Here is a 57,671-nt window from a genome sequence, read left to right as displayed (position 1 = left end):
ACATTTGCCAAAGTAAGCTCGAGCTGCTGCAAAGGAAGCAAAGGTTTTTTTAAGAGTCGCTACGGTCCAGGGCTTGGCATTCAGCCGCAGCCAATTTCGTTGACCTTGCTGCTGTTGCTCGGTGATGAGTTGGTCTGTCAAGCTAACAAGCTCAGCATAGTTGCGCCGCGAGGTCGCGATTGCCGTTTCAAGACTCTCGATGAGACCCATGGTTGTTCTCCTGAGGCAACTTCCCTTGATAAGACTCCTGTTCTTTCTCCTGAAGCAACTTTCTAGAACCGGCAGAGAGCAAGTTGGTTTCAAAAACAGACTTGATGTTGTTCAGGTAACTTTGCAATAAGCTCTTAACCCATAGGATGGGAATTTGGTTTACCGCATTCTGAAGCTGGTCGAAGAGATGCTTGAGCTGCTTCAGAGCTACGATAGCATGACCGAGAACTTCTTGCGCTTGAAGCTGCTCTTCCACAAGCTCTCTCATTCTGTTGGCTAGCCGCTGATTCTCAAGTTCTTTCTCGGTGAGCAAACTAAGAGCTGCTTCCTCAGTCTCGACTATTTTAAATTCAAGTTTTTGGTTCTGCTCTTCCAGAAACTCAATCTGCTTAGTTAGTAAATCCGCCTCAACCCTAAAGCTAATACCTCTATTCGCTGGAAAGCTAATAAGTAGGTCGCTGTACTCTTGCTCTTGAAGCTGCAGCTCTCTGAGTACAGGCTCTGCTAGTTCGGATAAGACTTTGTGAGCTAATCCTACTTTCAAAGTATCTCCGCCGCCGTGTCCGGGAATAGGAATTCTTAAATCACCCCGAACAGCCTGCGTGCTATGTCTGGCACGTCGCTGAACAATTTCCCAGCCCCACTCTTTTGCTTGACGCAAAATATCCCGTTTTCGCCAATTCCTTGGAGCCTGAATAATGGCTTGGATATTTCTCTGCTGCTCTATAATTTCATTTCGCCTCTTGATGAGATACCCTAGCTCTTCTTCGTCGGACATATGATAACATCCTTAGATGAGACTTTCACACTTAGCCTATTCGGTCTTTACGGAGACTAGGGGAAAGTTATGCGGCAAAGCCTTACATCTCAAAAAACATTGATACTAAGAAATATTTTGTAGCTTTGTCCGCGATCTTCCTCAGTAATTCCCAGGACAATCTAGAGGCAGTCAGACTTGGTTCTGCTTGCGAAAAAGGGTGAGTGGCTGGGGTTGGGGAGCTTACAGCCGGCTTGGAAGGGCCAAAAATCACCTGCCGGTGGGCTGTTCCGCGAATACTCAGGCGGCCTGCGCACGGCGCTGCCGATGCTGAAAAGGCTAAAAGCCTGCCTCTAAAAAAACTCCCCTCTCCCAGAGGAGAGGGGTCAGGGGCGAGGGATCCAAGAGCCTTAGTAGCGATGCACCAACTTGTTGATGGGCTTGAAGATGTCTGCCTCAAACTTTTTGCCCTTGAGCATGCGGTTCCAATAGAGCCAGGGTAATAGATGCACCTTGGCTAGGTACATGGAGTAGCGCTCCCGCGTCGGATCCAGCGGGAAGGAGGGAGCCAGTTTCCCCCCGTAGGCAAACTCCGCCATGATTAGGGAGTTATAGCCTGTGATCAGGGGACAACAGGTGTAGCCATCATACTGGGCCACCGGGGGCTTGGACTGCATGGCAGCCAAGAGATTTTCGGCCAGTACCGGCGCTTGCTTGCGGGCGGCAGCCGCCGTTTTGGACGTTGGCAGAGAAGAGGCATCTCCCAAGGAAAACACGTTGGGGTAGCGGGTGTGCTGCAGCGTTGCCTTATCCACATCCACCCATCCTCCCGGCCCGGCCAGGGGGCTGCGCTTGACAAAGTCCGGAGCGCTCATGGGCGGAGCCACGTGGATCATGTCGTAGTGCAGGCTCACCTCTTCTTTGCCATTGTCGGTGGTGACTTCAAAGATGGCTTCCTGAGTCTCAGGCCGGATGGCTTTGAGGTTGTGCTTGAATTTCACCTGGATCCCTCGCCGCTCTACCACCTTCTCCAGGGCAGCACTGTACTCCGGCACGGCAAAGAGAGTGGGAGTGGCTGTGCAAAAGAGAACCTTGGTGTTGACGCCAACCCCACTTTTGCTTTTGAAGACATCGTCGGCCAGGTACATGATTTTTTGGGGGGCGCCACCGCACTTGATTGGGGTAGCCGGGTACGTGAAGATGGCTGTTCCCCCCTTGAAGTTGCGGATGGTCTCCCAAGTGTAGGGGGCGTAGTCCTTGGAGTAGTTGCTGGTTACTCCTCCTTTGCCCAGCGCCTCCGGCAAGCCCTCGATCAAGTGCCAGTCGATTTGGATCCCTGGGGCCATTATGAGGTAGTCGTACTGAATAACCTGGCCGGTCTCGGTGATGACGCGGTTGTGATCTGGATCCAGCTCTGCCACTCGCGCTTGAATCCAGGTGGCTCCCTTGGGGATCACAGTCCTTTCGTCCCGGATAAACTTGGCCAGGGGGGCAATACCTCCCCCTACCAATGTCCAGCCGGGCTGGTAGTAGTGCTTGTCGGAGGGCTCGACAATCGCGATATCAAGATTGCGCTTGCGCTCCAGCAACTGGGCCGCTGCGCTGATGCCGGCAGCCCCTCCTCCCACTACAACAATTTGATGGTGAATGACAGGTTGCGAAGTTCTGGAGGTGGATCCCTCCACGCCAGGGCGCCCGTTCGTTTGGGTGGAGGCGGGTGGGGATTGGGTTTTGAGTTCCATTGGCTTAGTAGTCGTTGACACAGCAGTTTCCTCAAACAGAACTGAACTTGAGCTCAAGAAGCTGTTTAGTTTAATGCGGAAGAACCTGTTAAATGACAGCCAACAACCCCGAACTGGCAATCCGTAGAAGACTCTGCAGATTGCCAGCCTTCAGGAGTTGCAGCTGGGAAACAAGCGTAATCATAACACCCGATAAGAATATAGCCATTTTTTCAAGCTGTCGAGAATTTGAGGCAAATCTTAGCCTGGGACTTAGGCTTTGTTGACGCTGGTGGCAGCAGTGGCATCTCGGAGGATGAGCAGCATCCGCTAGGCTGTGGACTGTACGAAGGATTTGCCGCCGGGTTCACGGCTGGCCTTCAAGTTCTGTTGCGATTCAACTGGAGACCTTCATCACGATGGCAAAATCCATCCCTGCTGGCTCATTGCCGGTTGCTCCCTGGCACGCCCTGCCCGAAGAGGAAGTTGCCCGCCAAATCGTTGCAGTGGATCTGCCTCTGGCGGCGCTTCTGGAACGGGGTCTGTCTCAAGCTGAGGTGATCCAGCGGCAGAAGCAATATGGCCCCAACGAGCTAAAGGCCAAGGCAGCTACCCCGGCCTGGGTGAAGTTTCTGCAGCAGTTCAACCAATCCTTGCTCTACATCTTGATGGTTGCCGGGGCGGTCAAGGCGTTCTTGGGATCCTGGCGCAATGCCATCGTGATCTGGGCGGTGGTGGTAATCAACGCTCTCATCGGCTACATCCAGGAGTCCAAAGCGGAGGAAGCGATTGCCGCTCTGGCCCAGTCGGTGGTGACGGAGGTCACGGTCATCCGGGAGGGGCAAAAACTGCGGGTGCCCTCGCGGGAGCTGGTGCCGGGGGATGTGGTGCTCTTGAGCTCGGGAGATAAGGTACCCGCCGACCTGCGCTTGCTGAGCGTGCGCAACTTGCAGGTGGATGAATCGGCCCTGACCGGAGAGTCGGTGCCGGTGGAAAAACGGCTGGGATCCCTGCCAGAGGAGACTTCTCTTGCGGACCGCCAGAACATGGCCTATGCCGGCAGCTTTGTTACCTTCGGCCAAGGAGCGGGGGTGGTGGTGGCCATTGGCAACCAGACTCAAACAGGCCGTATCTCGGAGTTGGTCGAAAAGGGGGGATCCCTGCAAACCCCCCTGACTCGCAAGTTCGAGGAGTTCAGCCTCATGCTGCTCAGGATCATCCTCAGCTTGGCCGGGCTCACCTTTTTGGTGGGATTGGCTCAGGGACAGGGGGCGGCCAGTGTCTTTGAGGCGGCAGTGGCGCTGGCGGTGAGTGCTATCCCCGAAGGCTTGCCGGCGGTAGTCACTGTAACCTTGGCGATTGGGGTTTCCCGCATGGCAAAACGCCACGCCATTATTCGCAAGCTACCGGCAGTGGAAACCCTGGGCAGTGCCACGGTGATCTGCTCTGACAAAACCGGCACCCTCACGGAAAACCAGATGACGGTGCAGGCCATCTACGCCGGATCCCAGCTCTACCAAGTTACGGGCAGTGGCTACAGTCCTCAGGGACAAATCCTGGCCCAGGAGGGGGGTGATCCAGTGGAAGTGGAGCGGCTGCTGGCGTTACAGGCTTGTCTCTTGGCCGGCTGCCTCTGCAATGACACCCGTCTGCAACCCAAAGACAACGGCCAGTGGGAGGTGGTAGGGGATCCCACCGAAGCTGCCCTCATTGTGGCAGCCCAGAAGGGGGGTCTGGATCTGGAAGAACTGCAGCGCCGCCGCCCTCGCCTGGACAGCATCCCCTTTGAATCCGAGTTTCAGTACATGGCTACCTTACACAGATTGGGGCCGGAGGAGCATTGCATTTACGTCAAGGGATCCGTAGAGGCTCTCTTGTCCCGCTGCCATAGCCAGATGGGATCCCAGGGGGAGATCCAGCCTCTGGAAGAGGAGCGGATTCGCCAGCAGGTGGAGGCCTTGGCACAGCAGGGGCTGCGAGTTCTGGCCTTTGCCCAAAAAACCGTCCCCAGCAGCCAAACTCGGGTGGATCACCCAGATCTGCAGGAGGGTTTAATCTTCCTCGGTTTGCAGGGAATGATTGACCCGCCGCGGCCAGAGGCCATTGCCGCCGTGCGTTCCTGTCAAACAGCTGGGATCCAGGTGAAGATGATTACCGGCGACCACGTGCTCACGGCTCAAGCCATTGCCGAGCAGATGGGCCTGGGGGGTGGCAAACCAGTCAAAGCCTATAGCGGCCAGGATCTGGAGCGGCTCAGCCCCGAGAAGTTTGTTACAGCCGCCAATGAGGGATCCGTCTTCGCACGGGTGGTGCCAGAGCAAAAGCTGCGCCTGGTGGAAGCTCTGCAAGCGCGGGGGCAGATCGTGGCCATGACCGGCGATGGCGTCAACGACGCTCCGGCCCTAAAGCAAGCAGATGTGGGGATTGCCATGGGGCGAGGCGGCACCGAAGTGGCCAAAGCTGCTGCCGACATGATCCTGACCGATGACAACTTCGCCTCCATTGAGGCAGCCGTTGAGGAGGGGCGCACGGTTTACAACAACCTGCTCAAAGCCATTGCCTTCATCCTGCCGGTGAACGGAGGGGAGTCAATGACCCTTCTCCTCAGCGTCCTCCTCAACCGCAAACTGCCCATTTTGGCCATCCAGGTGTTGTGGCTCAACATGATCAACTCCATCACCATGACGGTGCCTCTTGCCTTTGAGCCGAGCACAGGCCGAGAGATGACTCGCCCGCCGCGGGATCCGAACGCCAACTTGCTCTCTCCTAGGCTGCTGCAGCGCATCCTGCTGGTGTCCGTGTTCAACTGGATCTTGATCTTCGGGGTTTTTGAATACATCGAACAAACCACCGGCAACCTTAACCTGGCCCGCACCATGGCCATCCAAGCGTTGGTGATCGGGCGCATCTTCTACTTGCTCAGCCTCAGCCAGGCCATTCCTACCCTGTTGGGCCGTGGACGTGCCAGCCAATTGGAGCACCATGAGCGCCTCATGGATACAGCAGCCATTGCCATCGGCATTGGGGCGGCCATCCTGCTGCAGATCCTCTTCAGCCAGTGGAGCTTGTTCAACATTATCTTCGACACAGCACCCCTGTCTTGGGAGCAATGGGGCTTTTGTTTGCTGGTGAGCTTGCCACTCATCGTTGTCTCAGCGGTAGCCAATCGAGTGGATCCTGAATGAATAACTTGCTTTGGGCAACTCGCGCTCACTGCGCTCCCATCTGAAGAAGTGCCGAAGAGGGGATCCCTCAGCCATTACTCAGATGTAGCCGGCCTCTGCCAAGAGATAAAAATGCCTGCTGGCCTAGGTCTGATGGCATCCAGCTTCACACCGCTCTGGCTGTCTTTTCGACCGATTTGCGCAAGGCAATCACCATCTCAGCGGCGGTTTTTTGGAAAGTCGAGCCTGTTTTCTGGCGGAAGTTGCAGAAGACGTGATCAGAGTTCGGGGCACCTGACGAGTGAGGATGAGGTTGTCTCCAAGCAATGCCTATCCCCTGCGCGCCTTCGGCCATGGGGTGAAGTCTCAATTGCTTTCCCCTCTCAAAGGCGGTCAATTGCATCTGCGCCACGGCACCACCCCTATTCCAACGGCAATCTTTTGTCAGCTCCCTCCACGCAAACCCCAGCAGCCTTCAGCGCTTGAGTTCTTTTTGCCTCCATCACCTTTTGGCAAGAGCGGGAACATCTCTTGAGTGAGAAGAGGCTTTTCCTTCCGAGCTGCCGGCTCAAGGAACAGGAGAAAAACCTGTCTTCAAAAAAGCCTCCGACTTTCGGTTGCAGGGGTACACCATAAGGCTATGATCTTAGGGGAAGGATGTAGGACATTAAAAAATGTCAGATATACCACCACAACCTTTAACCGGGAAGGCTCTGCTCCAGAAGGTCGAAGCGTTGGGGCATCTTCCACGCCGAGAAACGGCAAAGCGATGTGGCTATGTAACCATGACCAAGACCAACAAGCCTCGCGTCAACTTGAATGAGTTCTATGACGCGGTGCTGGCGGCAAAAGGTCTGAGTCTCAGCCCAAGTTCCAGCCGGGACAAGCGCGGTCGTGAGCCAACCTTTCGGGTCAGCGTTCACAAAAATGGGCAGTTGATCATTGGGTCGGCCTACACCGAAAAAATGAATCTCAAACCCGGGGATGAGTTCGAGATTCAGCTAGGTTACAAGCACATTCACCTCAAGCAAGTGCTAAACGGCCAGGTGGTGGAGGAGTCAACCCCAAGTAAAGAAGCTTCCCCCAAAGCGACTCGCGGTCGCCGGAAAAAAACTGCTGGGGCTTGAGCCGCTGCCGGGCCGGGAGTGAGGAGAAGGGATCCAGTTGACGAACTGTCACTGTGTGGCTTTCTTCTTGCCTTGCCCTCTTTAAGATGGGATCCAAAGCCTAGGTTCACCGATCTTGCTGACCCTAGATAAGGATCCCTATGCAACAGAAGGTTCAGCCACCCCTCAAGTTTTTGCCGCCGCGATTGACGCCTTGGGTCGTTCATTTCGCTCAAGCAGGCTTGCCCTTTTGGTTGCGATGGACCAAAGGGATCCCTCGCGTTGAAGTAGAGGGGGGAGAGCGTTTGGCTCAGCTTTATCAGCAGTTTGAGGCGGGCAAGATTCGCCTGCTGGTGGCGTTTCGACACCCGACCCTCGATGATCCCCCCTGCTTGATGTACTTGTTTGCCCATCTCCTGCCGCAGGTGGCCCAACGCCAGGGGATCCGCTTTCGGGGCCGGCCCCACGTTTTGTTTGTCTACGACCGCGGCCTACCTCTGTGGCTGGGATCCGTTGCCCGTTGGGGCTTGCCGCGCTTGGGCGGGATCCCGATTTTGCGGGGCCGTCTGGATCGGGCAGGGCTAAAAAGTTCTCGTGAGCAGTTTGTATCGGGCCGATATCCGCTGGCGGTAGCTCCAGAAGGAACGATCAACGGTATGAGCAGTCTTCTCAACCCGTTGGAGCCGGGGGTAGCCCAGATGAGCTTTTGGGCGGTGGAGGATCTGCACAAGGCGGGACGGCCAGAGCAGGTGCTGATCTTGCCGGTAGGCCTTCGCTATTCCTACCTGCGGGATCCCAGTGCCGCTCTGAATAGATTGCTCAGCCGCATGGAGGCCGATTGCAAGCTGCCGCCCACGCGCTCGGCTCACGCCGGTCAAGCCTTTTTGCTGGCCCGTATCCTTCGCTTGGGAGAACACCTGCTCCAGGTCATGCAGACCTTCTATGAGCGCTTCTATGCCCCTGCTCTTCCTGCTGCAGATAGAGCCCAAGTTAAAGAGGGGGATCTGTTGGCGCGTCTTCAAAGCTTATCGGATCTGGCCCTGCGGGTGGCCGAGCAACATTTCGGCCTAGAGCCTCAAGGAGACTTCATCGAGCGGCGGCACCGCATCGAACAGGCGGGCTGGGCCTGGATCTACCGCGAAGATATTGCCGATATTGCTGCTCTCTCGGCTTTGGAAAGGGGGCTGGCCAATCGAGTGGCTGCTGAGGCCAGTTTTCACCTCTGGCACATGCGCTTGGCGGAAACCTTGATGGTGTTTGCGGTGCGCCCCATGCCCGAGCAGCCCAGTCTGAGTCTGGATGAGTTGGCGGAAACCGCCCTGCGCCTCTGGAGTCTGCTGGCTTGGATCAAAGGAGAAAATCCCGTCGGAACTGCTCCCCCCCGCTTGGGCCCCCGCCTGGCGCGTTTCAGCATTGGGGATCCCCTCTCGGTTTCCGAACGCTGGCCCGCCTACCAGGCCAACCGCCGACAAGCCGTACAAGCCCTCACCCAAGATTTACAAGCAGAAATGGAGCGGCTTATCAAAGGGATCCCGTGCTCCCCTGCGGTCCTCCCTGCTGTCTGACATGCCTAGTCGGCTCAGGGGCAAAAAGTGTAACAATTCCTGAGACATCTTGTGAGATATTTCGTGAAAGTAAAACGAACTTTTGCATTATCTGACAAGCAGGTGAAGGAAAGGGGAAGTTTCTGGCTCTTGGGGTAGAAAGGGGGCAGAAAGGAAGTGAGGCTCGTTGGCTTGGTCTATGTCTGATGAGCTGCTCCGCGCCATCCGCAGACGCGACCTGGAGGCCGCCACTTCAGCCGTGCAGCATTTGCGTTCTCGCCATTTAAGTGAGGCTGTGATCACCTCGATGGTGATGGTGGCCGTGGAGCGGTTGGCATGGGATGAAGGCGACCGGGCCGCCGCCAGTTGGTTACTGCGTCGCTGCTCCAGACGACGGCGCTGAAGGGATCCCCCCTGGCCCAGAGGTCATTGCGATACTTCCCCTTTCCCTGGATCCGAGGGGCTTCCCGTGTCAACCTGCCCACAAAGCCCTATCCGCAGAGGGATTAGCTTTCTTCCTTGCCCTTGTTCGGATCGTCGGGATGCTGTCGGTCTTCATCAAGCAAGGTAAGGGTCTACGGCATTCTCTTTGCCTATGACTCGGATCAGATTGAAGCGGCTGCCGAGCCCACCCTTGCCGAGATCGCCAAGCTGATGCGCGAGCGCACCAACCTCAGCATCCTCGTGGTCGGTCATACCGATGCAACCGGTAGCTTCGACTACAACCTAGGTCTCTCGCGGCGCCGGGCCGAGGCGGTTGTCAACCGGTTGGTTCAGCTGGGTATCGAGCAACGTCGACTCTATCCGGTTGGTGTGGGGTTCTCTGCTCCTGTGGCCAGCAACACCACTGAGGAAGGCCGGGCGAAGAATCGCCGCGTGGAGTTGGTGGATCTGGCGGGTGGCAGAATCCCCTAGGGGAGAGTTTCTGAGTTTTGGCTCAGGGCAAGCATCGCCGAAACTCTGGACACTGCGGCTGCGGCGAACTAGTTTAGAGGCAACTCTTTACTTCTAAGCTATTTCAAGGGGTGGGATCCATGCTTAAGCCCAGTCTTTTGTTCTCCGGCTCGGCGCTGTTGGGTTTGCTGTCTTTGCCGTTTTTGATTGGCGAATGTGGCTGGTTGACCTCATCTCGTAAGAGCCAGAGTCCTGTCACTGAGGTTTCTCTACAAGCTTGGGAGCACTCCCTGCCCTCATCCCAGACCTTGTTTGAAGATGAAGCAGGTTCTGAATCTTGGCTCAGGCGGCAAGCCCAACTGCAAGAACGGGTACAACAGCTTGAGCAGCGCTCTCTCGCTCACCAGCAGCAGGTCTATCAATGGCTTGCGCAACAGGCAGATCCCCAGCCCGCCGGGGTTGTTGGCCGTTCCAACCCAAGCCTTGCCGTGCCGGCACGGCCTCGGCGTCAGAATCCCACTCTCTCTCAATCCTCTGCTCCGGCGGATCTTCCCAATGAGCTGGCGCGGCTAACCCAGTCCATCCAACAGGAGCCGGGAAATGCGCAACTTTATCTGCAACGGGCGCAATACTTCTGGCGTCAGTCTCAAGAAGATCCTGCTGCTTTACCGCAGCCTGAGCATGCTTCTGCCATTGCTCGCTTGATGCGCTCTGCTCTGCGGGATCTGGATATTGCCATTGCTTTGGATCCCTATCTGGCTGAAGCCTATTTGCTCAAGGCCAAAATCCAACACGAGCGTTTGCAAGAACCTGAGCAGGCTCTGGCGAGCTTGTCTCCCCTGGATCGGATTGCCTATCACAACCCGCAACTGCACTTGATCCGCTCTCGCATCTGGGCCGAACAAGGCCATCTGGAATCGGCATTTGATGTGTCGCATCTGGCGATTGAGCTGGCCAAGCAAAATCAAAGTGCTGCCGATCTTTTCGAGGCCTATGTCCATCGCGGCCTGATGTGGGCCAGCATCTGCGACTTCAATTTGGCCGTTCAAGATTTCAGCCGAGCTCTTGAGTTGCAGCCTTACCAAGGTGATGTGTACTACTACCGGGGTATGGCGCGCGCTTACCAGGGAGAGGATAGGGCTGGTGCCGCTTCCGATTTGGGTAGCGCTTTGATGTTGTGGCGGGCTTCCGGCACGGGATCCCCGGAGCTGCTGGAATATGCAGAAGCGGTACGGATGGAACTGCTACGGTAGCTGCAATTCTGGCTGGGTTTTTGCTGCGGATCTTTGGTCTGGCCGACTGGGCAGGGAAGTTCTGGGTCTAGGGTCTTTGCCCAAGAGCGTTTGGCAAGTCCAGCTAGGGCAAGCCAGGATGGTAGAGCCATCTGTTACCTAGCCCCCTGAAGAGAACCCAGCCAGATGATGAGCCGAAGACAATTGACCATCTCCGTATCCTCCGTAGCCCTGGTGGTGGCCACAGGGATGCTGTTGTTGCTGCTGTGGCAACTGCGCAGCTTGGTGCTGACGGTGATGATCGCGGTGGTGGTGGCGGCAGCGCTGGCTCCCCTGGTGGATCTGGCCGAGCGATTACGCATCCCCCGCTGGCTGGGGGTTGTGCTGGTGTATTTGAGCTTAATTGCCGGGATTGCCGGCTTGGCTCTGCTGATTGGCCCAACGGTGGCGACTCAGACCCAGCGGTTGCTAGCGAGGTTGCCTTTCTATCTGGAGCAGTTGCAACTGCTGGTGGACACCTGGATTGCTGATCTGGCGGGGGTGGATCCGGCGGCGCTGGACTACCTAAACCAGTTGCTCGACCCTCAGTCGTTGATGAGCTGGGCGGTTCGCTCGGGACAACGGGTGCTGGTGCAGTCTTTCGACTTCACCCGTGGTTTGCTGGGCGGTCTGCTGACCATGGTGCTGACCCTCTTCATTTCCGGCTACATGCTGGTGAGCGGCTCTGACTTGGTGCGGGGCTTGGTGGAGTTGTTTCCCTATCCCTGGAATGAGCGGCTTGCTGAGCAGGTACACCCGATGGCTCAGCGCATGGGGGGCTACATCCAGGGGCGGGTGCTGGTCTCTGCCATTTTGGGTGTGATGATCACCGTCTCGCTTCGCTTTCTCGGCCTGTCGGAGTTCGCTCTGGCGCTGGGGGTGATCGCCGGGTTTACCAACCTTATCCCCTTCATTGGGCCGGTACTGGGATCCCTGCCCGCCTTGGTGGTGGCAATCGTTCAGGGGGGCTGGACTTTTTTGTGGGTGCTGATCCTATACGTTGCCGTTCAAAACCTGGAAACCTATGTGTTGGATCCTCTGTTGGTGGGATCCTCGGTGCGGGTGAAGCCCTTGTATCAGTTGCTGGCGGTGCTGGGGGGCACCCAGTTGTTGGGTATTGTTGGGGCGGTGATCGCCCCCCCGTGGGTGGCGGGTATGGCGGTGCTGCTGGAGAACCTCTATCTGAAGCCCAAGCAGGAGGCAGAGGTTCGAGCCAGGCTGTATGCTCGGGCCACCGAGGCTGCTGGTTCTTTGGCTTTGCCGGGGATGGATCCTGCCGACGCGAGCAGCCCGGAGCCATCTTTTTCCTCTCGTCCGAATGACTCGTCAAACGAGCCGGAAGGGTTGCCACAGAAAGAAAGTCTCTCGCCTGCGGATCCCGTAGCCGGAAGAAGTCCTTATTAGCAAGCTTCTCATCTGATTCGCCTCTGTTGCTCTCGGAGAAGGGCTATTGTGGTTGCTGGATAAGGGGCGCATCTCAGCGGTGACGGGCATCGAGGATGAACAGAGCACTACCTACGACGAACAGGAGGCTGGCTCCTATCCCCAGCAGGGTTTGGACAACCTTGAGATTGAGAAGGGTTGGAGCTGCGGGATCCCACGGAGGGGGGTCGCTACCCAAGGTCATCACCTCGCTCGCCGCAAACAGGCTGCTCCCCAGCAAAAACAACCAACTGGCCAACTCGTAGCGGTGGTTGCCTCTCATGTCTTCTCCGACTGCAAGTGTTCGTAGGCTTGAGCAGCGGCGGCCATTTCCGCAGCCTTTTTTGAGCGACCTTCACCGCGGCCCCAGCACCGCCCTTGCCCCCAGACTTCCATGGTGAAATGAGGGGGATGCTCCTGGGCGGCCACCAGGCGGTATTCGGGCAGGCTACCCCAAAGGCGTTGGGTCAGTTCTTGCAAGGCTGCTTTGGGGTTGCGCCGAGTGGGGTCTTGGAACCATTGCTCCACTCGCCGGTGTAGATAGGGATCCAGCCAGGGATGCAGCCTGGGCAGCGTGTAAATACCCCAACTGAGATAAAAAGCCCCAAGCAGAGCCTCGAAAGCATCCGCCAGCCGCCGACCCCGTCCGGCCAAGTCGTTTTGAGAGCTGGATCCCACCTCGAGGTAGCGATCCAAGCCGTGCAGATCCGCCAGTTCTGCCAGGTAAGCATCGCTGGTCAGGTCGGAGCGAATCGCGGTCAGCTCTCCCACCGACAGATGGGGATAGGACTGAAACAAGAATTCCGTAACCAAAATTCGCAGGACAGAATCCCCCAACAACTCCAGCCGATCGTTGTTCCGCTGGCCATCCAGAGAAGGGTGAATCAAGGCCTGATCCAGCAGATCCCAGCGCAGCTGCTCCAGCAAAGCCGGATCCCTGAATCCAAGGCAAGCCAGCAAATGCTCCAAGGCACGACGGCGGGACGGGATCAACTCAACCATACCATCAGGATACTGACGTTGCCTCAGCGGTCAGAGCTGCACAGCTTAGGCCCATTTTGACCTGGGCCATCCCACCCCAGCCGGGATCCCCGCTCAGGCGGTAAGCCAGCTATGCTACAGGAGTAGTATAGGCTTTTCGAGGGAGGATCCCTGCATGCCCATTCGCGCCAATTCCCCCATTCCCACGACCCAGATGGAAGTGACCAGCATTCGGCTGGAACGTGAGCTGAAGCAGCGACTGAAGGCGTTGGCCGGAAATCAGGGTTACCAGGCCCTCATACGGGAAATTCTTTGGAGTTATGTCCTACGCCACTCCCAAGGGGCTGCCACCCTCAGTCCTGAGGATATTCGGGCCAGCTTCCCGGCCACGGCCCACCAAGCCCAATGCTGTGCTCTCACCGGACGGGCCATTCAACCGCAGGAGCCAATGTTGCTGGGGTGGACCACCGATGGGAAGTTTGTCGCCCTCAGCTCCTCCTGCTTTTAATCTTTGTTTTGGAGTCTCTCTCCAGTTGGCGAAAGGCTCCACCCGGCACGAATGCCACCCCTTTAGACGCCACGAAGTTCTCGATATTTTCTGGCCCGTTCCTCGGCTGGATCGGGGGCTTGAGCTTTGGCAACTGCCTCCTCCAGTTGGGCCATCACCGTCTCTGCCGGTTCAGCGGAGCGGACGACGTAAAACATTAGGTTAATGGCTTCGTTGGCCGTCAGTTTGAGGGTTTCTTTTCCCTTGGGCACCAGCGCGATCTTGCCATCTGTGGTTGTGATGGCTGTGTGGGATCCCTTAGCCAGAATCTCCCCAGCTTTTTCCAGAGTGACAAGCATATCCGTAGCTCACGGCAGCAGGACATCTACTATCCTATCGAATGTCTTGGGGCAAACGTTCCAGAAGGGTCTAAGCCATTTGGCGGATTGGGTGGGTTCATCATGGGTTGCCATGCTCTGCCAGCCAAGCATACAAGTGGGGAAACAACTTTTGATTGGCCCCTGGGAAGGGAAATTCCGACAGCTCCGCCGGGCTGACCCAGCGCACCTCGCTACATTGCAGGGCTTGGGCTTCTCCGCCCAGGTAGCGGCAGATAAAAGCAATAAGAGTAACGGTGAAATGGGTGTAGGCATGTTCGATGGTGGCCAGCGGTGCGACCACCTCGATATCGATGCCGATTTCTTCCTTCACCTCCCGTACTACACACTCAGCAGCCGTTTCTCCCGGCTCGATTTTGCCTCCGGGAAACTCCCACAGCCCGCTGAGCATTGAGCTTTCCAGTCGTCGATCGATAAGGATTTCTTTTCCCCGCAGAACAATGGCAACCGCGATTTGCTTATGAGGACGGGAGGCACGGGGTGCAGACATAGGCAATTGTTGGTGTTGACCTCGATTGTAGGCGCTGCAATCCGCTTGCCAAGGGCACTGGCCACAGTGAGGCTTTTTGGGACGACAGACGGTAGCCCCCAAATCCATCAGGGCTTGGTTAAAAGCCCGCGGCTGCACGGGATCCAACAATTGCTGGGAAAGCTGCCACAGCAGGGACAGACACTGGGACGGAGGCTGCTGCAAAGCCACCAAGCGAGCCAGCACCCGCTTGACGTTGCCATCCAAAATGGGCAAAGGCTGATCGAAGGCAGCGCTGAGAATGCCGCCGGCTGTGGTGCGCCCGATCCCCGGCAGAGCCAGCACCTGCTCCAAATCCCTGGGGAACTCGCCGTTCCGTTCCCGCACCAGGATTTGGGCGGCTTTGTGCAAGTTCAGGGCCCGCCGGTAGTAGCCCAGGCCCTCCCACAGTTTCAGCACCTGCTGCTGGGGGGCTGCCGCCAATGCTGGGATCCCGGGCAGGGTTTGCATCCAGCGCTGAAAGTAGGGGATAACTGTTGCCACCTGGGTTTGCTGTAACATCACTTCCGAAACCCAAATGGCGTAAGGATCCCGGGTGCGGCGCCAGGGCAGATCCCGCCCGTGTTCACGGTACCAACGCTGAAGAGACTGCCGCAAGCGTTGCAAAGAAGCCTCGTCCCACTCCCCTCCTTTGCTCGGAAGGCTGGCAATGTAGGAAAAACTGACCTCGGCTTCTGATATGGGCTGAGACTCAAGCTGCGTAAGCAAAGTGCAAAGCCCACCAGATCAGGGCCGAAACCACACCGGCCACAATTCCTGCCGAGATCAAAACGACAATTGGGCTATCTGCCCCCTTGAACTTCATAATGCCGCGATTGTAGTCAGCCATCCTTGCCTCCTACCAGCTCTGGCGTTGGGGTTGTCAGGGATGTTGATCGGGATCCAGATTTGCCAGCTCTATTCACAGGGAAAGCTGTGGCGAAGATGTCCCAGTAGAGGTGCTCCGCACCGCCGGCGCAAACATGCCTGGGGAGAAGCACCGTCCTCGGTCATGCATGATACAACCTTAGCATGGAACAGACTTTGACCCTGGTGATTTGGACTGTTTGGAATAACCAGAAGCTAGGCAACCCGCAGAACTAACCGGTCTGCTTCCCACTGTCTGAAGAGGTTGAGAAGGTGGTCGGGTCTCTCTTCGTGGGCAGCCAGGATCTCAGCGCCAGAACGGGCTTGATTGGCCAGGGGCAGCAGCAGCTCCACCACCTGGTAGCGGGTAGAGGCTATCATCTTGCCCGGGATCCGGGCGATAGGCCAGAAAATATCCATCTTCTGGGTCAGGATCTGGGCCGGATCCAGCTTGCCCAACAGATCTGAAAAGGGGATTTTTTGATCCCAGTAGCGCACGCTGCCATAGCGGACGAACAAGGGGTTGAGCTGCCAGCGGGAGCTCTTAAAAAATTCGACTGTAAAGGGATCCCAGTGGTCCACCTTTTTCCCTTGATGGCAACACCAGAAGAGATTTTGCGTGTGATATAGGGGCTCCAGATACTCGATGACCCGCAGTTGGTCGATGCGAGCGAGGGCCTCGTAGCGGCGGTGGAACTCCAGGTGGGTGGCGGCAATCAACGGCCTGGCGTTCCAATAGTCCAAGTAGGGGGCTACATCGATAAACTCCAGCCCGGCTTGGGCAAGCAAGTCGGGAATCTCGCCGATGTCGAAAGGAATATCATTGGCATGGAAGAAATTATCGACAATGTTTTCATCTTGTCCATAGTATTCTTGGTGAGCCTTGGCGTGCTTGGCCAAAAGGGAATTGGGGCTGGCTCCCTTCAGCAGTTGCCGCACAAATTCGATCTTTTCTGGGGTTGCAGGTGGGGTGATGCCCAACAACTCCAAGGCTCGCCGAATGCGGTACAGATGCCAACGGCCTGAACGGTTGTAGAGCATCAGCGCCATCACCCCATCGGGAGCCAACCGCGATGCCAGATTGCTCAAAGCCTTCACCGGATCTGCAGTGTGGTGAATCACGCCGTAGGAGCTGATCATGTCGAAGATGCCTTCGGGCCAAGTAGAGGGATCCAGCAGATCCCCGTACTGCACCGAACAGTTGCGCAGGCCGTGGTGCTTAATTCGCTTCTGGGCCATCTCCAGGGCTGGGCGACTGATGTCAATCCCGACCACCGAACCATAGCCGGGGTTGCTGGCGGCAATGCCATGCACTTCCCAGCCGGTGCCACACCCTGCCACCAAAAACCTGGCTCCTGCGGGCTCTTGCAGCCTACGGGTGCGGGCGTACTGCGCCAAGGTATAGCTGCCCAGACTGGAGAAGCCCTCAAAGGGTCGGTCGTAAGGAATAGGAGGATAGGGGAAAGTCTCGTACTGGGCCTGCACCGCCCGGGTAATCTCGGCTTCGCTCACCAAAAGCACTTCCTCCCACGCGTTCCCCCCCATCCTAAGGTCTTCTTGACGCTTTGAGCCGGGAGATCTTGCTGGGTTGCCCGTCTGAGAACCTGGCCCTTCACAGCCTGGTTGTAAACCCCGCCGGAGGCAGAGCGGGCGGGACGGAGTCCTCACAAAACCGAGTGAGGCAGGCGACCCTCTGCCGAGCCGTTGGCTAAGCCCCTGCCAGAGCGTGAGTTGCCCGCTTGTAGGCTTCCTCCAGCGTCTCTGCCAAGGTGGGGTGAACGTGCACCAAGCCGGCCAGTTCTCGCACCGTGGCCCGGCGAGCAATGGCCTGAGCTGCCTCGTGAATCAAATCCGCCGCATGGGGCCCGAAGATATGGGATCCCAGCAGTAGGCCGGTGCTCTTGTCAAAGACCAGCTTGACCATGCCCTCTGTCTCTCCCGAAGCAATGGCCTTGGAGTTGCCGCCAAAGTAGGTGCGCACCGTGCCCACGCTGTAGCCTTCCTCCTTGGCCTGAGGTTCGGTCAGCCCCACAAAACCCATTTCCGGGTGGGTGAACACCGCGGCCGGGATGCTGAGGTAGTCCATGTAGGCAGTACGGCCACAGATGTTTTCCACGGCCACTCTCCCCTGAGCTGCCGCCGCGTGAGCCAACATCATTTTGCCTGTCACATCCCCAATGGCCCAGAGGTGAGGCAAATCGGTGGCCATGCGGCTATCGACGGGGATGAACCCCCGTTTGCCGGTGTCGATGCCCAGCTCGGCCAAGCCCAGCCCCTCTGAGACCGGGATCCGACCGGCAGCCACCAAGCAGCCATCCACCTGCAGCGTCTCGCCGTTGGAGAGGTGAATCGTTACTGGCTGGCCAGGGATCACCTGCTTGGCCGTGATCCCCACGTAGGTCTGGATTTGCCTGGGCTTAATCAGCACCCGCTGGGCCAGGCGGGCAATATCGGGGTCAAAGGCCGGCATCAGGGTCTCCAGGGCTTCGATGAGGATGACCTGGGATCCCAAGGCAGTGTAGATGTCGGCAAACTCCTGGCCAATGTAGCCACTGCCGATAATCGCTAGGCGCTCCGGGATCCACTCCAGCCGCACCGCCTCGTCGCTGGTGAACACCGTCCGCCCATCCACCTCGATGCCAGGGGGCACAAAGGGGCGGGAGCCCGTAGCAAGAATAACATCCTGCGCCGTGTAGGTATAGGATCCCTTCTCTTCCTGGACTTCCACCTGCTGGGGTGCCACCAACTTGCCTCGCCCTCTCAGGATTGTTACCCCCAGCTTCTCCAGCGAGCGAGTCATGTCGGCGCGGATCTTCTCCACCACTTGGGCAGCATGGGCGGCAATCGCTCCCCGGTCAGCCTGGACGGATCCCACTTGGATGCCCAGCTCAGAGCTGTGTTGCAGTTCCCGCAGGCGTCCTGAGGCGGCCAGCAGAGCCTTGGAGGGGATGCAGCCGCGGTTGATGCAGGTGCCGCCCATTTCTGCACCTTCGACGATGGCGGTTTTCAGGCCGGATTCGACAGCATGCAAAGCAGCGCCGTGACCGCCGACGCCGGCACCGATGATGATCAAGTCAAAATCGAAGCTCATGGCGAGATTGGATAACCAGTGCCTCATTTTCTCACCTTGTTGGCCTTCCCAGAAACCTGGCTAGGGGCACCCAAGCCATGCAGTAGCATAGAGTCGCTTGTAGGCGGGTGGGGGTACACATGACACTCCAAGCTTTGATCTTCGATGTGGACGGCACGCTGGCGGACACGGAGCGGGATGGTCATCGCGTGGCCTTTAACGCTGCCTTTGCCGAGGCAGGGCTGGACTGGCACTGGTCGGTGGAGCTGTACGGCCAGCTCTTGGCCATTACGGGAGGTAAAGAGCGCATTCGCCACTTTATCGACACCATTCAGCCGCCGCTGCTCCCTGGGGAAGATCTGGTGGCTCTGATTGCCCGGTTGCACCAGGCCAAAACCCGCCACTACACTGCCCTATTGGCCCAAGGGGGGATCCCACTCCGCCCAGGGGTGAAGCGCCTCCTGCAGGAGGCCAGAGCTGCTGGGATCCGCTTGGCCATTGCCACCACCACCACGCCGGAAAATGTAACAGCCCTTTTGGAGCACACACTGCCGGAGAGCCTAAGCTGGTTTGAAGTGATCGCTGCCGGCGATATTGTCCCCGCCAAAAAGCCCGCCCCCGACATCTACTTCTACACCCTGGAACAGATGGGGCTGCCCCCCCAGGCCTGCCTGGCCTTTGAAGACTCGGAGAATGGGCTGCGCTCGGCCCAGCAGGCCGGTATTCCCACTGTGGTGACGGTAAACGACTATACTCGGGATCAGGATTTTTCCGGGGCGGCTCTGGTGCTGGATCACCTGGGGGAGCCTGAGGATCCGTTTTGGGTGTTGGCGGGAACGGTGGGATCCCACCGCTACTTCACCCTGGAGTTGGCCCGACAGATCCATGCTCAAGTTGCCCGGTCTGGAGTGGGAAGCTCATGATGGCGTCAGATCTCCAAGACCTGCGGCAGCGCCTAGAGGCTCATCTGCAGCAAGTGGCCCAGCCCCGGGATCCCGACTGGTCGCCCTTGGGCCATCAGCAGGTGGAGCGCTACATCCAAGAGCAGCTTTCTAAGTGGGGATCCCTGGAGTCCTTCCCCTTTGAGGCCGGTGGCCGCCTGCACCGCAACTGGATCTTGAAATTGCCGGGATCCCGTTCTGGCCGCCAACCCATCCTCATCGGAGCCCACTTTGACGCTGCCCCGGCAACCCCTGGAGCAGACGACAACGCCAGCGGCATAGCGGTGTTGCTGGAATTGGCCCGCCATTTTGCCGCCAACCCTGCCCCTTCCCCCCTGTGGCTGGTGGCTTTTGACCTGGAGGAGCGGGGGATGGTGGGCAGTGGGGCTTACGCCCAGTTTCTTCAACGTCAGAGGCAATCCCTACGGCTGATGCTGTCTTTGGAAATGCTGGGCTACCGGGATCCCACCCCCGGATCCCAGGACTATCCCGCCGGCCTTGAGAAGCTTTACCCCAACCGGGGAGATTACATTGGCCTTATTGGCAACTGGCCCACCTGGGGGGATCTGCTCAAGCTGCAGCGTGATTTTCAAAAAGCGGGGATCCCTTGCTGTTGGTTGTTGGCCGGGCAGCGGGGCCTAATCCTGCCTGCCACTCGCCTGAGCGACCACTCCCCCTTTTGGGATGCGGGCTACGCCGCCGTTATGGTTACCGACACCGCCTTCTTGCGCAACCCTCACTACCACAAGCCAAGCGACACCCTCGAAACCCTAGATCAAGACTTCCTGACGGGGGTCTGCCAGGGCTTGATGGCCGGGATCCGCTCGCTGTAGCTCCTCCAAACCCCCCAGTCATTCCGGCAGCAAGTAGCATGCGTTGAATCCCAACTCCCCTCTCCTGGAAGGAGGCTGGGGGTAAGGGTAGAGTTGGCATCCTCAGTACGGAGATTTCTCCAGGGGGTTCGCGATTCTGCGACCGAGTCCTTTGCTGAAGAGGGGAGACAATAGACGAGAGTAGTAAGACGAGAGTAGTAGCAGGGAAAAGGTTAAAAAACCTGCCTTGGCACTGTAAAACTCAGCAGGAGATTGCGTATGAGCGCTTTTGCCCAAGCTCCCAAAAAGTGTGTTTCCGCCGCTTTCAAAGAAGAGGGCAAGCTGCAAGAGTGTATCCAGCGGCTTTTGAACCGTGGCATTCCCAACGATCGCATCTCCATTATTGGCCGCAACTTTCAAACCGAAGCCAAAATTACCGGGTTTATCACCCGCAAAGAGGTGGTTCTGGACGGTCTGACCAATGGGGCCATCTATGGATCCCTGTTCGGATCCCTGCTGGGGCTGCTCACTGGCGTGGGGGTGCTGTTCATTCCCTTTTTGGGGGCAGTGGTGGCCGCTGGGCCTCTGGGAGCCGCTTTGTTGGGGGCAACGGGCGGCGCTTTGTACGGAGCACTGGGAGCGGGCCTGGGATCCGCCCTGATTGCCTTGGGTATGCCGCAGGAGAAAGCCGCCATCTACCAAACCCGGGTACAGGCGGGCGAGTTCTTGTTGGTGGTGCAAGTACCGGAAGAGAAGTCGGGCGAAATTTACTGGCTGCTGCAGAGTGCTGGCGGAGAGGAAGTTTCCATTGCCGACTTGAACTTGCCCGGTGAGCCAGAGGGAGACTTAACCCCAGAGAGCATCTCGCCGGAAATCCGCGCTGACCTCTCGGAAGAAGCGCAGCAAACCTTTGTGGAAGCCTACAACCAAGCCAAACAAGAGAGCAATAACTCCACCCATGCACTCCTCAAAGCTTGGGAAAAGGTCAAGCAAATTTTCACACGAGATGAGAAAGGGATCTTCTCCAAACGCAAGCCCTAGCCCAAAAAGTTTCCGAAGTAGTGAGAGCACAGTAAAGCGCCATCTCGCCCTTCTGCCTCTACCTCTTTTGGATCTGCTCTAATTCGCCAACTGCAACTTTGTATTCTGGAAATAGCTCGAAAAACCCTAACCTTGCAGGGGTGAGCCTATGGCTGCGAGTGACTTCAAGGATTACTACAAGATCCTGGGCGTCAGCAGAGATGCCTCTGCCGAGGAAATCAAGCGCGTCTATCGCAAGCTGGCCCGCCAGTATCACCCCGATGTCAACCCTGGGAATAAGGCGGCAGAGGAGCGCTTCAAGGAGATCAACGAAGCCTACGAGGTGCTCTCTGATCCAGAGAAGCGGCGGCGCTACGACCAGTTTGGGCAGTACTGGCAGCGGGTGGGTACTGGTTCTGCTGCTGGAATGCCGGGCATGGAGGGCTTCGCCCAATACGCCAGCTTCGAGGAGTTTATCAACGAGCTGCTGGGCCGTATGGGCTCCCGCCGCAGCGGGTTCCAGGGCTTCGCCGGCGGCTTTGGGCCGTTTGTTTCGGTGGATTTGCCGGGGCAGGATGTGGAGGGCACCCTGGGTCTCAGTTGGGCAGAAGCTTTCCACGGCACCCAGAAACGGCTGAACCTAGATGGAGAAACGCTAACTATCCGCATTCCCCCCGGCGCTAAGCCGGGCAGTCGCATCCGCGTCAAGGGCAAAGGCCAGGTCAGCCCCTTTGGCGGGCCAAGAGGGGATCTCTACCTCACCCTGGAGCTGCCCCCCCATCCCTTCTTCCGCTTTGACGGAGACAACCTGCTCTGCGAGCTGCCCATTACTCCTGACGAGGCGGCTTTGGGAGGGACGGCGGAAGTTCCCACCCCTACGGGTCGCGTGCAACTGAGGATCCCTGCCGGGGTAGACAGCGGCCAAACCCTGCGGCTGCGGGGCCAAGGCTGGCGGGATCCCCAAGGCCAGCGGAGCGACCTGCTGGTGCGGCTGAAGGTGGTGGCACCCAAATCCCTTTCCCAGACCGAGCGGGATCTCTACGAAAAGCTGCGCCAAAGCCGTAGCTGGGATCCCCGCGCCCACTTGCAGGAGGTGAGTCTATGAGTTTGGCCATTGTGCGGGTAGAAGAACGGCTCTATACCTTTGAGCAGGCCACGGAACTGCTGGGGATCCCTCCCCACCTGCTGGAATGGCTGCTGGCCCAAGGCTTAGTGGAGGCCGAGAGCAGCTACCTGACCCCCCAACAGCTCAGGCGGTTGTTGCAAATGAGCCGCCTACACCGAGACTTGGGGCTTAACTGGACGGGGGCAGCGATGGTCTTGGACATGGCTCAGGAAATTGCCCGGCTCAGGGGGCAACTGCGCCACTACCGCGGATTTTGAGGCTGCCCAGCTAACCCATCAAGGAGATAACTCGATGAACCCTATGGAACAGATCATCCGACGTAGCCAAGTGGTGGGCCTGCTGGCCCTCGATGGCAGCACTGCTACCGCATTGGGTACCGTAGAAGAAATCTGGGTTGACCCAACAGGGCGGGTATGCTACTTCACCAGCCAGCAGGGGTACACCCCCCTGGAGCAGATTTCTCTCATCGGGCCAGACGCGCTGCTGACCTACTCTACCGTTTTTGCTACCCCCCTAACCCCCATCAGCTCTCTTTACCGCCGCACAGTGCGCATTGGGAATCGAGAGGTCGGCTGGATTGAGGATTTTCTCTTTGACTGGGAGACTGGAGCGATTGCCGCTTATATTCTGGGTGGCAGCATTGCCGAGCCTTGGGGGGGGCGCGCCGTTCTCCTGCCTGAGGACGTGGAAGCCATTGATGTGGACGCGGTGGTGGTCAAGGAGAATGCTCCGCAACGGCTGAAATCGGAAGCGGAAGGCTTAAAGAACTTTTGGAGCGAAAAATCTCGGCAGGTGAAACAGCTTATCCAGCGCATGGGGGATCGCCTCAAGGCGTTGGTTGGCCCACAGGATCCGCCGGAGGTGGTGCGCGTTAAGGTGAAGCAGGTGCGGGACGAGCTGGCCAAAGGGGGCAAGTTCGATCTCTCCCTACTGGACGAGGCGGCAGAGTTTCTGCAACACAAGTGGGAAACCTGGCAACATCGCCTCAGCCGCGCCGCTCAGCGCATGCAGGCTGCCCTTCAGGCTGCTTGGGAGAAGCTGACCGAATAATTTTTCAACCTCTAGCCTACGGTCGCTACAGATGCTGCGAAGTTGATTCTTAACTCCCCTCTCCCTCTAAGGGGGCTGGGGGTGAGGGTCAGCAGCAGGGGGATTCCGTCCCACTGCGCCGTCGGAACTGTTGCAAACCCGTTGGAAATGGCCACCCTCGCCCAACTCTAGCTGACAGATGGCGGCCTTTTCCGCTAGGATTTGGGATCGCTGTCAATGCTCGGATCAGGTTTCAAGACCCCCGCAGGGCACCTGTACGGCAGGGAGAAAGATGACTTACGCAATTGTGGAAACCGGCGGTAAGCAGCTTTGGGTGGAGCCGGGGCGTTTTTACGAGGTCGATCGCCTGGCGGAAGTGGAGGAGAACAGCCCCTTCGATTTGTCTCGTGTGCTGTTGATCAACCACGAGGGACAAATCACGTTGGGGCATCCCTACGTTTCGGAGGCGGTCGTCAGGGCACGGGTTTTACAGCATCGGCGCGGCGATAAAATCATCGTCTACAAGATGAGGCCAAAGAAAAAGACCCGCAAAAAGAGGGGTCATCGGCAACCGCTGACCCGTCTGCTGATCGAGTCTATTGAACTCAATGGGGTGCCCCTAGCCACGGCACCATCCCGTACGGAAGCGGCTCCAGAGTCTAACCCAGAGGCAGCCCCTTCGGCAGCGGCGACAGGGATCCCTGTGGAGGAGGAATAAGCTCTGAACTCAGGTGTCCTGAATCCCGATTTCTTTATCTTGTTGTTGATCATGCAGTTGCACAGGAGGTGTTATGGCTCATAAGAAGGGAACGGGCAGCACTCGCAACGGTCGAGATTCCAATGCCAAGCGGTTGGGGGTGAAGCGCTATGGGGGTGAGCTGGTGCATCCCGGTCATATTCTGGTCAGGCAGCGGGGCACCAAGTTTCACCCAGGGGTGAACGTGCGCATCGGCGGCGACGACACCTTGTATTCTGTGGTCACCGGCATTGTGACTTTTGAGCGCTACGGCAAGCGGCGGCAGAAGGTGAGTGTCTATCCGGCTGAGGTGGCTGCCCAGTAGGGAAAGGCCCAGCTTTGAGACTGCTTGGGAAAGTTGCTCCCGCAAGAGAAGGCCCTCGGTTCTGCCGACCAAGCTACCCGCCAGTCTAGGAACTGTCTGCTCCACAGTAGGCAGGATTTTGCTACTGCTGATTCCTGAATTTCTCCGGTCTTGCAGGTTGGGGCCAGCCGGAAGAGGAGAGGAGCTAGAGATCCCTGCCCCTTCGAGGGCGAAAATGGCAAAAGCGTGGAAGGCAGAAAGCTGATGCGGGTGTATTTGTTTCGCTGGGCAGGGTTGCTTCACCTCATTGCCGGGGTGATGTACCTCTACTGGCGACTGACAGCCGGGTTGATGGATTTGGGATCCCTTTTGTTTTGGGGGGCAGAGCTGTATGTTTGGCTGGCGGCGGTGGGCTTTACCCTCAGCCGCTATCCCCAAGTGCCGAGAGAGACGCTCCCATCCCCGGAGGTCCTGCGGCGGTCGTTTTTCCAGTTACCGCGAGTGGATGTGCTGGTGATGCGCCAGTGGGATTCCGTAGAGGCAACCCGGCAGACGGTGCTCTCGGCTCTGCACCTCGACTACCCGTGGGAGCGGTTGTTTGTCCACATTGTGGATCGGGTAGAAGATGAGGAGATGGCCAAGGCGGCGCGGGCCATTCCCTGCGAATACTGGGCCTGCCCTAGCCCCACAACCGACCCCCTGGCTTATGCAATGGGATCCCCTCACATCCAAGGGGAGTATCTGCTCCTGGTGCAGCCGGGCCATTTTCTCGAGCCGGACTTCCTGTGGCAGACCTTGCCCCGCTTTTACGACTCGCCGGAGCGGGCTCCCATCGCCAATCGTATCGGGTTTGTGCAGGCGATGCTGCGCACCCTAGGCCAGCCCAGAGCCGTTCACCCCCTGCAACAGCTTTTGGCGGTGGGATCCGAAGGGTATCAGGCGGCACCCCTGTTGGGTTCTGGCTGTCTCATCCGGCGCAAGGCTTTGGAAGGGATCCCGCAGATCGACATTCGCCGCCCTGTGCAGTTGGGGTGTCAGATGCACTGCCGTGGCTGGCAATCTCAATTGGTTCGCCAAACCCAGGTTACGGGTGTTTTGTTGCCCTTGCGCAACCGCCGCGTTGCTTTGCTGGCTTTGTTTTCGGCCTTGAGGGAAAACCCCTTTTGGGGCAAGCCGACCACACAGCAGCAGCGCTTTCAATACCTGTGGCTGGCCCTCTGGGCTGCCGGTGGGATGGCGGAGCTGGTCTACTTGGCGGTGCCGATGGTCTTTCTCTGCACGGGGTGGATGCCGGTGCCGGCCTTTGACCGGGTCTTCTTCGCGTGGTTTTTGCCTTATGCTCTCCTGGGGCGCATCAGTTGGCTCTTGGCCTTTCCCCCCCATCTGTGGGGGGCAGCTTGGCAGTCGGAACGGCAGACGGGCAGCCAGTTTTTTCAGTCCATCCAGGCGCTGGTGCAAAGTCTGCAGGGAGTGCCCCCCTATCCCGAACAGCCTTCCCAGCTCTCCTTGGGGCCTCAGGCTCTGGCTATTGTGCTGACTTTTCTGGCTATGGGGGTGGGATCCCTGCGTTTTGCCGGCAGTTGGGATCCCCCTTGGTCTGAGCTGATCTTTGGTTTGGTCTGGGCTTTCTACAACTTGATGATCCTGACGGCTCGCCCCGACGATCACGATTTTGCCGGCCTTGCCCTGCTCAACAACCGCACCGCCGAGTGGGCAGAGGAGAATTACGGTCATCTGGATTCAAACTAAGGCACTGCGCTCACACCTGAAACATGGGTCGCGTCAACGTTGCGGAGCAATAATGCACCGGGTCAGAAGGTTTTTCTCAGTAGTCCGGGTGTCTCACCCCAGACTGAAGCGACTGTAAGGGCTTCGCACCGCTGGCACGAGCGGAGATTCTTAGGGGTGCAGAGCCAAGACAGCCCGCGTCCAAACTGACGATCTGCTCCTGAGCTGGCAACCCTCTCCGGAACCTGGCTGTTGGGATTCTATCTCTCTGCTATGTGGAAAGGGTTGGATGGCAAAAGCTATGCTGGAATCTAGATTGGTATCTTAGCTTGACCTAGAATCGGGACTCATTAGGACTGTAGAGACCCAGAACATAAAACGACGCCGAGTTGATTTGCTAGAAAAGAGAGTGCGTTAGTAAGCGCTGGGGGGAGTCCCTGTCTGAGTTCCCAACCGTTTTTTCAGGCTTTAAGTGGTCTTGTAGGCTTGTAGGTAAAAACGACGCAACTGTGGAGTCAGAGAGACCGCCCCTGCGACTGCTACCCCTGGGTACGGATCCCCGTCAACAGGGCTGTGCCTATTGGGTGGAGATCGGATGCCACCGCTTGCTTCTCGATTGTGGGTTGCCCGCTCCTGCTCTCTTTAAGGCTCTGCCAGGGATCCCGGATGCGGTGATCTGCAGCCATGCCCATTTCGACCATGTGCAGGGGCTGCCTGCCTTTCATCGCCGTTATCCTCAGGTACCTCTCTACGCCACGCCGGTGACCGCCCATTTGGCCGCTGGTCTGTGGGAGCGCGGTATTTGGCCGGGCTACGACCGGGACATTCGCTTTCCCCCCTTTCGGGCGCTGCCTTTGGGCCGGGCGCGAGAGATTTTGCCCCATCTGATGCTCACTTTCTTTGCGGCTGGGCATCTGCCAGGGGCGGCGGCGACCCTGCTGCAAAATGCCCAAACCTCTCCGGCCCAAACCTGTGTGTACACGGGCGACTGTTCGCTGGCCTCAACTCGCTTTGCCCCCGGCTTGGATCTCGCCGCTTTGCGTCACTGGCAGCCGGATGTGCTGCTTATGGAAGCCTCGCTGGGATCCACCCGTCATCCGGCCCGTCGTCACCTGGAAAATCGCCTGGTGGAGCGGTTGCTCAGCGCCCTGGAAGCGGGGCAAACGGTGCTGTTTCCCCTGCCGGTGCTGGGGTTGGGGCAGGAGCTGATCTTTCTCCTCAAAGCCCACCATCGCTTTACCCAGTCTCCCCAAGCGCTGTCTGCGAAAGCGTCGCGCGGCGATAAGGTGTGGGTGGCGCCAGGGTTGGCGGCAGGCTGCGATCTCTATGAGCGTTTGCTTCCCTACCTGCCGGAGGCGGTGCGCAATTTCGCCACCTATCAGCCTTTGTTCTGGGAAGACCGCCTACACCCCCAGGTGCAGCCCCTTACCGAGGCGGATCCTCTGCCCCAAGGCTTGCTGCTGTGCGATGCCGATGCTGGGCCTGAGGCTTGGGATCCCATCTGGTCGAGATTGCTGGCCCAACCGCAGCGCTCCTGTCTGCTGGTGCGGCTGCCAGAGGTGGAACTGGCTACCCCGTTTGAGCGTTGGCCGGCGCCGCTGCGCTCCCGCATTGCCGTTGAATGGATAACCTGGCACAGCCACAACGATGTCGGGCATCTCACCCAGATCATCCACACCTTTCGCCCCCAGCATTTGGTCTTGGTTCACGCCGACCCCAAGCAGGCTCAGGATCTGGCGGATCTGCCGGAGCTGTGCAATCGCTACCATGTCCACTGCCCTCAGCCTGGGCATTGGCTGGAGTTGCCCGATGGGCACCTACAAACCCCAGTTAGGCTCGCGGAGCTGAAGGCCGGTTCCCCCGCCGAGATCAGGGATCCCCCTTTGCGCTATGAGGGGGAGGTGGAAGAAGTTTGGCAGGAGCAGGGGTCGCCGCGGACTTTGGCGGGGGTACAGGTGCGTCTGCCGCCCCAGATCACCCAGGATCCCCGTTGGCCGGCCTGGGCCGATACCGGCTTAGTGGAAGCCCGCTGGCAGGGATCCGAACTGGTGCTGCGCGGCCTTTCTCCACGGGAGCTGATCCGCCCGGCAGAGGCTGCCCCTTCTCCAGCAGGGATCGTGCCGCGTCCAAAACAGCCTTCTGTATCCAGTCATCACGGTGGCAAAAAGTGCCAAAATTGTCGCTTTGCCCGCCAGATCTTGACTTCCCAAGCCCAAGCCTTTCGCTGCGATCAGGAACGCTCTCCCCTCTACCGCCTCAGGGTGGATCCCCAGGGGAGCTGCCCCTACCATCAGCCGCAGGAGATCCGCTCTTCCGGTTAGCCGTCAAGCCAGGGAAGCCCAAAGGCTAGAATGGGGCAAGTCGCGGTGCCAACCATGCTTGAGCAAGATTCCTGGGCAAATCATCGCCGTGGGCCGGTCGGATCCCTGGAGCGCCCAGCCGAGGCCTTGGCTGCGGCCAGCCCGCCCGTAGTGCAGATGGTTGGGGTGAACAAAGTCTATCCACTGCCGGAGGGCAGTTTTCAGGCCCTCTACGATATCGACTTGGCGATCCAGCCGGGAGAGTATTGCGCCATTATGGGGCCCTCTGGATCCGGCAAATCCACCCTGATGAACCTCATCGGCTGCTTGGAGCGGCCCAGCTCAGGGCGCTACTGGCTGGATGGGGTGGAAGTTTCCACCCTGACCGATCGCGATTTGGCCCACATTCGCAACCAAAAAATCGGCTTTGTCTTCCAGCAGTTCCATCTCCTGCCCGTCCTGACAGCGCTGGAGAACGTCATGCTGCCCTTGGCCTATGCTGGGATCCCGGAGCCGGAGCAACGCCGGCGGGCCAAGCAAGCCCTAGAACAAGTGGGCTTGGGGAGCAAACTGCAGCAGCGTCCGGCCCAACTCTCCGGCGGCCAGCAGCAGCGGGTGGCGATTGCTCGTGCCATTGTCAACCGACCGCACCTGTTGCTGGCTGATGAGCCGACTGGGGCTTTGGACAGCCATACCGGCCAGGAAGTGCTGAACCTTTTTGCCGAGCTCCACCGCCAGGGCATCACCCTGGTCGTGGTCACCCATGACCTTAAAGTAGCCCAGGCCGCCCAGCGCATTATCCGGGTTGGAGATGGCCGTTTGCTGGATTGAGAGGGATCCGCCTGGGGGCAGTTGGGTTCAGGAGAGTTCCCAGTTGCGGTGAACTGGCGTGCCGGATGGATCCCTGGCCTCACTTTGGGTGAAGGTCGAAGGGAATGTCTTAAACGGGCATGGGATAACCCTATCTAGGATGGCCCAGCTTGGGCTACTCTAAACGCAACTGAGGGCTTGGGAAGAGGATCCGTCCATGAAACTGATCGAAGATATCATCCGGTTTTTGGAAACCCGCCTGGAAGAATTTCTCAGGGCCCACCCTGAGATCGAGCTGCAAGCCCTCGATGAGCAGTTGCGCCAGCAGGAATCCGATACCCTGCGGCTGTTGCAGGAAAGCCGCGCCCAAGAGGAAGCTCTCCAAAAAAGCATTCTCAACTTGGCTGAGGAGATTAAAACCTGGCACTTTCGCATTGAGAAGGCGCAGCGGGCCAATCGTCCCGATCTGGCCGAAGGAGCGCGACGCCGGGAGGCTGAGCTGTTGGAGAGGGGCAGCCAGCTATGGGGTCAAATGAAAGCCCAAAAGGAGAAAATCCAACAAATGGAAGCCCTGCTGCCGCAGATTCGCCAGCGCCGCCAAGAAGTGAAGGCTAAGCTGCAGGAGGTAAGAGCCGCGCAAGCCAAAGGCATCGACAACCCGGACCGGAATTTCAGCCCTTGGGGAAAACCTTTCGAGGCTTGGGATGAATTGGAAGAGCAATTTCGTCAGCTAGAGGTGGAAAACGAATTGAATGACACGAAGAGGAAGGTGCGGGAACAGCAGCGGCGGTAACAGCCTGACCCAAAATCTTGTTAGTTTGCTAATGTTGAATCCAGTCGCAACAGCCAAAATCGAGCTGGGCGGAACTTGTGATTTAAGCCCTTGGTCTCAAGAGCCATAGCCACATCATTTCCAGAACTTTCTCTGGCACCGACCGGGAAGAAAAGTCTCTCCTCTCCCCCAAGAGTGATACGCTATTGGGCATGAATGAGTTGTATCTGAATCACCCCACATTTGGTCTGCTCTACAGCCTGTGTCAGGTCGACGAAAATCAGGCTCTCTTCACCACTCTCTACGCCCAAAGGCTCTTTTTTCGGGTTTACTTCAGGCCGCCGGATAACAGCGGGGATCCTGCTGCCATGGAGGAGTTGGTCTTCGATCCGATTAGCCGTAATGAGGCTCGCCAGCTCATCGAAGAGCAAATGCGCCTGCTGCGCCGTGCTGCCCGCCAAGATGAGCTAGAACAATTGCAGTTGATCTACAAGCAAACCTTTTCCTGACAGAGGTTTTTTCGAAGGTCTGGCACGGCTGAGGGTGAGGGTTTCGTCCCCCAATAGCCACCTAAAACTGAGACAGAAAGCGCAGGTCGCTGGTATAAAACAGGCGGATATCCTGAATGCCGTGGAGGAGCATGGCCATCCGCTCAATGCCGATCCCTGCCGCAAATCCGGTGTAGCGCTCCGGGTCGTAGCCCACCGCTTGAAATACATTGGGATCCACCATGCCGCAGCCGAAGATTTCCAGCCATTTCGAGCCAAAGCGCACGTCCATCTCAGCAGAAGGCTCGGTAAAGGGAAAATAGCTGGGCCGAAAGCGGGTTTCTCGCTTGCCCAATAGGCGGGTGATGAAAGTGTTGAGGGTGCCCTTCAGGTCGGAAAAGGTGAGGTTCTCGCCCACCGCCAAAATTTCCATCTGGTGAAACACAGCGGAGTGGGTGGCATCCACGGTATCGCGGCGCATCACCCGACCGGCATGCACAATGCGCAGCGGCGGCTGGTGTTGCTCCATGTAGCGCACCTGCACCGAGGAGGTTTGGGTACGCATCAGGTAGCCATTGGCCAGGTAGAGGGTATCCTGCATATCCCGCGCCGGATGGTCGGCAGGGGTGTTGAGGGCCTCGAAGTTGTAGTACTCCGTCTCGAGCTCAGGCCCATGCACCACGGTGTAGCCCATTCCCACAAAGATATCGAGCATGCGGTCGATGGTGGCCTGCAGCGGATGGATCCGCCCCAGAGGCCGACGGGGCCCGGGCATAGTGACATCCAGGCGCTCTGCTTCTAGGCGGGCCAGCAGTTGAGCTTCACCAAGGGCCTGTTTGCGCTGCTCCAGACTGGATTGGAGGGCCTCTTTAAAGGTGTTGGCCAAAGCGCCAATGGCAGGCCGTTCTTCTGGGGGCAGCTTCCCCATTCCCCCCAAGATTTTGGAGAGCTTACCTTTCTTGCCCAGGTAGTCGATGCGGATCTGTTCCAGAGCCTCCAGACCGTCAGCTTGTTCCACTTGGGCGAGGGCCTCGCTTTGCAGGGTGAGAAGCTGTTGGCGAAGCGTGTCTTTTTCGTCTTGCATGGGGCCGATTCCAAGGGCAGAAGGGATCCCTGGGGTTGTGAGGAGTCCCTACAAAGGTATCACAGGAGGGAGCTCGGTCGCGCCTTTGCATCCGATGGGGTTGGTCGGCAGCAGGGGGAACCCTTTTGGGGAACTAGCTCTGAGGCGCCGAATCTGGCAACAGACACCCCAGAGCGTCACACCCTGCCGGTCCCTCTGCTGTCAGGGTCAGGTTGCGGTCGTAGCGGGCCAGGGCCGCGAAGAAGTTATCTGTCCGCCGTCTCTTTTTGACCTCGGCCACCAGTCGTTCGTAGGTGGGCTTGTCGATTTTCTCAAAAGGCAGGCGGGGGAAGGGGGCATCGAAGCGGGCCAGCAGCGCTGCGCTGATGTAGCCCTCGTCGTCGCGGATGGCTTCGTAGATACGGGATCCCAGAGCTTCCACCTCGTCCTCCCGCAGCTCGATGGTGGCGGAGGTGTTGTGGGTGGTGTAGTACTTCTGAACCTGCATATAGAAGTCAAACTGGGCCAGGGCCGAGAATTGCTCGATCTCGATCTGGCCAGCACCGGGCAGGTTGGCCCATTCTACTTCCACAGGCAGTTCCACCAGCCATTCGGTACAGCGGGGATCAAAGGGGTCGTTGAGCAAGTTCCCGTTTTCATCTTTGTCCGCCTGAGCAGGTACCACCGAGTAGCCATAGTCCAGACAGGCCAGCGCCACCGGGTCATTTTTGGCAAAGGTGATGCGGCGGATGTAGCGTTGGGCTTTGGGCGGGTGCCAGCCGGGAGAGGCGTTGGTGAGCAGCGACTTGGTGCCGGCGGGCTGAACCGTGGTGCAGCGGTTGGGGCGGCGCAGGCTGTGGCGGTCGCAGTAGTCCCAGACCACGCGGTGGACGATCTCCTTCCAGCGGCTGAGGTATTCCCGCTCCTGCTGCTTGAATTCCTTCCCGATGGGGGTATCGGGTCTCCCTTCCTGCCACCAGCGCAGCCATTCAACCCCAAAGGCTTTGACGCAAAAGTCGAACAGGCCTGTGAACGAGACGCCGACGATGGGATCCCATTCCCGCGAGCGCTGGAAGCGGGGTTCCACAAAGCGGTGGTGGAGTAGGGCTGCCACCGTGAGAGCTCCCGCTGTAAAGGCGTCTTCCTGCTCCTGCCGGTTGTGGGGATCCAAACGGTTGAGGTGGATCTCGGCCAAGTTGCAATGGAATGTGTGGCCAATAATCTCGCCACAGTTGTGGACAACAAACCCATTGGCATCAAAGCACGCTGGGCCGGGGACAGTACAGTCATACACCGGCTCTACCCCGTCTGCCTCAAGGGCAGCAACCGTCACAGCAAACCGCTCTCGGTTGAGCTGGCGCTTGTAGCCATTCAGCAGTGCCTCTAGCTTTTGGGCTTTGTGCGGTTCCCGAAAGCCGACCCATTCCTGGAACAGATGCAAGTTGTCGTTGGCAATAACCAATTCGTGCTGGGCTTTGCAAGCGTATGGTGCAGGTTGGCGAGCACTGTTCGGCAGCAGGCGATATCCAGCAGGACGGCGATTCTCATACAAAACTGCAATGATGCCCAGCCGCGCCAGCATGCGCTGAACCGCTTTGAGGGTACCCAGATGGCTTTGAGAGAGCCGCACGCTAACCCCTTTCTCCTGATTACCTTGCACGCTGCCATCCGCATCAAAGAGCCCGCACAAGAAGCCTCGATGAAACTGGAAGCTGGTGGCTTCGAGCGCCTCTGTCATCTGCTTTTGTCCGGGCCTCATGCCGAACTGGGCCGCCAGTTTTGCCAACCCCCTGGAGCCGATAACCCGCAACCCAAGCTGCGCATAGTGATATGCCTCTGGCTGGCGGGGCTCGTAACCCACTGCCGTTTGCAAAAGCTGAATCGCATACTGGCTCATTTCGGCTTGGGTATCTTGCCAATAGCGTAATAAAGCCGTGTCGTTCCACGGGGTTGCCGTAAGGCTACCGTCACCCAGCAAATTCCCCAAAAGCCAGCCTTCTTCCCAGGTACCCGCCCCATCCCACGGGGTGAGATCGCGATGGTTGTGCAGCAGGATGCGGTCGCCCGGTTGTAGGCTTTCTGCCGGTACCCACTCGGTGTATTGTGCCTTTTGGGTTTGAGCGGTGACTTTGAGAACCCGATGGTTGCCTGTCAGCCGCAGAGAGAACCCTTCCTTGGTCAAAAGCTTCAGCACAGGCTTGGTACCGGAGTAGAAGAACCCCTCCGGTGTGGTACTGAATAGTTCTCCATTGATATAGGTGCTGTGCTGCTTCCCAATCAGGTCTCTCACCTGGCGCGGCCCATCGCCCGTGTGCACCCAGGTATCGGCTGTCACGCAGGGATTCAGCCCATAGCGCCACAGGCGATCCTGAAGTTCCTCTTCCCCTAGGGAGGGATCCCGTCCCTTTAGCCATTCTCGGGCCGTTCCTGCCTCATAGGCTTTGAGAAAGTCGGGTTTTAGGTCGGGTGGGATAAGGTCGCAATTGGCCCGTGCTACGGCTTCCCCGGCCCACTGGATGGCCCCCTCGCCTGAGTAAAACTGCTTCCGCACGGCCTCAACACATTCTTCCCGCGTCGGCTTGCGGTGAAACACCCGCGTGTGGTTGGCCATGCGCAGGGCATCTCGCTCGGGATCAATTCTCCAGTTGCCGTTTTCGTCCTGCTGCCAGAGGTTGTCTTTGGCGGTGGATCCCAGCTGGTCGTCGGCAGCAAACTGACGAATGCCAGCGCTACGACGAATGTTTCCCGCCACCACCACCACCGCCGCCTCGTCGATGAGCAAACAGCACTCCACCGAGTTCAGTTGCCGACCTACCGCCCTGTTGAGGATGGCGGCACAGCGCTCGTACAAGCCGGGCAGCTTAATGGGGTTGGCTACGCCCCCAAACCCTTTCAGCCGCTCCCCAGCCGGGCGGACATCGCTCAAGTCCACTGTCACTTCCACCTGGCCCCCAAAGCTGGGATCCGAGGCCAGCTCCAGCAGCGCTTGGTAGGACTCCACCCAGCCGCGGCGGCTGTCCCCCACCTGGATGTGCACCTGGGATCCCTGCCGTTGGATGCGGGTGTGCTCCTGCCGCTCTTCGGGAGGGGTGGTGCCGATGGATCCCTTGACGTGAACCTGAAGGCGGTTGAGGATGGGAGGCAAGCGGTTGATGAATTGGGGTTCCAGCACCGCTCCCGTGCCGCAGCCCATCATGGCCAGATCCATCATCAGGCCAAAGGCCCGCCAGTCCACCACCGCCAAACTGGTGCAGTTGTAGGCACCGGAGAAGTTTTCCGGCTTCTGGATCCAGTCGGTGCCCATCACCCACAAGGCTCGACCGGAGATCAACGCCTTCAACTGCCGCTGCAGACGTTCTACCAGCTCCCGCTCCTGAGGGGTGAAGCGCCCTAGCCGGGCGATGTCGGCCAAGGTGCGATCGCAAACCTCGCTCCAAGTCTCGCGGCTGCCATCTGGGCGGCGACGGCTGTAGGTGCGGTAGAACACCGGGCTGGCCGCCGGGGCTGTGGCCGGAAACTCGCCTGGAGGCGCGGCTCCCATCGTCTGGGCGGGATCAAGTCCCTGCACTTCTTCGCTCTGTTCGCCTGAGTGGGACGAAGTCCACACCATAGCCACACCCCTCCTGCAAAGCTCCCCTGCTAAAGCTCGGTCGTTCCAACTTTTGAGTGCTGGTTGGCCCCGCCGACCCAATGTCCAACCACGTTATCACAATCTTCGGGGGTCTGGTGTTGTAGGTAGTGTTGTGCTCCGAGGAGATCCTCAAGATCCTCTAGGGATAGGGCAGGGCCCGCTGTCTGCCGGGGGGAAGCCTCAAGGAAACGGAGGGCCCGGCAGAGGGGCTACACTGGAGGAGAGGGATCCCAAGTTGAGGGGCTGCTTGCCGTCTTCAATGGAACCTACCTGGGCAGTTGGGGGCTTTGGGTAGCCCTAGAGCCGGTTGCCTAACCGCGGGCCTCTGGGCGGGCCTCTGGGCTGGTTTACAAGGCAGCCCTGCAAGCGCTCCGTGCCGCTGAGCCAACGCCGGTTACCAGCGCCCTCAAAGCCGTTTCTGGTGTCTGCCTATCCATAACATACGCAAACATACGCAACTGGAACTGGTAGTTTAGATGGGCGCTTTCTCCCCAGGCATAAGTACCGGAGCATCCGCGCCGTAGAGTCTCGGTGAGAGCTGTGTAAGGAGTTGTATCGTCATGACCAGTCGCCTGCGCATCGGTAGCTTGTGGGGGATCCCCTTTTTCATCGACTACACCTGGTTCCCGGCGGCCCTCCTGCTGGTGCTCTCCTACGGGGTGTTGACGGCGATGGGGTTGTTTCTTTCTCTGCTGGCCCATGAGTTGGCCCACAGCTTGGTGGCCCGCGCCTATGGGGTACGGGTTAACTCGATAACCCTATTTATTTTTGGGGGTATGGCGGCGATTGAGCGGGAAGTTCCCCGCCCCCTTGGGGCTTTTTGCGTGGCGGTGGCAGGCCCTCTCCTCAGCTTGGGTCTGTTTGTGCTCTTCAGCATGGCCCGGGCTTGGGCTGTGCCGGAGTCGATGCTGGCCTCAACCCTCACCAGCTTGGCTGCCATCAACCTGACGATTGCCCTGTTTAACCTGCTGCCGGGCCTGCCTCTGGATGGGGGGCAAATGCTCAAGGCGGCCATCTGGGGTTGGACAGGGGATCGGCAAAAGGGTATGCTGTGGGCGGCCCGAGCCGGCCAGGGGGTGGGCTGGGGTTTGGTGGGGCTAGGTCTGCTGGTGGTATTTTGGGGGAGCCTCAACGGCCTCTGGGTGGGGTTGATCGGCCTGTTTATTTTGAACACCGCCCGCCGCTACAGCCAGTACGCGCAACTGCAGCAGGTGCTGGCCCGCCTGAAAGCTGCAGATGTGATGACCCGCCAGTTTCGGGTTTTGGACGCGAACATGAGCCTGCGGGAGTTTGTGGATCGCTATCTGGTGCCTTCTTCTCTCAGGCCGGAAGCTCCAACTCAGCCAGCGGAGGTTTATTTTGCCGAGGAAGATGGCCGTTATCGCGGGTTGGTCAGGCCAGAATTGCTCAACGACATCGAGCGCAGCCAGTGGGATCGCCTCACCCTGAAAGCCATTCTCAAGCCGATGGAGCAACTGCAGGGGGTACGAGAAGAGACCCCCATTCCCCAGGTGATTCAGATGATGCGCCAGGCAGAACCCCGCCGCATTTTGGTTTTCACGCCCACCGGCGCCATTGCCGGCTTGATCGATCGCGGGGATGTGGTGGCCATGGCTGCCCGGCAGTTGGGGGTCGTGCTGCCCCAAGAGGTGGTGCAGCGGGTGCGCGATAGCGAAGGATGGCCCCCTGGATTTCAGGTGGAGGACAATCTGGCAAGCGAGGGATCCCCCAGTCTGGCTTGGCAGGGATCCCCGGATCTGCGCAATGAGCCTTAGGGGGATGTCTGGACAGGGAGCAGCCCAAGGTACCTAGGTTCTCCCTCTACCACAAAAGGGGTTGGGATCTGCAAGGTGGGGAGAGAAGGCCGAGAAAAGTAGTCTCAGATACTATTTCCCGGAGCCCCTCTCCATCTACAATTAAGACTGTTCTCCATCAATTAAGAATTTTGAACCGCTTTCCTCGTCTCTTGCCCGCCTACACCCACCGACTGAGCAACGGGTTAGGCGTTATCCTTCATCCCATCCCCATTGCCGATTCTGTAACCGTTGATGTCTGGGTACGGACAGGTGGACGCCATGAGCCGCCGGAGTGGCTGGGCCTATCCCATTTTTTGGAACACATGGTGTTTAAGGGTAGCGAGCGGCTGGCCCCTGGTGAGCTGGATTGGGCCGTGGAAGGACGGGGCGGAGTTACCAATGCTGCCACCGGCCAAGACTACACCCATTACTACATTACGGTGGCTGCTGCTGACCTAGCGGATACCTTGCCCTACTTGGCAGAGGTGGTTTTGCGGGCCGGGATCCCGGATCCAGAGTTTGAGCGGGAGCGGCAGGTGGTTCTGGAGGAAATTCGCCGCGCCGCCGACAACCCTGATTACACGGCCTATCAGCTTTTGATGCAGACCGCCTATGGGGAGCATCCCTATGGACGACCGGTGTTGGGCACACCGGAAAGCTTGATGCAACTGACCCCTGAGGTGATGCGCGCTTACCACCGCGCTTGGTATCGGCCTGAATCCATGACGGTGGTGGTGACGGGTGGCATCGATCCCGAGCGGGCGTTGGCCTTGGTGGAGGAGCAGTTTGGCAGCTCTGCTGCTGGGCCAGCACCGGCCAGCCCCCCCATCCCGCCCCAGCCTCGTCCCCAAGGGATCCTGCGCCGGGAGAGCGACCATGCCCGCTTGGAGCAAGCCCGTCTGAAATTGGCCTGGCCTACCGTTGGCATTGACGATTGGCAACAAGCCTGTGGCCTGGAGATGTTGGCTTCTCTGCTGGGAGATGGCCGTACTTCGCGGCTGGTGCATCTGCTGCGGGAACAGCGGGGCTGGGTGAGGGCCATTGGCTGTTCTTCGCTGGTGTTGAAGGAGGGGGGACTGTTTTGTATCGGCGCTCAGCTGGAGCCGGAGGATGTGGCGCGGGTGGAGGCGACGATTCTGCACGAGATCGAAAAGCTGCAGCAGGATGGCATCGGCCAAGCGGAGTTGGATCGCACCCGGCGTATGCTCACCCATGAGTTCCTGTTCTCCGCCGAGTCTCCCAGTCAATTGGCGGGCATCTATGGCTACTACGAGACGCTGGGCGGGGTGCAACGCATTCAAGAGTACCTGGAGCTGTTGCAATCTTTTACCCCGGCTCAGATCCGGGAATTGGCCCAGCAGTACTTGTCTCCGGAGGCTTATGTGGTCACCGTTCTCAAGCCGACTGCCCTCGATCCAGCAATGGCCTCGGAGCTGCAACTGGCCTGTCGGTGAGCGCCGCCTTGGCGCTCCGGACTCTTGATTTTCGGATTTTGGACGGGATCCCTTGCCTGCATGAACTCTGCTCTGCTTGCCACCCAACGTGGCCGTTTACAGCGCGTCCTTTTGGCCAATGGCATCACGCTGTTGCTGGGCCAGAACCCAACGGTGGAGATCTTGGCTGCCCACTGTTTTTTCCGCGGTGGTAGCCGGGCAGAGCGGCCGCAACAGGCGGGGGTGAGCCACTTGATGGCGGCTGTCCTCACCAAAGGTACGCATCGGCGCAACTCCCAGGCCATTGCTGCTGCGGTGGAATCGCTGGGAGCCTCGCTATCGGTGGACAGTTCTGCCGACTATTTCGAGGTGAGCCTGCGCTGTGTGGCTGCCGATTTCCCGGAGCTGCTGGATTTGCTTGCGGAGACGCTGCGGGATCCCAGTTTTCCTGAAGAGGAGGTGGCGCGAGAGCAGGGGTTGATACTGCAAGCCATTCGCGCCCAGCAGGAACGGCCTTTCAGCCTGGCTTTCGATCAGGTGCGACAGGCCCTCTATGGGGATCATCCCTACGCCCTGCCGGGGTTGGGACGGCTGGAGACGGTGGGATCCCTGACCCGCGAGGATTTGGTGGCCTATCACGCGGCCTACTGTCGTCCCAATGGAATGGTGATGGTGGTGATCGGCCCAGAGCCGCCGGAGCAGATGGCTGCCCAGGTGGAAGCGGCTTTGGGAGACTGGGTTGTTCCCGGCCCCTCTCCAGAGGATCGGGATGTTCCCCTGCCCCCTCTGAGGGATCCCCAACTGCTGAGGTTGCCCCAGCCCACTCAGCAGACGACGATCTTGATCGGGTTTCGCGGATCCCCTGCTGCTTCTGCGGATTATCCGGCCCTGAAGTTGCTGGCCACCTACTTGGGGAGCGGTCTGTCCAGCCGTCTGTTCGTGGAACTGCGGGAGCGCTGTGGCCTGGCCTATGAGGTCTCGGCTTTTTTTGCCACCCGTCGGGATCCCGCCCCTTTTGGGGTTTACATGGGCACTGCGGCAGAGAATACTCAGGTGGCCCTGGAGCGCCTACAAGCAGAAATCCACCGTCTGCAGGCCAATCCCCTCGATCCGGCGGAGGTGGAAATAGCGCAGCGCAAACTTCTGGGCCAATACGCCCTCAGCAAACAAACCAATGCCCAGGTGGCCCAACTGGTGGGCTGGTACGAGATTTTGGGCTTGGGCATGGAGTTTGACCGGCAGTATTTGCAGAGGGTCAGGCAACTCACCCCAGAGCAGCTCCACCAAGCTGCAAAGACCTACCTGACCAACTCGGCCATTGCTCTGGTGGGGCCGGAAGCTGCCTTGGCAGAAGTTGAGCCGGTGTTTTATGGTCGTTTCGATTCAAACTAGGACACTGCACCCACACCTAAAACGTTGGTTGCGTCGTCGCGTCAGCGTTGCGGAGCAATAATGCATAATGCATTGTGCCAGAAGGCTTTTTTCAGTAGCCCAGGTGTCTCACCCTGACCTGAAGTGACCAGAACTTTGGATTGAGGTCATTATTATAAATAAATACTATTATAATATTATTATGAGCCATTATGAGTCAATCTCAGGGTGTTAAAGAAAGCGACGGGGATCGTTTTTGATCTGAAGAGCAGACCTCTGAGAAAGCCGGAGTTTTTCCCTTCTTTATCTATCTATCCTGCTTGGTTTTTTGTGGTTGGTAGGCACAGTAGATCACCCGCAGGGGATACCCAGAAAGAGGAGTCTGCACCGCTCAGGCGGCTGGAAGAGCGGTTTTCCTTTGCGTTTTGCTCCTATCGGCGTCCCTTTCGGCAGCCCCTGCGCACCCACCACGGCCTGTGGTCTATCCGGGAAGGGATCCTGATCCGGCTTACGGATCGGGAGACAGGCTGTCAAGGATATGGGGAAATTGCTCCCATCCCTTGGTTTGGCAGCGAAACCCTGGAGCAGGCTCTGGAGTTTTGTCGGCAGTTGCCCCCTCTTTTGTCGGAGGCGCATATTTTGGGGATCCCAGAAGCACTGCCAACCTGCCGGTTTGGGTTTGAATGCGCTTGGCTGGCCTGTCGGGATCCCGATGGGTTGAATAGGGATCTCTCTTTGCTCTCTTTCTGTGAACTTTTGGGGGAGACCATCCCGTCGGGAGCCTACAAGGACTCCGTCCCGCTGACGCGAGCGGTGTACAAGCTCAAGGTAGGGAGGGATCCCATGCAGCAGGAGTTGAAGAAGCTGGAGCAATGGCTGGAGCGGTTGCCGCCGGGATCCCGTCTGCGTTTGGATGCCAATGGGGGACTAGGGCTTGCGGAGGCCCACCGGTGGCTGGCCGTTTGTGATCGGCTTAACCAGGACTCGCCGGGCAAGATCGAGTTTTTGGAGCAGCCTCTGCCGCCGAATCAGCACTCCCATCTGGTGGAGCTCAGCCGCCAGTACCAGACCCCCATTGCTTTGGATGAATCGGTGGCCTGTTTGGAACAGTTGCAAGCCGTCCATCGCTCAGGATGGACAGGGATCCTGGTGGTGAAGCCATCTTTGGTGGGCTCCTGCATCGCGCTGCGGGAGTATCTCAGCCGACATCCCGGCCTGGATCTGGTTTTTTCTTCTGCGCTGGAGACTGCCATCGGCGCTTGGCATGGACTGGCCTGGGCGGGATCCCTGCAGGAGAAGACGGCTTGCCCCAGAGCTGTGGGGTGGGGGGTAGGGGGGGTCTTTCCAGAAGGGGATCCCGTTCAGCTCCAAATGGCCTCACCGGAGGAGCGGCTTGCTCTGATGCAGGCAGTGTGGGAGCGCTGGAGCCGACTCTAAACGGCAGCGGCTTGCTTGGCATTTTCCTGCCGCAAGTAGGCTTGAATAAAGTGCATCAGCTCGCTCGGCTCACCGTTCATAAAGGCCTCGACATTGTAGGTTTCGGCGTTGGTGCGGTGATCCTTGATCAACTTGTAAGGATCGAAGGTGTAGGTGCGAATACGCCCCCCAAAGCCCTGAGTCACCATCTCGCCGCGAATCTCGGCCAGCTTTTGTCTGCGTTTTTCTTCTTCCATCTCGATCAGCTTGGCCTTCAAGATCTGGATGGCCCGCTCTTTGTTTTGCAGTTGGGAGCGCTCTTCGGTACAGCGCACAGCAATGCCGGTGGGCTTGTGGATCACCCGCACTGCTGTTTCCACTTTGTTCACGTTTTGGCCACCTGCTCCACCCGAGCGGGAGGTCTCGAACTCCAGATCTTCCATCTTCAGCTCATACTCGCTTTCCTCTTCCAGGATCGGCATCACCTCTACGCCGGCGAAGCTGGTTTGCCGTTTGCCGTTGGCGTTGAAGGGGCTGATGCGCTCCATCCGGTGGTTACCCTTCTCGGCAGAGAGATAACCATAGGCGTAGGGGCCTTCGATCAGCAGGGTGGCGGACTTGATACCGGCTTCGGCACCTTCGGAGTATTCCGAGAGGCTGACCTTGTAGCCCTGGTTTTCGGCCCAGCGGGTGTACATTTTCAGGAGCATTTCCGCCCAGTCCTGGGCGTCGGTTCCCCCTGCGCCGGCGGTGATGGTGAGGATGGCACCGTTTTTGTCGTAGGGGCCGGAGAGCAGTTGCTGTAGCTCCCACTGGCCCAACTCCCGCTCCACCACTGCCAGGGATCCCGCTGTCTCAGCTAAGAGTTCCGGATCGGGCTCTTCTTGGAGCAGCTCAAGGGCGCTGACGGCATCTTCTAGGCGATCCTTCCAGCGATGCACCTGATCCCAGGAGGCTTTGAGGCTGTTGAGCTGCTGCATGTGGCGGCGGGCTGCCTCTACATCATTCCAAAACTGGGGCTGGGAGGCTTCCTGCTCTAGGATGGCGATCTGTTGCTCCAAGTGGGGCAGGTCAAAGATAGTCCTGAGCGTTGCTCAGGCGCAAGGTGAGCGATTCTAGGGTGCGTCTTAGATCGGCAAGTTCCATAGAGAACATCAAACCATCTGCACATCGGATCCCATCCTATCCTGTGGGCCAGCAACTCAATCAAGGGATATAGCCCTTCTGCGGGCTTGCCGGAACACTGTTGCCGTGCAGCGCCGGTGAACCGGGTTCCTAGGAGTCCTTTCGGGGTAGAGCGTTTGGCTGTTGATCCCGCGCAGGCGGCTGGCGAAAGGGCTACGGGATCGACGGGTCGGCTTTGGTCGATTGCGTCAGCGGGACAGAACCCTTTGGCTTCTGCCGGAAGATCCCTGTTGAGGTGGCTCAAGCCTGTAGCAGAATGGAAAATCTGGTTTCGGAGGCTGCGATGCTAAAGGTCTTTTCCTTGCTTTCCGGGCTGGTTTTGGCCGGAGGGGTGGCTGCTTTGGCCATCACCAATCCCACCTTAGAAGAGTACGGAACCTATGCAGGGGAACAACTGGCTGCCTACGCTACGCGGGAATACTGTGCTCAGATCCCGGCTTTCCTGGCCACTTTGATTGAGGAATGTCATACTCTCGTCCGAGAGCTTCAGCCCGAACTGGAAGCTTTGTTCATGCGCCAAACCCGCCGGCAGAATTTTATCCTCTTCAGCCTCTATACCACCGATTTGTCGTTGCTCAACTTTGGCCCGCTGGGGATTTCCTTGCCCACCTACCACTTTGAAACCCTCGCCGTGGCTGGGCAATTCTACACTTATGAGATTCGAGAGGGGAAAGCTGCCCCCTAGTCACCATGGCAACCATAGGATCTCAAGATCCAAAAGAATCTCAAAAGTTCGGCTAGATCTGGGCTCGTTCCAACAGGGTTTGCAGCTCTTCCAGGGCCAACTGGGCTGACTGGGCCTGCTGGTAAAGGGATTGCACCACCTCAGCACTGCTTTGGGCCGATTGCAGTGTGGATTGGCTCTGGCGCTGGATACGCTCTGCCAAGCTGCGAATACGGTTGCTGGCCTCAGTGGTTCGCCCGGCCAATTTGCGGATCTCCTGGGCAATGGCTCCAAAGCCACCGGCACCACCGCTGCGGTTGGCCTCTACAGCCGCATTGAAAGAGAGCAGGCGAATGTATCCTGCCACCTCTACGATCAAATCCACGATGGTGTTGATCTCCTTGAGCTCCCGCGACAACTCCTGGCTGTTGTCGGCAATTTCCTGAACTAGGCCGCGTACGGCTTCCACGCCTTCAAAGGTAGCGGCAAAGGTGGATTTGCCTCTCTCAGAGAGCACAGAACTGATTTCAATGATGCGGGCGTTAAGGCGAGCCAACTCCTCGGAGCGCTGTTGGGCCCGGCGACGTTCCATGTCTAAGGCCAGGTTTTGGTTGAGGATCTCGGCTTTTTGTCGCTCCAGATCCCGGGCATACTGGAGGCTGCGGTTTTTTTCCTGCTCCAGCTCTGCCAAGATCCTTTTCATCTCTTCCTGCTGCTCCTGTAGCTTGCGCTGGGTGGCCAGATGCACCTGGGCCTGGGCCACCAATAGCACCGGCACATCCAGAAGGCGGTAGTCCTGGGATCCCAGTTGAACCACCACGGGGTCATAGATGGTCTCTTCGGGCCGTTGGAAAGCTCGGTCGGCTGCTTGGATGACATCGCAGTCGCCGGGGAGCAAGAGAAAATCCCGGCTATGGAACTCTACCATGGAGCTGATGGGCCGCTTCAAAAACACATCCAGGCCGTAGGGCTTGCTAAGCATCCACTCCAGAATGGCGCGGCGGGTCAACATTCCCCGCACCTGTGACCGCTCGTCCAGCACGATGACTCCTGAAAGGCTGCTGTCATCTTCTAGGCGGCGCACCACATTCTCGCAAGGGGTGGACTCGTTCACCTGAAACTCCACCAAGGCCAAGTCACGCAGCTTGGTGTTGATCGATAGGGTGGGAGTGGGCGGGTTCGTCAGGGTAGCCATCACAGGGATCCTCGGCACAGGTTGGGTACAGATGGGTTGGAGACTGATGTGTAGAGGAACACAAAAAGTCGGCTCTAGATCGGCCTTCAATGGGGTAATTTGTGCAGAAAATCGACCACCTTCAGTTTGCCCTGGGATCCCACCTTTTGCCCATAAGATTCTGCGGGATTGTACGGAAAGGATGGCCTGGGATCCCTTCTTTGCAGTTTGCGGGGATGGATCCCTTTGGAGCTGAATGTTCTGGGTTGGTATCTTGGATCCCTGATTGATCTGGAGCTGGATTTAGCGGGTTTCTGGATAGCGGTGGTAGATTTCCAGAATTTCGCTGCGTCCTCGGTTAAAGGCGGCCACCACTTGCGGATCGAAATGGCTGCCGCTGTTGTCTTCTACAAACTGAAAGACCTCATTCAAAGCCCAGGCTTCTTTGTAGGGGCGACGGCTGGCCAAGGCATCGAATACATCGGCTAAGGCCACAATCCGCCCTTCTAGAGGGATCCCTTCTCCTTTGAGGCCGCGCGGATACCCACTGCCGTCGAACTTCTCGTGGTGGGTAAGGGCGATGATGGCGCTCTTTTGCATCAGCTCGGAGTCGGACTTGCTGAGAATTTCGTAGCCAATCTCAGGGTGGCGGTTCATGATCTGCCGCTCTTCTGGGGTCAGACGCCCCGGCTTTTGCAAGATGGCATCCGGGATCCCGATTTTGCCCACATCGTGCATGGGACTGGCGTAGAAGATCAGCTCTTGCTCATGGCTGGATAGGCCCAAGTGCTTGGCGATGATGCGGGAGTAGTTGCTCATCCGCTTCAGGTGAAAGGAGGTATCTTGATCCCGGTATTCTGCGGCCAGAGACAGACAGAAGATGGTCTCGAAGTGGGCAGATTTGAGCTCTTCCCGCAATTGGACGTTTTGATAGGCAACCGCCGCCTGGGAGGCTAGGGCTTCTGCCACGCTGACTTCCAGCTCAGAAAAAGGTTGGCTCCACTCAGCCACCTGGTCAGGAGCTAGGGGGGTGGGGTGATCCGGCTTTAGGCGGTTCAACAGTTGCAGGGCGCCAAGGATCTTGCCTGAGGGATCCCGCATCGGCACGGTGAGCAAGGAGCGGGTGCGATAGCCGGTTTGCCGATCCACCTGTGGGTTAAAGGCATAGGGCCGGTCGGCGGGCAGGCGGTAGACATCCGGCAAATTCAAGCTTTCCCCGGTGAGCACCACGTAGCCCACAATGCTGGAAGGGCTGAGGGGCAAGCGCAGATCCCGCAGCTCCTCATGGCGGTTGACCACGAAAAACCGCAATTCTTCTCCCTCTCGGACAAAGAGGCTGGCCCCATCACAGTGGGTCAGTTCTCGGGCTTGAGCAACGATCAACTCCAGCAGCCGCCCCAGATCTGTTTCTGAGGAGAGGGCGATCCCCACTTGAATCAGACGCTGGCTGAGGCGCAGGGCATCCGAGGCATCGAATTCGGTTGTGCTGGGGTGAAGACCGAAGGGGGTGGGCAGGCTCATAGCAGGGTTGGTCAGAAGCGTTCACATTAAGCGTTCACAATAAACAATGGCGGAGTCATTCGCCCCCAAGAGTTCTCCTGCCGCCGGCTGGGTATCCGAACCTCCGGGGCGACCAGCAGCCCGAAAACACGCCAACACCACTCAAAGCAGCGATGCCTTACTTTAGCTCGAGGAGGCGAGAAACGTTGTGACCCAGGTCAAGCCCAAGGGAACCGATGAGATTTCCCTGCAGCTCGTTGTGGGCCTGGGCAATCCCGGCCCTCAATACGCCAATACCCGCCACAATTGCGGCTTTATGGTGGTGGATCGGCTGGCGCAGCGCTGGGGGATCCCGTTGGTTTTGGAGAAGCGATTCCAAGGTAGCTACGGAGAAGGGTTTGCCCTGGGAGGAAAGCGACGCTTGCTCAAGCCGGAAACCTACATGAACCGTTCCGGCCAATCGGTGCGGGCGGTGCTGGATTGGTACAAGTTAGATCTCGCCTCTGTGCTGGTGGTGTACGACGATATGGATCTGCCGCTGGGTCGTCTGCGCCTGCGGGGATCCGGTTCTGCCGGTGGGCACAACGGCATGAAGTCCATCATTCAGCACTTGGGGAGCGAGGCGTTTCCACGGCTGCGTTTGGGGGTGGGCAAACCCAAGGGCAGCCAAGATGTGGTCGGGCATGTGTTGGGTGGATTCGCCCCTGCAGAACAAGAGGTGCTGGAGCGGGTGTTGGATGTGGCGGTAGAGGCCGTGGAGTGCTGCTGGCAAGAGGGACTGATGACGGCCATGAACCGGTTTAATCCTCTGGATCTGTCTGGGCCACCGTCCGATCCGGATGGATCCAATCCTGCACCGGGCCAAGGCGAGGCTTCCTCCTAAGGAGCAGCTTGTCCTGGATTGCCGGCTCCGAGGGGTCTTCCAGGAGAGGGCGCAATAAACGCTTCGTCCTGCTCAGGGGAGCGGCTGTGAAGATGATAGTCCAGATAAGTGTCAATTATCTGGACTATCCACCGATGGAACCAGAGCAGCCCACGAAACCCCAATCGCGAAATCAGATCCAAAGCCCCGTCGATCCCCAGTGTTGAGTGGGTTACGGAGTGGGTCGCCGCCACCGCGTCCAGATGTTCTCCAGCAGGCCAATCCCCTGCACCAAGAGGATCCCCAAAGCTGCCGCCACCAGCATGATCACCCACAACCCCACCATGTCGCCGTAATAGGAACGGCTTAACAACATCGGCCCCAGCCCTGCAAAGCTAACAATCGAAATCTCTGCCACAATAGCCCCCACCAGAGCCATCGCCACCGCAACCTTCAGGCTGGTAAACACCATCGGCATAGCCGCCGGGATCCGCACCCAGCGAAATACCTGCAGCGGGTGGGCATGGTAAGTGCGCATCAAATCCAATTGCAGAGGCGGTACACTGCTCAACCCCTTGGCAATGCCGATCGACAGCGGGAAAAAAGCAATGTAGGCCGCCACGATTGCTTTCGGCAACAGACCCCGCACCCCATATTGCCCCAGCACCACCGCCAGCACCGGCGCCAAAGCCACAATTGGCACATTCTGGGAAGCAACAATCCAGGGAAGCATCATCCGCTCAAAAGCTCGCGAAAACACCAACGCCACCGCCGTTGCCCACCCCACCAGCAAAGCCAGCCCCAACCCCACCAGCGTTTCTGCTGCCGTGACCAGAGCGTTATACCCAACTGCGCTCGTGGAAGTGAGGGGGAACGCCATATTTCTCAAGCCCTCCGCCAATTGACCCAAAGAAGGCAGGATCGGGTTGCGCAATAGTCGAGCACACTCCCTGACCGTGCTGCAGTCTGCAGTGCCCTGCTCCAAGAGGCGTTGCGCCGCCGGGCTGTTCGCCCAAATCGCCAAGGGATCCCAAACCAGCAGCAGTAGGATCCCTGTCAGGAGGATGGGTAGCCAGCGTTCACTCAGCGTGCGTAGAGGAGATATCACCGTTAATCCTCGCGGTAGATCGAGACAGAGTGCACGGCACCTGGGATCCCAAGCTGAGAACCCGCACCGCCATAAAAATATAGCCATTGCCAACCAGAGCAACTTCATCGGAAACCATTCTGTTGGCATCAGCGGGACAGAGTCCTCATAAAGTGCCGATGCAGGCATTGCAAGCGGATCGCCATGAGGGTTAGCCTTTGTAACAGTCTTCTGGCAGAGCGATTGCCTGAACAGAGCCGCTCTGCTTGTGCCAACCCAAGACAAAAAGCAGTCCACCTGAGGTTGAGATCTTGCTGTTGAATTGCTGGGATCCCGTTTTGCTTGCCGTCGAAGCCGCTGCCCCCATTGAAGGAGCTGCCAATCTTTCGCCCCTGATCCTGGTAGCGGTGCTGATGGCTCTAGTGGTCATCTATCTGGCCAGCCGTATCGCCGGAGAAATTGCCGTCCGCCTGAGTTTTCCCCCCGTGTTGGGAGAGCTGCTGGGGGGCGTCGCGGTAGGGGCCTCCGCGCTGGGGTTGTTGGTCTTCCCGGAAGGACAAGTTTCCGGCCAAGAGCTGCACGCCTTGGCCCAATCCTCAGCATTGATGCAATTTCTGCAAGCCACTGCCGGACTCGACGAGGGATCCCTGGTGCAGGTGTTTTCCTCCCAAAGCGAGATCGTCGACATCCTCTCCGAGATCGGGGTGATCATCCTCTTGTTTGAAATCGGCCTCGAGTCGGATCTGGCCGAGCTGTTGCGGGTCGGCCCTCAAGCCGCAGCCGTAGCCATCATCGGCGTTGCTGTGCCCTTCCTGGCCGGAACCCTGGGCTTGCTCTACCTGTTTCATGTGCCCGTTATCCCCGCCATATTTGCCGGCGCTGCCCTCACAGCAACCAGCATCGGCATCACCGCCCGCGTCTTGGCCGAGCTGCAAAAACTCACCTCCCCAGAGGGGCAAGTGATCATTGGTGCCGCCGTCTTGGATGACGTGTTGGGCATCATCATCTTGGCCGTGGTGGCGGGCTTGGCCAAAAACGGAGAAGTCAACCTTTCCGATATCGGCATCATCATCCTCAGTGCCATCGTCTTCTTGGTCGGCTCCATTGTTTTGGGGCGCCTTCTCAGCCCCTACTTTGTTGCCCTTCTCAACAGCCTGAAGACCCGAGGTAACCCCCTTCTGCCCGCCCTTGTGCTGGCCTTTCTGCTGGCTTATGTAGGGCAAATCATTCATCTAGAAGCGATTTTGGGCGCTTTTGCCGCTGGCCTGATCTTGGCCGAAACCGAGAAACGGCAAGAGCTGGAAGAACAGATCAAGCCCATTTCCGACCTATTGGTGCCCATCTTCTTCGTCTGCGTCGGGGCCAAAACCAACCTTGCCGTACTCAACCCCACCCTCCCTGCCAACCGAGAGGGACTGATCATTGCCGTCTTTTTGATCGGAGTTGCCATTGTGGGCAAGCTGGCAGCAGGCTTGGGGGCCTTTGGCAAGCCGGGCATCAACCGCTACGCCATCGGGGTGGGCATGATTCCCCGGGGTGAGGTGGGCCTGGTGTTTGCCGGCGTGGGAGCCGCCAGTGGAGTTCTCTCCGATGCCCTCGATGTCAGCATCATCGTCATGGTGATTGCCACCACCTTTGTCGCTCCCCTCTGGCTGCGGGGAGTATTGATCGAGGAAGCCAACTCCCCCCCCTCCCTCCTGGACTTGCAGGCAGAAGCGTCAGAGCAAGACCGCAAAGACAGCACCGACGAGACTGCATCAGCGCTCCCAGACTCAGAACGGGTGGGCATTCCTGAGGGCTAAATTATCTCAGCTTTCCCCTCAAACGCCCCCAGAGGGTCTGGAACAGCAGCCGCAGCGGATGGCGACGTCGGGGCCTCACGCCTTCAATCTTCTCCGTCGTCTCCTCTTGGGGCAAAATCGCCTGCATCGAGGGCGGATCAAACCGCTGCAGTGTTGTGGAGCGTCGATCCACCACCTCCGCCTTCACGCTGCGAAAGCTTACAGACTGGAGATACTGCTGAAAATCTTCGTCCGACAACCGACGAATGCAGTACTGCATCCGCACCCGATCCCCCAACAGGATCTGATCCCCATCCTTGAGATCCCAGCTCAGACATCTCTGCCCATTCACCGAAATGCCGTTGGTGCTGCGCTTGCCCTCGATATTGCCGTCCAACAGCCGGTAGGTATATTGGCCATCTTTGTGGGGTAGCCGCAGCAGCAGCGCGTGTTGCCGAGAAACTGCCGCCGAATGAATGACAATCGCATTGCTGGGATCCCTGCCAATCGAATAGGTGGCAGCGCTGAGGGCCACAGCCCGCCGTCCCTGCTCATCATCGATCACCAACACATGCCAGAGTTGGGACTGGGAAGACTTTATGTCAGTAGCCATTGTCTGGGGCCTTGAGCTGGAGCTGGATTGACCGTCGAAGTCGCAGTGCAGGCCCCTTTCGTGTTAGCGGGCTGGAAGCCACACCTCAGCCCATTGCCCAACCCTCGGTGAACCGCTGTGGGGAGAAGGTCAACAAGGGGAGACTCGGCAAGAGAGGGGCTTTCCCTCATAATAGTAAGGCAGAGCTTCTGCAAAAAAAGAGGATAGCTGAAACGTGAACACGACTCCAACCCCAACCCTCCTCGAAGCCCTTCCCCCGATCCACCCCGGCGTTGCCGTCCGGGTCATCAACCCCAACGACACCTACTACTGCTTTGAGGGACAGGTACAGCGAGTTACCGACGACCATGCCGCTGTCCTCTTTGAAGGCGGCAACTGGGATAAATTGGTCACCTTCCGCCTCACAGAATTGGAAGTGGTGGACAAATCTCGCCCCTAGCCCTGCTCTTCCCTGTCCCTCTTGGAACTTCCCCATGCGCAGCCATTGGCAGGAACCTTTCCTCTGGATCCATGCCGCCGGCATCCTCCTCTTCCCCTTGTGGGTGGGGCTGACCCTGATCGGGCTGGCCACAGGGGATCCCCTCCTGCCGGTGGGGGTAGAGCAGGCCTGGGTGGCCGTGGTGGGCATTGGGCCGGTCTTTGCCCTGCAGTGGCGCAAGCCATTGGATATCTTCAGCCTGTGGGTGGCCTCTGTCCCCCCGGAAGAACTTACCCCCGACCAGCGCCGCATCTTGGCCGCCTTCCTCAGCCCCGAACATAAGATTTTGACGCTGTTGGCGGCAATCCTGATGCTGGAAGTCGGTGAGCGCCTCTACGACTTTGCCCCCCTCTTTGCCCCGCTCACCCCTGGCAACGGCACCCGCCTGGCCGGCCTGGCCATAGCCGCCTTCGGGTTTTGGGGATCCAACCTGTTCTTGCAGATCCCCATTGCAACGATACGGGTACTCCTCCTCAGCGAGCCGGAGCTGGCTCAAATGGATCCCGTCCCCGTCGAAGAGATCGAAAGCCGCTTCTCCGTCATCGGCGATCGCCGCAGCCCACTCCTGCAACGGCTGTTGCGCCGCATCTCCGGCCAAGATTCAGAAGGCACCTCGAAAGACCAAAAAGACAAGGATAAAAACAGAGCGACAGAAAACCCCCAGCTCGAATCCGAGAAACCGGATCCCTACTGGAGAAGTCGCCATGCCGATCCCTGAAACTGCACCCAATCCCACCTGAGGCAAGCTTCTGCAAAAGCTGTAGCTCGATGTTAGATTGGAAGCAATCCAGACATCGTGAAATCGAACCATCGGCATTCCCCTGAGCTTCGAGGCTACCGCACCGGCAATGGCGAGCAACTTTTCTTTCCGCTTCAGACAATTTACCCAACGCCTCAGAGAAACCACCCAACTTCCCCAGTTTTTTACCGAGCAAGCCACCAGTGAAACCCAAAACCTTGCTCGGGAGTTGGCTTTGGTCGGGGAGTACGCCACCCAGCTCAGCCAGGTGGTGATGGAGGTGGACTTTCTCAACCAGCTCTACACCCGTCTTTTGAACGAGCGGGAAGTGTTGCAGCAGGAAAAAGACAACTTGGAAGCCCGGGTCTTTGAGTTGCAGCAGGAACGCAACGAGACAGAGCCCCAGGTGATGTATTTGCGAGAGCAGTTAAGCCAGGCTAGCTTTCAACTGGAACAAACCCAAAACCGCGAACGCAGCCTCAGCGAGCGAGAACGACAGTTGTCGGAAATCGTAGCCCAACTGGAGCGCCGGCGGGCTGTACTCAATCAAGCTATCGAAAACCTCACCAACCAAGAGGCCGATTACACCGTTCGCACCAAAGAACTGGAGGCGGTCGTCCAGGAAAACGAAAAGAAAGCCAAGCAGTACCTGGAAGCTGCCAACCACTACCGCGCCTACCTGGAAGAGCTCAATGCGCAAGTGCAAGAAACGCAAGCCAAGCTGAGAAGCCTTGGTGTCGAGCCCAAGCCCGCCGACCTGCCTCGACTTGAGGATCTGGAAAAACCCACCCCCATCCCAACGCCACCCCCTGCCTACACGCCTCCTCTCCCCCAACAGCCCCCCCCATCCCAGCAGAGTGGCTATTGGTCAGATAGTCCCTTCGACGACGACCCCTGGGGATAGACCGTCCTGCCAGGATCTATAAGCCAGCTTTGCGACAAAGCTCAGTCCTCTCTGCCCTAACCGGCCTTGGGAGGGCCTGGGTGGTCACATACCCTGGAAGAAACCTGTTGCAAGGGATCCGCAAGAAGATCCCCAGAATCAGTACGAGGATCCCGATCCTCGACATTCAATCCTTTCCTGCCCGGCCAAACCTATGGAACCGACCCTGCCGGATTTACAAGCCCTTAGCCAATGGGATCGACAGTTCTGCCAGTTTGCTGAGCAGCAACAGCTCCTCAAGCCCAAACAACTGGCTCTGGCCCTGAAGATCCAACGGCAGCAGCACGGCCCTCTAGCCTTGATCCTCTGGCAGTTGGGCTTTGTGGGCCTGCAACACCTGGCTCAGTTCTGGGAAAAAATGCCCGGCGGAGCCGAGCTCGAACTGCTCGAAGACAGGGCCCTCGGTGGATGAAAGGTGCCCCCTTCCCCCACTCGCTTTTCCGCCAGAAGAGAAGAAGCAAGCAGATCCCTCTTGCTACCCAACGCTGTCGCCACCAGGCAGCAGATCCTTGGGATCCTCCGGTGGGGGCAGATGCGCCAGATCCACAGGCGAAGGGGATCCCCCCAAAATCTGCGCCTGGATCCCTTTGATCACCAGGTAGAGCACCGGCACAATCAGCAAGCTGAGCACCGTTGAAACGAGCATACCGCCGATCACCGCCGTGCCCAGCGACTGACGGCTGGCTGCCCCTGCGCCCGTGGCCGCTGCCAGAGGGAAAATACCCAGGATAGTGCTCAGGGCGGTCATCAGAATGGCGCGGAAGCGCGTCTCGGCTGCTTGGGTGGCAGCTTTGAGCAGTGGGATCCCTTGGGCAACCAACTGGTTGGCAAACTCCACAATCAAGATAGAGTTTTTGCTGGCCAGCCCGATCAACATCACCAACCCGACTTGGCAGAAGATGTCGTTGGCCAAGCCCCGCAGCAGTTGCGCCAAAAGAGCCCCAAAAACCGCCAGCGGCACCGCCAGCAAAATGATCAAGGGATCCACATAGCTCTCAAATTGCGCCGCCAGCACCAGGAAAACGAACACCAGGCCCAAAGCAAAGATCAGCGGCGCCTGTCCTCCCGACTCGATTTCTTCCAGGGAAAGGCCCGACCACTCGAAGCCGAACCCCTGGGGCAGCAACTGGGCGGCCAGCGTTTCCATTGCCCGAATCGCTTGCCCTGAGCTGAAGCCCGGCAGGGGGCTACCTTGAATTTCGGCAGAACGGAAAAGGTTGAAGTGGTTAATGATGGCCGGGCCGGTGGTCTCCTCCACCTGCACCAAAGTGCTCAGCGGAACCAATTGCCCCTGGCCCCCGCGCACGTAGAACTGGCCGATGCTCTCTGGGTTGGCCCGGAAGATCTGATCTGCCTGCACGTAGACCCGGTAATTGCGGTTGAACAGGTCGAAATCATTGACGTAGGTGCCCCCCAACAGCGTTTGCAGCGTGCCGAAGACATCCGACAGAGGGATCCCCAGCAACTGGGCCAGATCCCGATCCACCTGTACTTCTAGCTGCGGCGAATTGGCGTTGAAAGTGGGCGGGTTAACCCGCAGGCCCAAGGGAGGTTGGCCCGGCTGGGGCGGCGAGTTGCCCACAAAAAACAGGGTGTTGGCCGTTTGCTCCAACAGATTGAAATCGTTGACCCCCCGATCCTGAAGTTGGAAGGTAAACCCACCGGTAACCCCCAAATCCGGAATGGCCGGCGGCAAGATCGGGATCACCAACGAGCGGCTGATCCCACCCAAAAAAGGCCCAAATAGCCTGTCAACAATCGCTTGGGCCGATTGCTCCGGTCGCCGTCGCTCTTCCCAAGGTTTGAGGGTGGCAAAGATCAGCCCATTCCCCGGCGAGGGCCCGGTAAAGCTGAAGCCCCCCACCACCGCCACATCCTCGATCTCCGGGATCCCCTCCAAAACGGCTGTGGCTTGCCGAATCACCCCGTCGGTGTAGTGAAGGGAGACCCCCGGCGGCCCCTGAACAATGGTGATGAAAAAGCCCTGATCCTCATCCGGCACAAACCCCGTCGGCACAACCTGGAACAGCCAGTAGGTGAGGCCCAAACAGGCGACAAATCCAGCCACCACCAGCAGCCGCAGCCTCACCACCAGCTCCAGCAGGCGGCGGTAGACCGCTCGGATCCCTTCCACCAACCGGTCAAACCAGCGCAACAGCCAAAACATCTCTCCTGAGCGCGGACGAATCAGCAGTGCCGACAACGCCGGGGCCAAAGTAATGGCATTGAACGTGGACAGAGAGACCGCCACCGCAATGGTGACGGCAAACTGCTGATAGATGCGACCGCTGGTGCCGGGAAAAAAGGCAATCGGCAGGAATAACCCCAACAGCACCAACGTAGTGGCAATCACCGCCCCCAACACCTCATTCATCCCCGCCGAGGCCCCCTGCAGAGGCCGCATGCCGCGATCACGGATATAGCGGGAGATATTTTCCACCACCACGATGGTATCGTCCACCACCAGACCGGTGGCCAGAGTCAGGCCAAACATGGTCAGAGTGTTGATGGAAAAGCCAAACAGGCGCACAAAAGCAAAAGTACCCAGCAGCGCTACCGGGATGGTGATGGTGGGAATGAGGGTGATGCGCCAATCCTGCAAAAAGATAAACAGCACCAACACCACCAGGCCAATCGCCTGCAACAGAGTGAAAATCACCTCCTGCACCGACTCGGTAATGAACAGGGTGGCATCGAAGGGGATCTCGTAGATCAAGCCGGGCGGAAAGTTGCGGGAGAGCTCCTCCAACGTCTGCTCCACCTGCCGCGAGACCTCCAAGGCATTCGCATCCGGCTGCTTGGTAATGGCGATCCCCACCGCCTCCTGTCCCCCGATGCGGAAGAACGTATCATAGCTTTGCGCTCCCAGCTCCACCCGACCCACATCGGCAATGCGTACCAAACTGCCATCGGGGTTGGCCCTGAGGACAATCTGGGCGAACTCCTCCGGCTGTGAGAGCCGCCCCGTTGCCTGGACGCTGATCTGAAACTCCTGATCCGGCGGGCTGGGCTGGCTGCCAATTTGGCCGGCAGGCACCTGGATATTCTGCTGGCGCACCGCGTTCACCACATCCAGAGCCGTTAGCCCGTAGCCGGCCAAGCGTGTCGGATCCAGCCAAATGCGCATGGCGTAGGTGCGCTCTCCAAAGATGATGACATCGCTCACGCCCCGGATGCGCCGCAAAGCATCCCGCACAAACAGCTCTGCGTAGTTGCTCAAAAACAGCTCATCATATTCCCCTGCCTGCGAACGCAGCGCCACCACCTGCACGAAAGCACTGTCGCCGGCTTTTTGGACGCTGACGCCATTTTGGATCACCTCTGCCGGCAGCCGCGCCTGAACTCGGGCAACTCGGTTCTGCACATCCACAGCCGCTATGTCCAGATCCCGATCGGGGCTGAAGGTGACCGTGATTTGGCTGGTACCGTTGCTGCTGCTCACCGAAGAGAGGTAGCGTATGCCCTCGACGCCGTTGATCTCCTGCTCCAGCACGTTGGTCACCGTCGTCTCCACCGTCTCGGCATTGGCCCCAGGGTAAACGGCTGTCACAGTTACGGCTGGCGGCGCCACCTGAGGGTAGTAGTCCACCGGCAGTAGGGGAATGCTCACCGCCCCCACCAGCACAATGATGATGGAGCAGACGGTAGCGAAAACAGGACGGCGAATGAAAAAGTCAACGAACATAAGTCTAAGGATCCGCTGCGATGAGATACCGGTTGAGCTGGTCGCCCTTCAAGTTGAAGCTTGGATGACTGGGCCAAAACTGGGGCAAATAAGAATTGCTGAGAATGCACAGCCTCTTCTAGGGCGGGGATCCCCCCTCTCCACCTTGTTGCTGCCCCCTCTGCTGAAGGATCACCTCATCAATAATCGGTGCGCCATCGCGGATTTTTTGCAGGCCAGTGAGCACAATTGGCTCATTGGCCTCTAGGCCCTCCAGCACCTCATAGCTGTTCCCGTGGATGGATCCCAGCCGTACCGGCCTTTGCACCGCCACCGCCCCCGGGGGCATGCCCTCTGCTGGCGGCTCCGTCGTTTGCACTGTGTAGACAAAGGTTTGCGCTCCCAAGCGGGCCACCGCTGTCACCGGAATCAGCAAGGCCGGTCGCTCCTCCCAGATGACACGAGCCCGCACAAACTGCGCCGAGCGCAACTGCCCGGCTGGATTCTCCAGAAGGGCCTTGGCCAAAACCGACTGCGTGCTGGCTTCCGCCTCGGGAGCAATAAAGGAGATCTGGCTGGTGCCGATCACCTCGCCGCGGCTGTCCAGGAGCTGCACTGGGGTGCCGATGCGCAGTTGCGGGGCCCGCTGCAGGGGGATATTGAGGTTGATCTCCAGTGCCTGGTTTTGGGTCAGGGTAGTCAAAACCGTTTGCGGTGTCACGTAGTCTCCCTGCCTCACCAAAACATCCCCCACAATGCCCGCAAAGGGAGCCGTGACCTGGAAAAACTGCAATTGCACCTGCTGCCGCTCCGCCTCTGCCTGGGCCCGCTGCACCTCTCGCTCTGCCCGCAAAATCGCTGCCTCCTGGGCGCGGATCTGCTCCTGTTGCGCTGCCAAAGCCGCCTCCGCCTGGCGCAGATCGCGGCTGGACTGATCCACCTGCAACTGGCTGATGGCCCCCTCCGCCAATAGGCGCAGGTTACGTTCGTGCAGATCCCGGGCAAACTCCGCCGCTGCCTCTAGGCGCATCCGATCCGCCCGCAACTGGCCGAGCAGAGCACGGCTGCTCTCCAGGTTGGCTTGGGCCGCGGCAATCCCCGCCGTTTGGCCGGCCACCGCCGCCTGTTGCTGACGGCTGTCGATCTCAAACAGAGGTGCCCCAGCAGCCACCTGGGATCCCAACTGCACCAACACCCGAGTCACCTGTCCGCTCACCTGGGGCCGGATGCTGGCCACCTGCTGGGATCCGAGGCTGGCGATAAATTCCGACGCCTCCTCAATCATCCGTTCTTCCACCACTCCTATTCCCACTGGCGTGGGGGGTTGGCCGTCCCCCTCCATCTCCTGGGGCGGCCTTCCAGCTCGGCAGGCAGTTAACAGCAAAGAAAGACACAGCAGCGGCAAGGCCGTTCGCGCTCGCATCGTCAAGTTGCTCCCACAATAGGCATAGGGACAGGTAGGTGGACAAAGGGATCCCACCCCTGCACTTGCTTAACCAACCAAGGTAATGAACGAGAGCCTCCCCAAACCTGTGCAAAAGCGCTTGAAATCTTCCCAGTCCGGAACTAAGGTGTATGCTTAACAAAAACTTTCGCCGCGCTTCGCCCCACCCCAATGAGACTTCGTCCTGCTAACGCGATAAGGATACCCTTTGAGGGCACGCCACTCCTGGCTAGACTGTTCCCAGATCAGCAGGAAAGGAGTTCAGGCTTCCACCCCCTGCCGGAGAGCATGCCTCTAACCCCCAAAACCCTGAACTTTGCTGAATTTACTGAGCTTTAGGCGGTTTGGCAAAAGTCATTGA

Annotated in this window: 52 protein-coding genes (1 of these 52 running past the window's edge); 32 read left to right on the top strand and 20 right to left on the bottom strand. The window is 58.6% G+C overall.

Annotation, left to right across the window (positions count from 1 at the left end; translation table 11 throughout):
• The 3 genes from NW849_RS01665 to NW849_RS01655 all read right to left on the bottom strand — a co-directional run.
• On the bottom strand, nt 1–210 hold the 5' portion of the coding sequence (locus NW849_RS01665; protein ID WP_414331053.1) for a hypothetical protein. 132 nt of this gene lie to the left of the window's left edge; the window shows 210 of its 342 coding nt (coding positions 1–210); its start codon is at nt 208–210; its stop codon lies off the left edge, out of view.
• Nucleotides 188–988: a hypothetical protein gene (locus tag NW849_RS01660; protein ID WP_414331055.1), complete on the bottom strand. Its 801-nt coding sequence runs from the start codon at nt 986–988 to the stop codon at nt 188–190. Before NW849_RS01660 ends, NW849_RS01665 begins: the two co-directional genes overlap by 23 nt.
• Before the next feature lie 389 nt (nt 989–1,377).
• Nucleotides 1,378–2,730, bottom strand: a complete 1,353-nt coding sequence (locus tag NW849_RS01655; protein WP_414355637.1) for an FAD/NAD(P)-binding oxidoreductase — start codon at nt 2,728–2,730, stop codon at nt 1,378–1,380.
• Between the two features lie 377 nt (nt 2,731–3,107).
• On the opposite strand from NW849_RS01655, the gene NW849_RS01650 reads away from it, so the two are divergent.
• On the top strand, nt 3,108–5,873 hold the full coding sequence (locus tag NW849_RS01650) for a cation-transporting P-type ATPase (protein WP_414355636.1): 2,766 nt from the start codon (nt 3,108–3,110) through the stop codon (nt 5,871–5,873).
• A gap of 145 nt (nt 5,874–6,018) precedes the next feature.
• Here the strand turns inward: NW849_RS01650 and NW849_RS01645 are convergent, their stop codons facing one another.
• Nucleotides 6,019–6,264 carry a hypothetical protein gene (locus NW849_RS01645; protein WP_414355635.1) on the bottom strand — a complete coding sequence of 82 codons (246 nt, stop codon included), beginning with the start codon at nt 6,262–6,264 and terminating at the stop codon, nt 6,019–6,021.
• A gap of 262 nt (nt 6,265–6,526) precedes the next feature.
• Between NW849_RS01645 and NW849_RS01640 the strand changes: the two genes are divergently transcribed.
• The 6 genes from NW849_RS01640 (at nt 6,527) to NW849_RS01615 (ending at nt 12,071) form a co-directional block, all read left to right on the top strand.
• Entirely contained in the window at nt 6,527–6,979 is a 453-nt protein-coding gene (locus tag NW849_RS01640) for an AbrB family transcriptional regulator (protein WP_011432404.1), read from the top strand.
• A gap of 140 nt (nt 6,980–7,119) precedes the next feature.
• Nucleotides 7,120–8,523, top strand: a complete 1,404-nt coding sequence (locus tag NW849_RS01635; protein ID WP_414355634.1) for a 1-acyl-sn-glycerol-3-phosphate acyltransferase — start codon at nt 7,120–7,122, stop codon at nt 8,521–8,523.
• 166 nt (nt 8,524–8,689) lie between these two features.
• The gene (locus NW849_RS01630; protein WP_414355633.1) at nt 8,690–8,905 is read left to right on the top strand and encodes a hypothetical protein; all 216 of its coding nucleotides are present in this window, start codon (nt 8,690–8,692) and stop codon (nt 8,903–8,905) included.
• Nucleotides 8,906–9,021: 116 nt separating this feature from the next.
• Nucleotides 9,022–9,417, top strand: coding sequence for an OmpA family protein (locus NW849_RS01625; protein WP_414355632.1), 396 nt, complete (start codon nt 9,022–9,024; stop codon nt 9,415–9,417).
• A gap of 119 nt (nt 9,418–9,536) precedes the next feature.
• Nucleotides 9,537–10,649, top strand: a complete 1,113-nt coding sequence (locus NW849_RS01620) for a hypothetical protein (protein WP_414355631.1) — start codon at nt 9,537–9,539, stop codon at nt 10,647–10,649.
• A gap of 165 nt (nt 10,650–10,814) precedes the next feature.
• Nucleotides 10,815–12,071, top strand: a complete 1,257-nt coding sequence (locus tag NW849_RS01615; RefSeq protein WP_414355630.1) for an AI-2E family transporter — start codon at nt 10,815–10,817, stop codon at nt 12,069–12,071.
• Between the two features lie 73 nt (nt 12,072–12,144).
• Here the strand turns inward: NW849_RS01615 and NW849_RS01610 are convergent, their stop codons facing one another.
• Together NW849_RS01610 and rnc are read right to left on the bottom strand one after the other, a co-directional pair.
• Nucleotides 12,145–12,372, bottom strand: coding sequence for a hypothetical protein (locus NW849_RS01610; protein WP_414355629.1), 228 nt, complete (start codon nt 12,370–12,372; stop codon nt 12,145–12,147).
• A complete protein-coding gene (gene rnc / locus NW849_RS01605; RefSeq protein WP_414355628.1) occupies nt 12,369–13,091 on the bottom strand; it encodes a ribonuclease III in 723 nt (240 codons plus the stop codon). The genes NW849_RS01610 and rnc overlap by 4 nt, the downstream gene beginning before the upstream one ends.
• 154 nt (nt 13,092–13,245) lie before the next feature.
• Between rnc and NW849_RS01600 the strand changes: the two genes are divergently transcribed.
• Nucleotides 13,246–13,578: a hypothetical protein gene (locus tag NW849_RS01600; RefSeq protein ID WP_011432395.1), complete on the top strand. Its 333-nt coding sequence runs from the start codon at nt 13,246–13,248 to the stop codon at nt 13,576–13,578.
• Between the two features lie 62 nt (nt 13,579–13,640).
• Here the strand turns inward: NW849_RS01600 and NW849_RS01595 are convergent, their stop codons facing one another.
• The 5 genes from NW849_RS01595 to lpdA all read right to left on the bottom strand — a co-directional run bounded on the left by NW849_RS01595 (nt 13,641) and on the right by lpdA (nt 18,421).
• Nucleotides 13,641–13,916 carry a hypothetical protein gene (locus NW849_RS01595; RefSeq protein ID WP_099812344.1) on the bottom strand — a complete coding sequence of 92 codons (276 nt, stop codon included), beginning with the start codon at nt 13,914–13,916 and terminating at the stop codon, nt 13,641–13,643.
• 100 nt (nt 13,917–14,016) lie between these two features.
• Nucleotides 14,017–15,090, bottom strand: coding sequence for an A/G-specific adenine glycosylase (mutY, locus tag NW849_RS01590; protein WP_414355642.1), 1,074 nt, complete (start codon nt 15,088–15,090; stop codon nt 14,017–14,019).
• 85 nt (nt 15,091–15,175) lie between these two features.
• Entirely contained in the window at nt 15,176–15,313 is a 138-nt protein-coding gene (locus NW849_RS01585) for a hypothetical protein (protein WP_011432392.1), read from the bottom strand.
• A 233-nt stretch (nt 15,314–15,546) separates the two neighbouring features.
• Nucleotides 15,547–16,842 (bottom strand): class I SAM-dependent methyltransferase, encoded by a 1,296-nt coding sequence (locus NW849_RS01580; protein WP_414355627.1) that lies wholly within the window; start codon nt 16,840–16,842, stop codon nt 15,547–15,549.
• Between the two features lie 196 nt (nt 16,843–17,038).
• Nucleotides 17,039–18,421 carry a dihydrolipoyl dehydrogenase gene (gene lpdA, locus NW849_RS01575; protein WP_414355641.1) on the bottom strand — a complete coding sequence of 461 codons (1,383 nt, stop codon included), beginning with the start codon at nt 18,419–18,421 and terminating at the stop codon, nt 17,039–17,041.
• A 119-nt stretch (nt 18,422–18,540) separates the two neighbouring features.
• Between lpdA and NW849_RS01570 the strand changes: the two genes are divergently transcribed.
• From NW849_RS01570 to NW849_RS01510, 13 genes are all read left to right on the top strand, one after another.
• Nucleotides 18,541–19,323, top strand: coding sequence for an HAD family hydrolase (locus NW849_RS01570; protein WP_414355626.1), 783 nt, complete (start codon nt 18,541–18,543; stop codon nt 19,321–19,323).
• The gene (locus NW849_RS01565) at nt 19,320–20,174 is read left to right on the top strand and encodes a M28 family peptidase (RefSeq protein WP_414355625.1); all 855 of its coding nucleotides are present in this window, start codon (nt 19,320–19,322) and stop codon (nt 20,172–20,174) included. The genes NW849_RS01570 and NW849_RS01565 overlap by 4 nt, the downstream gene beginning before the upstream one ends.
• A gap of 258 nt (nt 20,175–20,432) precedes the next feature.
• Entirely contained in the window at nt 20,433–21,194 is a 762-nt protein-coding gene (locus tag NW849_RS01560) for a ChaB family protein (protein WP_414355624.1), read from the top strand.
• A 148-nt stretch (nt 21,195–21,342) separates the two neighbouring features.
• A complete protein-coding gene (locus NW849_RS01555) occupies nt 21,343–22,278 on the top strand; it encodes a DnaJ C-terminal domain-containing protein (protein ID WP_011432386.1) in 936 nt (311 codons plus the stop codon).
• Nucleotides 22,275–22,556: a chaperone modulator CbpM gene (locus NW849_RS01550; protein ID WP_011432385.1), complete on the top strand. Its 282-nt coding sequence runs from the start codon at nt 22,275–22,277 to the stop codon at nt 22,554–22,556. The genes NW849_RS01555 and NW849_RS01550 overlap by 4 nt, the downstream gene beginning before the upstream one ends.
• 34 nt (nt 22,557–22,590) lie before the next feature.
• Nucleotides 22,591–23,349, top strand: a complete 759-nt coding sequence (locus tag NW849_RS01545) for a photosystem reaction center subunit H (RefSeq protein ID WP_414355623.1) — start codon at nt 22,591–22,593, stop codon at nt 23,347–23,349.
• A gap of 271 nt (nt 23,350–23,620) precedes the next feature.
• The gene (gene rplU / locus NW849_RS01540) at nt 23,621–24,046 is read left to right on the top strand and encodes a 50S ribosomal protein L21 (RefSeq protein ID WP_414355622.1); all 426 of its coding nucleotides are present in this window, start codon (nt 23,621–23,623) and stop codon (nt 24,044–24,046) included.
• Between the two features lie 73 nt (nt 24,047–24,119).
• Nucleotides 24,120–24,389, top strand: coding sequence for a 50S ribosomal protein L27 (gene rpmA / locus NW849_RS01535; RefSeq protein WP_414355621.1), 270 nt, complete (start codon nt 24,120–24,122; stop codon nt 24,387–24,389).
• A gap of 225 nt (nt 24,390–24,614) precedes the next feature.
• A complete protein-coding gene (locus tag NW849_RS01530; protein WP_414355620.1) occupies nt 24,615–26,117 on the top strand; it encodes a cellulose synthase in 1,503 nt (500 codons plus the stop codon).
• Nucleotides 26,118–26,605: 488 nt separating this feature from the next.
• On the top strand, nt 26,606–28,417 hold the full coding sequence (locus tag NW849_RS01525; protein WP_414355619.1) for an MBL fold metallo-hydrolase: 1,812 nt from the start codon (nt 26,606–26,608) through the stop codon (nt 28,415–28,417).
• 54 nt (nt 28,418–28,471) lie between these two features.
• Entirely contained in the window at nt 28,472–29,227 is a 756-nt protein-coding gene (locus NW849_RS01520) for an ABC transporter ATP-binding protein (RefSeq protein ID WP_414355618.1), read from the top strand.
• A 196-nt stretch (nt 29,228–29,423) separates the two neighbouring features.
• A complete protein-coding gene (locus NW849_RS01515) occupies nt 29,424–29,999 on the top strand; it encodes a TIGR04376 family protein (RefSeq protein WP_414355617.1) in 576 nt (191 codons plus the stop codon).
• Between the two features lie 191 nt (nt 30,000–30,190).
• Nucleotides 30,191–30,487, top strand: a complete 297-nt coding sequence (locus NW849_RS01510; RefSeq protein WP_011432377.1) for a PipX family protein — start codon at nt 30,191–30,193, stop codon at nt 30,485–30,487.
• Nucleotides 30,488–30,548: 61 nt separating this feature from the next.
• Here the strand turns inward: NW849_RS01510 and pheS are convergent, their stop codons facing one another.
• Both pheS and nrdJ read right to left on the bottom strand, forming a co-directional pair.
• Entirely contained in the window at nt 30,549–31,550 is a 1,002-nt protein-coding gene (gene pheS, locus NW849_RS01505) for a phenylalanine--tRNA ligase subunit alpha (RefSeq protein ID WP_011432376.1), read from the bottom strand.
• 133 nt (nt 31,551–31,683) lie between these two features.
• Complete coding sequence (nrdJ, locus tag NW849_RS01500; protein WP_414355640.1) at nt 31,684–35,070, bottom strand: ribonucleoside-triphosphate reductase, adenosylcobalamin-dependent; 3,387 nt, start codon at nt 35,068–35,070, stop codon at nt 31,684–31,686.
• A 650-nt stretch (nt 35,071–35,720) separates the two neighbouring features.
• Here nrdJ and NW849_RS01495 point away from each other — a divergent pair.
• From NW849_RS01495 to NW849_RS01480, 4 genes are all read left to right on the top strand, one after another.
• Nucleotides 35,721–36,935, top strand: a complete 1,215-nt coding sequence (locus NW849_RS01495; protein WP_414355616.1) for a site-2 protease family protein — start codon at nt 35,721–35,723, stop codon at nt 36,933–36,935.
• Nucleotides 36,936–37,105: 170 nt separating this feature from the next.
• Complete coding sequence (locus NW849_RS01490) at nt 37,106–38,410, top strand: M16 family metallopeptidase (RefSeq protein ID WP_414355615.1); 1,305 nt, start codon at nt 37,106–37,108, stop codon at nt 38,408–38,410.
• A gap of 60 nt (nt 38,411–38,470) precedes the next feature.
• Nucleotides 38,471–39,781 carry a M16 family metallopeptidase gene (locus tag NW849_RS01485; RefSeq protein ID WP_414355614.1) on the top strand — a complete coding sequence of 437 codons (1,311 nt, stop codon included), beginning with the start codon at nt 38,471–38,473 and terminating at the stop codon, nt 39,779–39,781.
• Between the two features lie 309 nt (nt 39,782–40,090).
• Nucleotides 40,091–41,197, top strand: a complete 1,107-nt coding sequence (locus NW849_RS01480) for an o-succinylbenzoate synthase (protein WP_414355613.1) — start codon at nt 40,091–40,093, stop codon at nt 41,195–41,197.
• Here the strand turns inward: NW849_RS01480 and prfB are convergent.
• A protein-coding gene (gene prfB / locus NW849_RS01475) for a peptide chain release factor 2 (protein ID WP_414355612.1) occupies nt 41,194–42,322 on the bottom strand; the annotation gives its coding sequence in 2 pieces (ribosomal slippage) (nt 41,194–42,249 and nt 42,251–42,322; 1,128 coding nt in all). The genes NW849_RS01480 and prfB overlap by 4 nt on opposite strands.
• Nucleotides 42,323–42,644: 322 nt before the next feature.
• On the opposite strand from prfB, the gene NW849_RS01470 reads away from it, so the two are divergent.
• On the top strand, nt 42,645–43,046 hold the full coding sequence (locus NW849_RS01470; RefSeq protein WP_414355611.1) for a DUF4359 domain-containing protein: 402 nt from the start codon (nt 42,645–42,647) through the stop codon (nt 43,044–43,046).
• A gap of 52 nt (nt 43,047–43,098) precedes the next feature.
• On the opposite strand, the gene NW849_RS01465 is transcribed toward NW849_RS01470, so the two are convergent.
• Together NW849_RS01465 and NW849_RS01460 are read right to left on the bottom strand one after the other, a co-directional pair.
• Nucleotides 43,099–44,220 carry a methyl-accepting chemotaxis protein gene (locus tag NW849_RS01465; RefSeq protein WP_414355610.1) on the bottom strand — a complete coding sequence of 374 codons (1,122 nt, stop codon included), beginning with the start codon at nt 44,218–44,220 and terminating at the stop codon, nt 43,099–43,101.
• Nucleotides 44,221–44,502: 282 nt separating this feature from the next.
• Nucleotides 44,503–45,720 (bottom strand): HD domain-containing phosphohydrolase, encoded by a 1,218-nt coding sequence (locus tag NW849_RS01460; RefSeq protein ID WP_414355609.1) that lies wholly within the window; start codon nt 45,718–45,720, stop codon nt 44,503–44,505.
• A gap of 187 nt (nt 45,721–45,907) precedes the next feature.
• Between NW849_RS01460 and pth the strand changes: the two genes are divergently transcribed.
• On the top strand, nt 45,908–46,582 hold the full coding sequence (pth, locus tag NW849_RS01455) for an aminoacyl-tRNA hydrolase (RefSeq protein WP_414355608.1): 675 nt from the start codon (nt 45,908–45,910) through the stop codon (nt 46,580–46,582).
• A gap of 211 nt (nt 46,583–46,793) precedes the next feature.
• Here the strand turns inward: pth and NW849_RS01450 are convergent, their stop codons facing one another.
• Nucleotides 46,794–47,669, bottom strand: a complete 876-nt coding sequence (locus tag NW849_RS01450) for an ABC transporter permease (protein ID WP_414355607.1) — start codon at nt 47,667–47,669, stop codon at nt 46,794–46,796.
• Nucleotides 47,670–47,965: 296 nt separating this feature from the next.
• Here NW849_RS01450 and NW849_RS01445 point away from each other — a divergent pair, with 296 nt between their 5' ends.
• Entirely contained in the window at nt 47,966–49,450 is a 1,485-nt protein-coding gene (locus NW849_RS01445) for a cation:proton antiporter (protein ID WP_414355639.1), read from the top strand.
• Between the two features lies 1 nt (nt 49,451).
• Here the strand turns inward: NW849_RS01445 and NW849_RS01440 are convergent, their stop codons facing one another.
• The gene (locus NW849_RS01440) at nt 49,452–50,042 is read right to left on the bottom strand and encodes an FHA domain-containing protein (RefSeq protein ID WP_414355606.1); all 591 of its coding nucleotides are present in this window, start codon (nt 50,040–50,042) and stop codon (nt 49,452–49,454) included.
• A 214-nt stretch (nt 50,043–50,256) separates the two neighbouring features.
• Here NW849_RS01440 and NW849_RS01435 point away from each other — a divergent pair, with 214 nt between their 5' ends.
• The 4 genes from NW849_RS01435 (at nt 50,257) to NW849_RS01420 (ending at nt 52,614) form a co-directional block, all read left to right on the top strand.
• A complete protein-coding gene (locus NW849_RS01435; protein ID WP_414355605.1) occupies nt 50,257–50,481 on the top strand; it encodes an NAD(P)H dehydrogenase subunit NdhS in 225 nt (74 codons plus the stop codon).
• Nucleotides 50,482–50,515: 34 nt separating this feature from the next.
• Entirely contained in the window at nt 50,516–51,238 is a 723-nt protein-coding gene (locus NW849_RS01430) for a low-complexity tail membrane protein (protein WP_414355604.1), read from the top strand.
• Nucleotides 51,239–51,368: 130 nt separating this feature from the next.
• On the top strand, nt 51,369–52,163 hold the full coding sequence (locus NW849_RS01425; RefSeq protein WP_414355603.1) for a hypothetical protein: 795 nt from the start codon (nt 51,369–51,371) through the stop codon (nt 52,161–52,163).
• A gap of 193 nt (nt 52,164–52,356) precedes the next feature.
• Nucleotides 52,357–52,614, top strand: coding sequence for a DUF2949 domain-containing protein (locus tag NW849_RS01420; RefSeq protein WP_414355602.1), 258 nt, complete (start codon nt 52,357–52,359; stop codon nt 52,612–52,614).
• Nucleotides 52,615–52,677: 63 nt separating this feature from the next.
• Here NW849_RS01420 and NW849_RS01415 read toward each other — a convergent pair whose 3' ends face one another.
• Nucleotides 52,678–55,887 carry an efflux RND transporter permease subunit gene (locus NW849_RS01415; RefSeq protein WP_414355601.1) on the bottom strand — a complete coding sequence of 1,070 codons (3,210 nt, stop codon included), beginning with the start codon at nt 55,885–55,887 and terminating at the stop codon, nt 52,678–52,680.
• A gap of 118 nt (nt 55,888–56,005) precedes the next feature.
• Nucleotides 56,006–57,289, bottom strand: a complete 1,284-nt coding sequence (locus NW849_RS01410; RefSeq protein ID WP_414355600.1) for an efflux RND transporter periplasmic adaptor subunit — start codon at nt 57,287–57,289, stop codon at nt 56,006–56,008.
• Between the last annotated feature and the right edge of the window lie 382 nt (nt 57,290–57,671).

Source organism: Synechococcus sp. R55.3 (assembly GCF_047461975.1).
Classification (GTDB): domain Bacteria; phylum Cyanobacteriota; class Cyanobacteriia; order Thermostichales; family Thermostichaceae; genus Thermostichus.
This window is presented reverse-complemented; position numbering and strand designations above follow the sequence as displayed.

Bases quoted from the DNA above. Each gene is read 5' to 3' on its own strand.
- NW849_RS01660 (WP_414331055.1), bottom strand. From the start codon at position 988: ATGTCCGACGAAGAAGAGCTAGGGTATCTCATCAAGAGGCGAAATGAA.
- NW849_RS01650 (WP_414355636.1), top strand. From the start codon at position 3,108: ATGGCAAAATCCATCCCTGCTGGCTCATTGCCGGTTGCTCCCTGGCAC.
- NW849_RS01640 (WP_011432404.1), top strand. From the start codon at position 6,527: ATGTCAGATATACCACCACAACCTTTAACCGGGAAGGCTCTGCTCCAG.
- NW849_RS01635 (WP_414355634.1), top strand. From the start codon at position 7,120: ATGCAACAGAAGGTTCAGCCACCCCTCAAGTTTTTGCCGCCGCGATTG.
- NW849_RS01620 (WP_414355631.1), top strand. From the start codon at position 9,537: ATGCTTAAGCCCAGTCTTTTGTTCTCCGGCTCGGCGCTGTTGGGTTTG.
- NW849_RS01615 (WP_414355630.1), top strand. From the start codon at position 10,815: ATGATGAGCCGAAGACAATTGACCATCTCCGTATCCTCCGTAGCCCTG.
- NW849_RS01610 (WP_414355629.1), bottom strand. From the start codon at position 12,372: ATGAGAGGCAACCACCGCTACGAGTTGGCCAGTTGGTTGTTTTTGCTG.
- rnc (WP_414355628.1), bottom strand. From the start codon at position 13,091: ATGGTTGAGTTGATCCCGTCCCGCCGTCGTGCCTTGGAGCATTTGCTG.
- NW849_RS01600 (WP_011432395.1), top strand. From the start codon at position 13,246: ATGCCCATTCGCGCCAATTCCCCCATTCCCACGACCCAGATGGAAGTG.
- NW849_RS01595 (WP_099812344.1), bottom strand. From the start codon at position 13,916: ATGCTTGTCACTCTGGAAAAAGCTGGGGAGATTCTGGCTAAGGGATCC.
- NW849_RS01585 (WP_011432392.1), bottom strand. From the start codon at position 15,313: ATGGCTGACTACAATCGCGGCATTATGAAGTTCAAGGGGGCAGATAGC.
- lpdA (WP_414355641.1), bottom strand. From the start codon at position 18,421: ATGAGCTTCGATTTTGACTTGATCATCATCGGTGCCGGCGTCGGCGGT.
- NW849_RS01570 (WP_414355626.1), top strand. From the start codon at position 18,541: ATGACACTCCAAGCTTTGATCTTCGATGTGGACGGCACGCTGGCGGAC.
- NW849_RS01565 (WP_414355625.1), top strand. From the start codon at position 19,320: ATGATGGCGTCAGATCTCCAAGACCTGCGGCAGCGCCTAGAGGCTCAT.
- NW849_RS01560 (WP_414355624.1), top strand. From the start codon at position 20,433: ATGAGCGCTTTTGCCCAAGCTCCCAAAAAGTGTGTTTCCGCCGCTTTC.
- NW849_RS01555 (WP_011432386.1), top strand. From the start codon at position 21,343: ATGGCTGCGAGTGACTTCAAGGATTACTACAAGATCCTGGGCGTCAGC.
- NW849_RS01550 (WP_011432385.1), top strand. From the start codon at position 22,275: ATGAGTTTGGCCATTGTGCGGGTAGAAGAACGGCTCTATACCTTTGAG.
- NW849_RS01545 (WP_414355623.1), top strand. From the start codon at position 22,591: ATGAACCCTATGGAACAGATCATCCGACGTAGCCAAGTGGTGGGCCTG.
- rplU (WP_414355622.1), top strand. From the start codon at position 23,621: ATGACTTACGCAATTGTGGAAACCGGCGGTAAGCAGCTTTGGGTGGAG.
- rpmA (WP_414355621.1), top strand. From the start codon at position 24,120: ATGGCTCATAAGAAGGGAACGGGCAGCACTCGCAACGGTCGAGATTCC.
- NW849_RS01520 (WP_414355618.1), top strand. From the start codon at position 28,472: ATGCTTGAGCAAGATTCCTGGGCAAATCATCGCCGTGGGCCGGTCGGA.
- NW849_RS01515 (WP_414355617.1), top strand. From the start codon at position 29,424: ATGAAACTGATCGAAGATATCATCCGGTTTTTGGAAACCCGCCTGGAA.
- NW849_RS01510 (WP_011432377.1), top strand. From the start codon at position 30,191: ATGAATGAGTTGTATCTGAATCACCCCACATTTGGTCTGCTCTACAGC.
- pheS (WP_011432376.1), bottom strand. From the start codon at position 31,550: ATGCAAGACGAAAAAGACACGCTTCGCCAACAGCTTCTCACCCTGCAA.
- nrdJ (WP_414355640.1), bottom strand. From the start codon at position 35,070: ATGGGAGCCGCGCCTCCAGGCGAGTTTCCGGCCACAGCCCCGGCGGCC.
- NW849_RS01495 (WP_414355616.1), top strand. From the start codon at position 35,721: ATGACCAGTCGCCTGCGCATCGGTAGCTTGTGGGGGATCCCCTTTTTC.
- NW849_RS01485 (WP_414355614.1), top strand. From the start codon at position 38,471: ATGAACTCTGCTCTGCTTGCCACCCAACGTGGCCGTTTACAGCGCGTC.
- NW849_RS01470 (WP_414355611.1), top strand. From the start codon at position 42,645: ATGCTAAAGGTCTTTTCCTTGCTTTCCGGGCTGGTTTTGGCCGGAGGG.
- NW849_RS01465 (WP_414355610.1), bottom strand. From the start codon at position 44,220: ATGGCTACCCTGACGAACCCGCCCACTCCCACCCTATCGATCAACACC.
- NW849_RS01460 (WP_414355609.1), bottom strand. From the start codon at position 45,720: ATGAGCCTGCCCACCCCCTTCGGTCTTCACCCCAGCACAACCGAATTC.
- NW849_RS01440 (WP_414355606.1), bottom strand. From the start codon at position 50,042: ATGGCTACTGACATAAAGTCTTCCCAGTCCCAACTCTGGCATGTGTTG.
- NW849_RS01430 (WP_414355604.1), top strand. From the start codon at position 50,516: ATGCGCAGCCATTGGCAGGAACCTTTCCTCTGGATCCATGCCGCCGGC.
- NW849_RS01425 (WP_414355603.1), top strand. From the start codon at position 51,369: ATGGCGAGCAACTTTTCTTTCCGCTTCAGACAATTTACCCAACGCCTC.
- NW849_RS01420 (WP_414355602.1), top strand. From the start codon at position 52,357: ATGGAACCGACCCTGCCGGATTTACAAGCCCTTAGCCAATGGGATCGA.
- NW849_RS01415 (WP_414355601.1), bottom strand. From the start codon at position 55,887: ATGTTCGTTGACTTTTTCATTCGCCGTCCTGTTTTCGCTACCGTCTGC.
- NW849_RS01410 (WP_414355600.1), bottom strand. From the start codon at position 57,289: ATGCGAGCGCGAACGGCCTTGCCGCTGCTGTGTCTTTCTTTGCTGTTA.